The sequence below is a fragment of the Bradyrhizobium sp. GW821-FHT13H06 genome (genome assembly GCF_058803975.1).
This window is the reverse complement of sequence record NZ_JBXAPN010000005.1, coordinates 1-57,671: the sequence shown is the minus strand read 5'-3', so window position 1 is coordinate 57,671 and position 57,671 is coordinate 1. Positions and strand designations below refer to the sequence as shown.

General features: G+C 65.0%; 47 protein-coding genes and 1 pseudogene. 27 read left to right on the top strand and 21 right to left on the bottom strand.

All coding sequences use genetic code 11. The annotated features are described in order from the left end of the window. Positions 1-109 precede the first annotated feature (109 nt). Positions 110-3,586, bottom strand: coding sequence for an indolepyruvate ferredoxin oxidoreductase family protein (locus AC1RQP_RS21725; protein ID WP_492938465.1), 3,477 nt, complete (start codon positions 3,584-3,586; stop codon positions 110-112). Positions 3,587-3,749: 163 nt separating this feature from the next. On the opposite strand from AC1RQP_RS21725, the gene AC1RQP_RS21720 reads away from it, so the two are divergent. From AC1RQP_RS21720 to AC1RQP_RS21710, 3 genes are all read left to right on the top strand, one after another. Next, positions 3,750-4,703, top strand: coding sequence for a hypothetical protein (locus AC1RQP_RS21720; RefSeq protein ID WP_492938464.1), 954 nt, complete (start codon positions 3,750-3,752; stop codon positions 4,701-4,703). Positions 4,704-5,023: 320 nt separating this feature from the next. After that, positions 5,024-5,722, top strand: coding sequence for a cysteine hydrolase family protein (locus tag AC1RQP_RS21715; protein ID WP_492938463.1), 699 nt, complete (start codon positions 5,024-5,026; stop codon positions 5,720-5,722). 10 nt (positions 5,723-5,732) lie between these two features. Beyond that, on the top strand, positions 5,733-7,400 hold the full coding sequence (locus AC1RQP_RS21710) for a regulator (RefSeq protein ID WP_492938462.1): 1,668 nt from the start codon (positions 5,733-5,735) through the stop codon (positions 7,398-7,400). A gap of 52 nt (positions 7,401-7,452) precedes the next feature. Here AC1RQP_RS21710 and soxA read toward each other — a convergent pair whose 3' ends face one another. From soxA to AC1RQP_RS21675, 7 genes are all read right to left on the bottom strand, one after another. Then, positions 7,453-8,232, bottom strand: coding sequence for a sulfur oxidation c-type cytochrome SoxA (soxA, locus tag AC1RQP_RS21705; protein WP_492938461.1), 780 nt, complete (start codon positions 8,230-8,232; stop codon positions 7,453-7,455). Beyond that, on the bottom strand, positions 8,229-8,546 hold the full coding sequence (soxZ, locus tag AC1RQP_RS21700; RefSeq protein ID WP_239622095.1) for a thiosulfate oxidation carrier complex protein SoxZ: 318 nt from the start codon (positions 8,544-8,546) through the stop codon (positions 8,229-8,231). Before soxZ ends, soxA begins: the two co-directional genes overlap by 4 nt. Further along, positions 8,546-9,013 (bottom strand): SoxY-related AACIE arm protein, encoded by a 468-nt coding sequence (locus AC1RQP_RS21695; protein ID WP_492938460.1) that lies wholly within the window; start codon positions 9,011-9,013, stop codon positions 8,546-8,548. Before AC1RQP_RS21695 ends, soxZ begins: the two co-directional genes overlap by 1 nt. A 4-nt stretch (positions 9,014-9,017) precedes the next feature. Further along, complete coding sequence (gene soxX, locus AC1RQP_RS21690) at positions 9,018-9,440, bottom strand: sulfur oxidation c-type cytochrome SoxX (RefSeq protein ID WP_492938726.1); 423 nt, start codon at positions 9,438-9,440, stop codon at positions 9,018-9,020. A 213-nt stretch (positions 9,441-9,653) separates the two neighbouring features. Beyond that, on the bottom strand, positions 9,654-10,925 hold the full coding sequence (locus AC1RQP_RS21685) for an FCSD flavin-binding domain-containing protein (protein ID WP_492938459.1): 1,272 nt from the start codon (positions 10,923-10,925) through the stop codon (positions 9,654-9,656). A gap of 124 nt (positions 10,926-11,049) precedes the next feature. Further along, a complete protein-coding gene (locus AC1RQP_RS21680; protein WP_492938458.1) occupies positions 11,050-13,236 on the bottom strand; it encodes a xanthine dehydrogenase family protein molybdopterin-binding subunit in 2,187 nt (728 codons plus the stop codon). 11 nt (positions 13,237-13,247) lie between these two features. Beyond that, positions 13,248-13,697 carry a (2Fe-2S)-binding protein gene (locus AC1RQP_RS21675; RefSeq protein WP_492938457.1) on the bottom strand — a complete coding sequence of 150 codons (450 nt, stop codon included), beginning with the start codon at positions 13,695-13,697 and terminating at the stop codon, positions 13,248-13,250. Positions 13,698-14,038: 341 nt separating this feature from the next. Between AC1RQP_RS21675 and AC1RQP_RS21670 the strand changes: the two genes are divergently transcribed. Beyond that, the gene (locus AC1RQP_RS21670) at positions 14,039-15,658 is read left to right on the top strand and encodes a B12-binding domain-containing radical SAM protein (protein WP_492938456.1); all 1,620 of its coding nucleotides are present in this window, start codon (positions 14,039-14,041) and stop codon (positions 15,656-15,658) included. 203 nt (positions 15,659-15,861) lie between these two features. Beyond that, entirely contained in the window at positions 15,862-18,057 is a 2,196-nt protein-coding gene (locus AC1RQP_RS21665) for a hypothetical protein (protein ID WP_492938455.1), read from the top strand. 33 nt (positions 18,058-18,090) lie between these two features. Here AC1RQP_RS21665 and AC1RQP_RS21660 read toward each other — a convergent pair whose 3' ends face one another. The 6 genes from AC1RQP_RS21660 to AC1RQP_RS21635 form a co-directional block, all read right to left on the bottom strand. Beyond that, complete coding sequence (locus tag AC1RQP_RS21660) at positions 18,091-19,479, bottom strand: MFS transporter (protein ID WP_492938454.1); 1,389 nt, start codon at positions 19,477-19,479, stop codon at positions 18,091-18,093. A 329-nt stretch (positions 19,480-19,808) separates the two neighbouring features. Next, complete coding sequence (locus AC1RQP_RS21655) at positions 19,809-21,083, bottom strand: aminotransferase class III-fold pyridoxal phosphate-dependent enzyme (protein WP_239622103.1); 1,275 nt, start codon at positions 21,081-21,083, stop codon at positions 19,809-19,811. A 30-nt stretch (positions 21,084-21,113) separates the two neighbouring features. Further along, positions 21,114-22,538: an amidase gene (locus AC1RQP_RS21650; protein WP_492938453.1), complete on the bottom strand. Its 1,425-nt coding sequence runs from the start codon at positions 22,536-22,538 to the stop codon at positions 21,114-21,116. Between the two features lie 65 nt (positions 22,539-22,603). Then, positions 22,604-24,190: an ABC transporter substrate-binding protein gene (locus tag AC1RQP_RS21645; protein ID WP_492938452.1), complete on the bottom strand. Its 1,587-nt coding sequence runs from the start codon at positions 24,188-24,190 to the stop codon at positions 22,604-22,606. Between the two features lie 237 nt (positions 24,191-24,427). Further along, positions 24,428-25,261 carry a TetR/AcrR family transcriptional regulator gene (locus AC1RQP_RS21640; RefSeq protein WP_492938451.1) on the bottom strand — a complete coding sequence of 278 codons (834 nt, stop codon included), beginning with the start codon at positions 25,259-25,261 and terminating at the stop codon, positions 24,428-24,430. A 4-nt stretch (positions 25,262-25,265) separates the two neighbouring features. Continuing rightward, positions 25,266-26,009, bottom strand: a complete 744-nt coding sequence (locus AC1RQP_RS21635; RefSeq protein WP_492938450.1) for an SDR family NAD(P)-dependent oxidoreductase — start codon at positions 26,007-26,009, stop codon at positions 25,266-25,268. A gap of 159 nt (positions 26,010-26,168) precedes the next feature. Between AC1RQP_RS21635 and AC1RQP_RS21630 the strand changes: the two genes are divergently transcribed. The 6 genes and pseudogenes from AC1RQP_RS21630 to AC1RQP_RS21605 all read left to right on the top strand — a co-directional run bounded on the left by AC1RQP_RS21630 (position 26,169) and on the right by AC1RQP_RS21605 (position 33,633). After that, the gene (locus AC1RQP_RS21630; RefSeq protein WP_492938725.1) at positions 26,169-26,939 is read left to right on the top strand and encodes a methyltransferase domain-containing protein; all 771 of its coding nucleotides are present in this window, start codon (positions 26,169-26,171) and stop codon (positions 26,937-26,939) included. A gap of 198 nt (positions 26,940-27,137) precedes the next feature. Further along, entirely contained in the window at positions 27,138-28,139 is a 1,002-nt protein-coding gene (locus AC1RQP_RS21625) for a DctP family TRAP transporter solute-binding subunit (protein WP_492938449.1), read from the top strand. A gap of 68 nt (positions 28,140-28,207) precedes the next feature. Continuing rightward, positions 28,208-28,768, top strand: a pseudogene (locus tag AC1RQP_RS21620) (TRAP transporter small permease); the annotation flags it as partial. Between the two features lie 216 nt (positions 28,769-28,984). Next, entirely contained in the window at positions 28,985-30,265 is a 1,281-nt protein-coding gene (locus tag AC1RQP_RS21615) for a TRAP transporter large permease (protein WP_239629628.1), read from the top strand. 158 nt (positions 30,266-30,423) lie between these two features. After that, positions 30,424-31,581, top strand: a complete 1,158-nt coding sequence (locus AC1RQP_RS21610) for a diguanylate cyclase domain-containing protein (RefSeq protein ID WP_492938448.1) — start codon at positions 30,424-30,426, stop codon at positions 31,579-31,581. A gap of 123 nt (positions 31,582-31,704) precedes the next feature. Continuing rightward, positions 31,705-33,633: an alkyl/aryl-sulfatase gene (locus AC1RQP_RS21605; protein WP_492938447.1), complete on the top strand. Its 1,929-nt coding sequence runs from the start codon at positions 31,705-31,707 to the stop codon at positions 33,631-33,633. A 186-nt stretch (positions 33,634-33,819) separates the two neighbouring features. Here AC1RQP_RS21605 and AC1RQP_RS21600 read toward each other — a convergent pair whose 3' ends face one another. After that, positions 33,820-34,890 carry a glycosyltransferase family 4 protein gene (locus AC1RQP_RS21600; RefSeq protein WP_239622111.1) on the bottom strand — a complete coding sequence of 357 codons (1,071 nt, stop codon included), beginning with the start codon at positions 34,888-34,890 and terminating at the stop codon, positions 33,820-33,822. A gap of 275 nt (positions 34,891-35,165) precedes the next feature. Between AC1RQP_RS21600 and AC1RQP_RS21595 the strand changes: the two genes are divergently transcribed. Genes AC1RQP_RS21595 through AC1RQP_RS21580 form a run of 4 tightly spaced genes read left to right on the top strand, consistent with a single transcriptional unit; the run spans position 35,166 to position 41,048 of the window. After that, positions 35,166-36,929 (top strand): ABC transporter ATP-binding protein, encoded by a 1,764-nt coding sequence (locus AC1RQP_RS21595; RefSeq protein ID WP_492938446.1) that lies wholly within the window; start codon positions 35,166-35,168, stop codon positions 36,927-36,929. Between the two features lie 59 nt (positions 36,930-36,988). After that, positions 36,989-39,193, top strand: a complete 2,205-nt coding sequence (locus tag AC1RQP_RS21590; protein ID WP_239622113.1) for an amylo-alpha-1,6-glucosidase — start codon at positions 36,989-36,991, stop codon at positions 39,191-39,193. A 23-nt stretch (positions 39,194-39,216) separates the two neighbouring features. Continuing rightward, positions 39,217-39,738 carry a PRC-barrel domain-containing protein gene (locus AC1RQP_RS21585; protein ID WP_239622114.1) on the top strand — a complete coding sequence of 174 codons (522 nt, stop codon included), beginning with the start codon at positions 39,217-39,219 and terminating at the stop codon, positions 39,736-39,738. 23 nt (positions 39,739-39,761) lie between these two features. Next, the gene (locus tag AC1RQP_RS21580) at positions 39,762-41,048 is read left to right on the top strand and encodes an MFS transporter (RefSeq protein ID WP_239622115.1); all 1,287 of its coding nucleotides are present in this window, start codon (positions 39,762-39,764) and stop codon (positions 41,046-41,048) included. 74 nt (positions 41,049-41,122) lie between these two features. Here AC1RQP_RS21580 and AC1RQP_RS21575 read toward each other — a convergent pair whose 3' ends face one another. From AC1RQP_RS21575 to fixL, 4 genes are all read right to left on the bottom strand, one after another. Continuing rightward, positions 41,123-41,821, bottom strand: a complete 699-nt coding sequence (locus AC1RQP_RS21575; RefSeq protein WP_239622116.1) for a helix-turn-helix domain-containing protein — start codon at positions 41,819-41,821, stop codon at positions 41,123-41,125. Positions 41,822-41,924: 103 nt separating this feature from the next. Beyond that, positions 41,925-42,338 carry a response regulator transcription factor gene (locus tag AC1RQP_RS21570; RefSeq protein WP_239622117.1) on the bottom strand — a complete coding sequence of 138 codons (414 nt, stop codon included), beginning with the start codon at positions 42,336-42,338 and terminating at the stop codon, positions 41,925-41,927. A 43-nt stretch (positions 42,339-42,381) separates the two neighbouring features. Then, positions 42,382-42,999, bottom strand: a complete 618-nt coding sequence (gene fixJ / locus AC1RQP_RS21565) for a response regulator FixJ (RefSeq protein ID WP_239622118.1) — start codon at positions 42,997-42,999, stop codon at positions 42,382-42,384. A gap of 3 nt (positions 43,000-43,002) precedes the next feature. Then, entirely contained in the window at positions 43,003-44,520 is a 1,518-nt protein-coding gene (gene fixL / locus AC1RQP_RS21560) for a sensor protein FixL (RefSeq protein WP_492938445.1), read from the bottom strand. Positions 44,521-44,735: 215 nt separating this feature from the next. On the opposite strand from fixL, the gene AC1RQP_RS21555 reads away from it, so the two are divergent. From AC1RQP_RS21555 to ccoS, 10 genes are all read left to right on the top strand, one after another. After that, the gene (locus AC1RQP_RS21555) at positions 44,736-45,569 is read left to right on the top strand and encodes a universal stress protein (RefSeq protein ID WP_492938444.1); all 834 of its coding nucleotides are present in this window, start codon (positions 44,736-44,738) and stop codon (positions 45,567-45,569) included. 37 nt (positions 45,570-45,606) lie between these two features. Further along, positions 45,607-46,032, top strand: coding sequence for a CBS domain-containing protein (locus tag AC1RQP_RS21550; protein ID WP_492938443.1), 426 nt, complete (start codon positions 45,607-45,609; stop codon positions 46,030-46,032). Between the two features lie 360 nt (positions 46,033-46,392). Then, a complete protein-coding gene (gene ccoN / locus AC1RQP_RS21545) occupies positions 46,393-48,042 on the top strand; it encodes a cytochrome-c oxidase, cbb3-type subunit I (RefSeq protein WP_239622122.1) in 1,650 nt (549 codons plus the stop codon). 12 nt (positions 48,043-48,054) lie between these two features. After that, positions 48,055-48,789 (top strand): cytochrome-c oxidase, cbb3-type subunit II, encoded by a 735-nt coding sequence (gene ccoO / locus AC1RQP_RS21540; RefSeq protein ID WP_239622123.1) that lies wholly within the window; start codon positions 48,055-48,057, stop codon positions 48,787-48,789. Positions 48,790-48,802: 13 nt separating this feature from the next. After that, the gene (locus AC1RQP_RS21535; protein WP_028179361.1) at positions 48,803-48,967 is read left to right on the top strand and encodes a cbb3-type cytochrome oxidase subunit 3; all 165 of its coding nucleotides are present in this window, start codon (positions 48,803-48,805) and stop codon (positions 48,965-48,967) included. 6 nt (positions 48,968-48,973) lie between these two features. Next, on the top strand, positions 48,974-49,849 hold the full coding sequence (gene ccoP / locus AC1RQP_RS21530) for a cytochrome-c oxidase, cbb3-type subunit III (RefSeq protein WP_239622124.1): 876 nt from the start codon (positions 48,974-48,976) through the stop codon (positions 49,847-49,849). A 118-nt stretch (positions 49,850-49,967) separates the two neighbouring features. Further along, positions 49,968-51,434, top strand: a complete 1,467-nt coding sequence (gene ccoG / locus AC1RQP_RS21525) for a cytochrome c oxidase accessory protein CcoG (RefSeq protein WP_239622125.1) — start codon at positions 49,968-49,970, stop codon at positions 51,432-51,434. Positions 51,435-51,450: 16 nt separating this feature from the next. Beyond that, a complete protein-coding gene (locus AC1RQP_RS21520) occupies positions 51,451-51,936 on the top strand; it encodes a FixH family protein (RefSeq protein ID WP_239622126.1) in 486 nt (161 codons plus the stop codon). Between the two features lie 11 nt (positions 51,937-51,947). Beyond that, positions 51,948-54,137, top strand: coding sequence for a cation-translocating P-type ATPase (locus AC1RQP_RS21515; RefSeq protein WP_492938442.1), 2,190 nt, complete (start codon positions 51,948-51,950; stop codon positions 54,135-54,137). After that, positions 54,137-54,304: a cbb3-type cytochrome oxidase assembly protein CcoS gene (gene ccoS, locus AC1RQP_RS21510; protein WP_061878267.1), complete on the top strand. Its 168-nt coding sequence runs from the start codon at positions 54,137-54,139 to the stop codon at positions 54,302-54,304. Before AC1RQP_RS21515 ends, ccoS begins: the two co-directional genes overlap by 1 nt. Here ccoS and AC1RQP_RS21505 read toward each other — a convergent pair. Then, positions 54,301-55,500, bottom strand: coding sequence for an MFS transporter (locus AC1RQP_RS21505; protein ID WP_492938441.1), 1,200 nt, complete (start codon positions 55,498-55,500; stop codon positions 54,301-54,303). The genes ccoS and AC1RQP_RS21505 overlap by 4 nt on opposite strands. A gap of 247 nt (positions 55,501-55,747) precedes the next feature. Continuing rightward, entirely contained in the window at positions 55,748-56,230 is a 483-nt protein-coding gene (locus AC1RQP_RS21500) for a cupin domain-containing protein (protein WP_492938440.1), read from the bottom strand. Positions 56,231-56,467: 237 nt separating this feature from the next. On the opposite strand from AC1RQP_RS21500, the gene AC1RQP_RS21495 reads away from it, so the two are divergent. Beyond that, complete coding sequence (locus tag AC1RQP_RS21495) at positions 56,468-56,752, top strand: hypothetical protein (protein ID WP_492938439.1); 285 nt, start codon at positions 56,468-56,470, stop codon at positions 56,750-56,752. 84 nt (positions 56,753-56,836) lie between these two features. After that, positions 56,837-57,553, top strand: a complete 717-nt coding sequence (locus AC1RQP_RS21490; RefSeq protein ID WP_492938438.1) for a peroxiredoxin-like family protein — start codon at positions 56,837-56,839, stop codon at positions 57,551-57,553. Positions 57,554-57,671: the final 118 nt, after the last annotated feature.

The following is a 57,671-nucleotide window of genomic DNA, read 5'->3' as shown; positions in this document are numbered from 1 at the left end:
GTCATTGCGAGCGGAGCGAAGCAATCCAGAAATGTTCTGCGGCGACGGTCTGGATTGCTTCGTCGCAAGGGCTCCTCGCAATGACGAGTGGAGAGATTTGCGCTAGCTGCTACTCCGCCGCCGCGGCAAAGCGGCTGTTCTCGAGCTCCGCCTCAAGCCGCGCCGCCTCGGCCGCTGCCAGCCTGATACTGGCTTCCTTGACATGGCCGAAGCCGCGGACCGTCTCGGGCACGCGTGCAAGCCGCGCCAGCAGCGGGATCTGTGCCGCTTGCAGCCCGACGATCCGCTGATCGATCATCGCCAGATAATCCGCGATCAGCTTCCGCTCGGTCCGGCGCTCCTCGGTGCGGCCGAACGGATCGAGCAGGCCGCCGCGCAGGAACTTGAGCTTTGAGAGAATGCGGAAGGCATGGATCATCCAGCCGCCGAATTCCTGCTTCTGCAGATGTCCGGTCACCTTGTCGCGCTTTGCGAAGATCGGCGGGGCGAGGTGGTACTTCAGCGTGAAGTCCCCGTCGAACTTCTCCGACACCTTCCTGGCAAAGCTGCCGTCGGTGTAGAGCCGTGCGACCTCGTACTCATCCTTGTAGGACATCAGCTTGAACAGGTTCTTCGCGACGGCCTCGGTCAGCTCCGTCGATGCGGGCGAAACGGCGCTCTCCGCCTTGCGCACCTTGGCGACCGCCGCGAGATAGCGGTCGGCGTAGGCCTTGTCCTGATAGAAGGTCAGGAATTCGGCGCGGGTCGCGACGATATCGTCGAGCGATTTCGCCGGAGTGGATGCGCGGCTCTTGAATTGGAGCACGCTGCGCACCCGCGACATGTCGTGGGCGGCGAGGCGGCCCCAGGTGAAGGCGAGCTTGTTCATCTCGATCGCGGCGCCGTTGATCTCGATGGCGCGGAGCAAAGCCTCCAGCGACAGCGGGATCGCGCCCTTCTGGAAGGCGAAGCCGAGCATGAAGGGATTGGTCGCGATGCTGTCGCCCATCAGCGCGGCGGCAATGCCCGTGGCGTCGATGATGTCGAGGTTCTTGTCGCCGATCGCGTCGCGCAGCACGGTCTGCATCGTGCCCATCTCGAAATCGAGATCTGGGTTTTGCACGAAGCTCGCAGTCGGCTGCAGGTCGGCGTTGATGTAGGCCTTCGTCACGCCGCGCTCGGCGCGGCTGAGCGCGGTCGGGCCCGCGGAAACGATCATGTCGCAGCCGAGGATGACGTCGGCACCGCCGGTGGTGATGCGGACCGCGGAGATATCTTCCGGCTTCGGCGCGATGCGCACATGGCTCATCACCGCGCCGTTCTTCTGCGACAGGCCGGTGAAATCCAGCGCCGAGCAGCCGCGGCCGTCGACATGGGCGGCCATGCCGAGCAGCGCGCCGATGGTGATGACGCCGGTGCCGCCGATGCCGGTGACGAGGATGTTGTAGGGGCCGTCGAGCTCACGCGCCGGCGGCAGCGGCAGATCGGCGAACAATTGCCCGGAATCGACCGCCGAGGTCTTCATCCGCTTCAGCGTTCCGCCATGCACGGTGACAAAGCTCGGGCAAAAGCCCTCGACGCAGGAAAAGTCCTTGTTGCAGTTCGACTGGTCGATCTGGCGCTTGCGGCCGAACTCGGTCTCCAGCGGCTGCACCGAGACGCAATTGGAGGCCTGCGAGCAGTCACCGCAGCCTTCGCAGACGAGCTCGTTGATGAAGGCGCGCTTGGCGGGATCGGGATAGAGCCCGCGCTTGCGGCGGCGGCGCTTTTCGGCGGCGCAGGTCTGGTCGTAGACGATGACCGTGAGGCCCTTGATGTCGCGCAGCTCGCGCTGCACGGCATCGAGCTCGCGGCGGTGGTGGATGGTCGCGCCCTGCGGGAAGTAATTTCCTTGCGGGTATTTGCCCGGATCGTCGGAAACGATCGCGAGCCGCTTGACGCCTTCGGCCCAGACCTGGTGCGCGATCTGCGCGACATTGAAGGCGCCCTCGGCCGGCTGCCCGCCGGTCATGGCGACGGCATCGTTGTAGAGAATCTTGTAGGTGATGTTGATGCCGGCGGCGGAAGCGGCGCGGAGCGCCAGAAGACCGGAATGGGTATAGGTTCCGTCGCCGAGATTCTGGAAGATGTGCTGCTCGGTGGTGAAGGGCGATTGGCCGATCCAGTTCACGCCCTCGGCGCCCATATGCGAGATCAGGTCGGTCCGGCGGGTCGGCATGCTCAGGGCCATGCCGTGGCAGCCGATGCCGGCCATGGCGCGGCTCCCCTCCGGCACGCGCGTCGAGGTGTTGTGCGGGCAGCCCGAGCAGAAGAACGGCGTGCGTGCGAGCTTGATCTGCGTGCTGGTGGTGACGGGTTGGTCGAAAGCCTCGAGCCGGGCGAGGCGCTGCTCCAGCACCGGGCTGTGATGGCCGAGCTTGCGCAGCCGCGCCACCAGTGCGGCCGCGACGATGGTCGGTGTCAGTTCGCCCTCGCTTGGCAGCAGCGGCGCGCCGCGCTCGTCGCGCTTGCCCGTGACGGTCGGGCGCTTCGACGCGTCGATATTGTAGAGGATGCGCATCAGCTGGTCTTCGATGAAGCCTCGCTTCTCCTCGACCACCAGCACGTCCTGAAGACCTTCGGCGAAACGCCTGGCGCCGCTTTCCTCGAGCGGCCAGGTCAGCGCGACCTTGTAGATGCGCAAGCCCAGATCCTGCGCGTCCTTGTCCGTAATGCCCAAATCGGCGAGCGCCTGGCGCAGGTCGAGATAGGCCTTGCCGGTCGCGACGATGCCGAGCCGCGCCGGCTTGGAATCGAGCACGATGCGGTCGAACTGGTTGGCGCGGGCGAAGGCCTGCACCGCGGCCATCTTCGGTCCGAACAGGCGCTTCTCGGCTTCGAGCGGCGGATCGGGCCAGCGAATGTTGAGGCCGCCTGGCGGCATCTCGAAATCGTCTGGCAGCCTGATCTGGATGCGTTCGGGATCGCTATAGATCGACGCGGAGCTCTCCACGGTCTCGCTGATCGCCTTGAAACCGACCCAGCAGCCGGAGAAGCGCGACAGCGCAAAACCGTAGAGGCCGAGGTCGAGATAGTCCTGCAGCGTCGCGGGATTGATCACCGGGATCAGTGCCGCCGCGAACACCTGCTCGCTCTGATGCGCCAGCGTCGAGGACTGGCAGCCGTGGTCGTCGCCGGCAAGCGCGAGCACGCCGCCATTGAGCGAGGTGCCGGCTGCATTGGCGTGCTTGAGCGCATCGACCGAGCGGTCGACGCCGGGGCCCTTGCCGTACCAGATGCCGAACACGCCATCGACCTTGGCGCCGGGAAACAGGCCGACCTGCTGGCTGCCCCACACCGCGGTTGCCGCGAGGTCCTCGTTCAGGCCGGGCACGAAGGCGATGTCGTGCTGCTGGAGGTGCGACTTCGCCCGCCACAGCGCGTGGTCGTACATGCCGAGCGGGGAACCGCGATAGCCCGAGATGAAGCCGCCGGTGTTGAGCCCCTGGAGCCGGTCACGTTCGCGCTGCAACATGGGCAGTCGAACCAGAGCCTGCGTGCCGGACAGAAAGATCCGCTTCGATTCGAGCCGGTATTTATCGTCCAGCTCGACCTGCATCAGCGTCATTTCGGGAGTCCTTGTCTTTCATTCGGCGTGGAGTTTGCGCCGCGGGAGGGATTGCGGCGGCGCGACGCGAATTATGACAGTCAAGAGTATGTGTGGGCGAAGTCAATATCGCTGGCCGCATCTGTGGCGCTCCTGCTAGTCATGGCTGATTGTGGAGAACATCATGGCTGCAACAGCATTCGACATTGAGATCGCCGAGACCGCCGAAGCGCTGATCGGGCCGTGGCGCCGGCCGCGCCAGATGCTGCAAGCGCAAACCTACGACGCGCACGCCTCGATCCATGACGACGCAACCGCCCAGAAGCTCGGCTTCAAGGGCGGCACCATCGAAGGGCCGACCCATTTCAGCCAGTTCGCGCCGCTCGGCGAACGGCTATGGGGGCGTGCCTGGTTCGAGACGGGCTGCCTTTCCGCGCATTATCGCAGCGTCTGCTACGAAGGTGAGGAGGTGCAGGCGATCGTGTCGAAGCCATTGCCCGGCACGAGCCAGTGCCAGATTCAGATGGTCAAGCGCGATGGCACCGAGGTGCTGCGCGGCACGGCCTCGGCCGGCGATGCGCCGGTCGCGACCGCGCTCGAGACGCGCCTCGGCGAGCTCAAGCCGCTCACCGATCCCGTGATCCTGCGCGATGTGAAGGTGGCGCAGACCGGCAAGCGGCAGCCGGTGCGCATGGCCTTCGATCAGAACATGGGCGACCTCTATCCGTTCTCACTCCGGCAGAAGCTCGCCGTCATCACCGAGAACTCGCCCTACTACTCTGGCTCCGACAATCCCTGGGGCAGACCCATCATCCCGATGGAGATGCTGAGCGTGCTGTTCCAGTACCGCTCCAAGGACGATCCGCTGCCGGCCAAAGGCCCGGCTGTCGGCCTGTTCGCCGACCAGGAGATCCGCCTCGTGAAGGGCCCGCTCTTCGTTGGCGAAGAGTACGAAGTCGAGCGCGAAGTGGTCGCGCTCTCCGGCAGCCGCCGCACCGAGAGCGCCTGGGTGAAGACGCGCGTGTTCGACAGGGCGGGCGCGATGGTGGCGACCATGCTGCTGAACATGGCGACGCTGAAGGATTCCTATGCGCCGTATGAGGACGAGTATCGGCGGTTGTACGGGGCGGGGCGGTAGCGCCACTCCTGTCATTCCGGGGCGCGCATAGCGCGAACCCGGAATCCATTTCACCTCGCGTGCCGCCGCCCGATGGATTCCGGGCTCGACGCTTCGCGCCGCCCGGAACGACAGGGAAGAGAGTGCCACAGCCAGCTCATGCTTTAAGCAATTGCACGTCGCGAAACCGCCGCACAGGGAATAAGCAGCCGCCGACCGTGATCGTAACCTTCTGACTGCACAACGAATTCCCTCGCGATCGGCCGTTCTCCGCAATTGTACACAATGGCACGGCGCTTGCAGAACTCCTGGCCAAGAGAGTTCTCGCGGGGGTCTGCGTCATGTTGAACTCAGCCAAGCCGGCAAAGGGCGTCGTCAGCGCCGAGCCCGAGCCGATCACGCTCGACTGGCCCGCCACCGCGCTTCTCATCATCGACATGCAGCGGGACTTCATGGAGCCCGGTGGCTTCGGTGAAACGCTCGGCAACGACGTCAGCCAGCTTGCACGCGCGGTGAAGCCGATCGGCGCGGTGCTGACGGCGGCGCGCGAGAGCGGCATGCTGGTCGTCCACACGCGCGAGGGGCATCTGCCCGATCTCTCCGACGCGCCGCCGGCGAAGGTCGAACGCGGTGCGCCCAGCCTTCGCATTGGTGATCCCGGTCCGATGGGACGCATCCTCATTCGCGGTGAGGCCGGCCACGACATCATTTCCGAACTCTATCCGCTCGACAGCGAAATCGTGATCGACAAGCCGGGCAAGGGCGCCTTCTACGCCACCGAGCTCGGCGATGTCCTGGAGAAGCACGGTATCGAGAATCTCCTGGTGTGCGGCGTCACGACAGAAGTGTGCGTCAACACCACCGTGCGCGAGGCCAATGACCGCGGCTATCGCTGCGTCGTCATCTCCGACGGCTGCGCATCCTACTTCCCCGAGTTTCACGAGATGGGCCTGAAGATGATCAAGGCCCAGGGCGGCATCTTCGGCTGGGTCGCGAGCTCAGCCGCAGTCCTGGAGGCGATGAGGATTTCGACCACATAGGGGTATGACCATGAGCACATTGACGGGGACGGCAGGCAAATCTGAAATCGACAAGTCCGGGTTCAAGCCGGCGCTATGGACATCGGGCGACTGGAACGCGTTTTTCGGCTTCGGCACCAACATCCTCGTCAACATGCTGGTGCTCACGGGCCTGTTGCGCTTCGTGCTGAAGATGCCCGACAGCCTCGTGTTCGGCCGCATCCTGCCCGCCCTCGGGCTGATGATGTGCCTGTCCACCTTCTATTATGCGTATCTCGCGTACCGGCTGGCGCAGAAGACCGGCCGCAACGACGTCTGCGCGCTGCCCTCAGGCGTCAGCGTGCCGCACATGTTCATCGTCACCTTCGTGATCATGCTGCCGATCACGCTGAAGACCGGCGACCCGCTCAAGGGCTGGTCGGCGGGCCTCGTCTGGGTGTTCTTCCAGAGCTTCATTCTCATGATCGGCGGCTTCATCGCGCCGTTCATCCGCAGGATCACGCCGCGCGCAGCGCTGCTCGGCACGCTTGCCGGTGTCTCAGTCACCTTCATCTCGATGCGTCCGGCGCTCGAAATGTACATGACGCCGCAAATTGGTCTGGTCTGCTTCGCCATCATTCTGGTGAGCTGGTTCGGCGGGGTGAAGTACTGGCGCGGCATTCCCGCCGGTCTCGTCGCCATTGCCGTCGGCATGATCATCGCCTGGGGCTCGAACCTGTTCGGGCTCGGCCTTGGCGGCTTGAGCCTCAAAGGCGTTGGTGCTGCCTTCGCCAACTTCGGCTTCTCGGTGCCGATCCCGGCAATAGGCTATGTCTTCTCCGGCTTCGAGTTCCTCGGCATCATCCTCGTCACCGCCATTCCGTTCGGCATCTACGACCTCGTCGAGGCCATGGACAATGTCGAGAGCGCGGAAGCGGCCGGCGACGACTATCCGACCACGCGCGTGCTGACCGCTGACGGCGTCGTCAGCCTGATCGGCTGCCTGATGGGCAATCCCTTCATCAACGCCGTCTATATCGGCCACCCCGGCTGGAAGGCGATGGGCGGCCGGATCGGCTACTCGGCGGCGACCGGCATCATGGTGGTCGTGCTGTCCTGGTTCGGCATCATCTCTGTGCTGCTGGCCCTCGTGCCCGTCGTCGCGATCTCGCCGATCCTGCTCTATATCGGCATGCTGATCGGTGCGCAGGCGTTCCAGACCACGCCGGTCAAGCACGCGCCCGCCATCGTGCTGGCGCTGACGCCGCATCTTGCCGCCTGGGCCAAGCTCCAGATCGACACCATGCTCGGTTCGACCATGAATGCGGCGACAACCGTCGGCGGCTTGGCGGCCGACAAGGCCGATGCGGTCAAGGCCGCCGCGATTGCCGCGCTGCCGCAGCAGGGTGTATTCTATCATGGGCTTGAGGTGATGGGCGGCGGCTCCATCCTCGGCGGCCTCATTCTCGGCGCGATCGGAGTCTTCATCATCGAGCGGGATTTCGAGAAGGCGTCCGCCTTTGCGCTGGTCGGGGCTGTGCTGACTTATTTCGGCTTCATGCATGGCGAGGCCGTCGGCATCGGCGGCGGCTTTGGCGTGACGCCCGCGGTGGCCCTGGCCTATGCAGTAATGGCCGCCGGCCTGTTCGCCGCCGCCAAGCTCGGCGCCAGCGAGCCCTACGCCGCACATCCGGAGATGTCGGCCGCGCCGGCGGAGTAGGCGTGGCCTCAAGTCTCGCGGAACGGCCGGGCGGTGTCCCGGCCGGTTCCTTTCAGGGACGCACCGCCGGCGTCTCCATCGGCAGGCCACGCGCCCGCGACATCAGATAGAGCTCGAGCGCGACCAGCTCGGGTGAGCCGTAGTCATAGGCCTGGGCGCGGACGCCGGTCATGCAGCTCCGCAGCCGCCGCTCGAGCGATCCCAGCGTCTGCCATTCCAGGCGGTAGAGCGGATAGCCGGTCGGCTGTCCCTGCGTGATCGGCGCGCCCGCAAGGCGCTTGTCGAAATTGTCGTCATGGCAGTTGGTGCAAGCGAGGTTGAGCTGGCCCTCGCGCTGCATGAAGAGCGCGCGGCCCTGCGCGACAAAGGGCTGGGCTTGCGGATCGTCACCGGCCGTGATCTGGGTGCCCCGCGACTGGTGGGCGACGAAAGCGGACAATGCGAGCAGTTCGCGATCCTCGTAGGGCAGCGGCGTCGCCTGCTGATGATCGGCGCGGCAGAGATTGATCCGCTGATCGAGCGTGACGGGACGGCCGAGTGCCTTGTCGATGGCGGGGTAGCGCGCCGCGACGCCTTTCATGCTGCTGCGCGCATCGCCATGACAATCCGCGCAGGCCTTGTTGGCGCTGCCTGTCTTCTTCGCCCAGAGCGCTTCGCCGTCGAGCACGAACAGCATGCCGGGATTGGTGGTGTCGTCGTCCTGCATGGCGCGCGTGTCCGGGCCCATGAAAGTGTAGCCGGAGCGGCGTGCATCGGGCGGGATTTCACCGGCGAGCAGGGCAGGGGCTGCGGCGAACAAGGTTGCCACCGCTATCGCGCGCCAGGATATCATTCGACCGTGATCGATGCCGACGCCGTTGTCGAATAGCCGTTGTCGCCGATCCATTCGAACTCGAACTTGCCGCTGTCCTTCGCGACCGTGAAGAACGACAAATACGGGTTCGCCGCGATCGCCGGAAACAGATCGGCGCGAAAAATCTCCGTGCCGTTGTAGCGACATGCAAAGCTCGTGATGATGTCGCGCGGGACCAGCTTGCCGTCGGCGGTGTGGCGGAAGCCGGTCTCCATGATGTGCGAGGTCAGCGTGCGGATCTCGATGATGTCGCCGCGTTTGGCCTTTGCCGGAACGTTGATGAGGGCGGCCATCAGTTCGTCTCCTCGGTGCAGGCCGCCAACGTCACGACGACGTCGGCGGCAACCTGCCAGAACGTGTCGTCGGAGAGATGCGCGATCGCGACGACCTTCTGGGTATCGGCGAGCCGGATCCGGGTCGAGACCTGGGCTCGGCCGGAGGAGGGGCCGAGATAGAAATTGCCGATGTTCGGCTGCGGGTTCTTTTCGTTGAAGACGTGGATGCTCTTGACGTGGTCATCGGCCGTCATCGGGCTTGCAACGCTCACCGTCATCGGCACCGTGTTGCCGTTCTCGACCAGCGGCGGAATGTCGAGCTTCACCCTGCCGCTGCGAATCTGTGCTTCGCCGACGACGTTGCGGATCGCGGTGTTGAGCATTGCCGGCGTTGCCTCGACCGGCCGCAGCGTGACGATCGGGATCGTGCCGGCGACCGTCACGCCGCCGGCGAGGCCCAGGAATTGTCGTCGTGTGGTTGGCATGAACCTAGTCCCGAAGCGTTGCAAGAAAAGCCACGATGTCCTCGATCTCCGCAGCCGACAATATCGGCTTGCCGGCGAAGTTGCGTCCGACGCGGACGAGGCCGTCGGCGCGATAGTAGGACGGCATGATGGTCTGCGGGTTGAAGCGCGAGGCATCGACCAGTCGAAGCCGCAACTGGCTCACCGACCACCGGTTCCCGGCGCCGGTGAGATCAGGCGCGAGATCACCCTGGAACCGCGTTTCCGGAAATGGGCCGGAATGGCAGAGAATGCAGGTCGTGGTGCGCGCCAGCACCAGAGCGCGGCCGCGCGCGGCATCGCCGAGGGAGCCTGTGAGCGAGGCCGGAATGCCGTCGTTGACGATTGTGTAGGGCAAGAGTTCGTTTGTTTCGGCAGGCGAGGCGAAGGCGAGGCTCGCTACGATGATTGCCGCAGTTGCAGATATCGGATGGGGTGCATGATGTCGTCGCGAACTCCACTTACCTCTCCCGCTTGCGGGAGAGGTCGGCGCGCAGCGGCGGGTGAGGGCTCTTTCCTCTTGGGGATTCTTGATTGTGGAGACACCCTCTCCCCAACCCTCCCCCGCAGGCGGGGGAGGGAGCGCACCTTGTTCGTGGCGAGTGCTTCGTCTCGTCATATCCTAGCCAAAACAATCCGCCGTGATGGCCTGAAACCAGCGCTCGGCTTCAGTCGCCTCGCGCGCGCGCAATTCGCGCGGCGCGTCGACCGGGCTGGTCGCGCCGCCCTCGACCTCGGCGAAGATGTCGCCCCTAGGCTGGTAGTTGCCGGCGAGCGAGAAACCGTAGCCGGGCGCGACGGTGCTGTAGCAGACCCCTGTGAGTCGTGGCGCCTCCGGTGTGCGACCCGAGAGCAGGCTGACGATCGCGGCGGCGCCGGCCTTGCCCTGCGCGCTTGCAGCGGAGGCCGATTTTGGGATGCCGCCACCAAGGCAGGCGTCGCCGATGACGTGGACGTTCGGGACGAGTTTCGACTCGAACGTGACAGGATCGATCGGGCACCAGCCGGTGGCATCGGCAACACCCGCGAGCCCGGCGATGCGGCCGGCGCGCTGCGGTGGGATGATGTTGGCGACATCAGGGGTGTAGTTGCCGAATTCGGTGACGATGGTCTTGGTCGCGGCATCGATTGAGGTGACGCGGCCGCCTTGCGACAGTGCGACGCGTTCGACCATGTCGCCATAGAGCTCCTTCCATGCCTGTTCGAACAGCCGCTGCAGGGAGAAAGTGTCCTTGGCATCGAGGATCAGAACTTTCGAGCGCGGCTTCTTCGTCTTCAGGTAATGCGCGATCAAGCCTGCGCGCTCGTAAGGCGCGGGCGGGCAACGAGAGGGATTGGCCGGGATTGCAATGGCGACGGTGCCACCGTCCGGCATTACTTCGAGTTGCCTGCGCAGCAAACGCGTTTGCGCGCCGGCCTTCCAGGCGTGCGGCATCGTCTCCGATGCGGCCTCGTCGTAGCCGGGCAGGGCTTCGAGATGGAAGTCGATGCCGGGCGAGAGCACGAGCCGGTCATAGCCAAACGCGGTGCCATCGCCCGTGGTCACGCGACGCTTTTGCGCGTCGATGGCCGTTGCAGCCTGGGCGACGACGGTGATGCCGGCGGCGGCGAGCCTGTCATAGCCGAACTGCTGCGCCTCGATCTCGCGCAGGCCCGCGATCACCTCGTTGCTGAAGGGGCAGGAGATGTAGGTCTTGTTCGGCTCGATCAGGGTGACCTGCAATCTGGCGTCGGCGCGCTTGAGCGCGCGGGCGCAAGCCGCGCCGCCAAAGCCGCCGCCGACCACGACGACGCGGCCCGCCGGTTGCGCGCGCAGGATCGAAGGTGCGGCGAGCGATGTGGCCGCGACGGCGATGCCGAGGACGGCATTCCGCCGTGTCACCGGCGTATTCATGAGGCTTGTCCGGAAAATGCTGCGGCGGCCGGCATGGCCGCCGCGAGTCGTTGTTTGAGCATGCTTTTCCGGAAAACCGCTTCGCACTTTGCGCTAACGCGGCCCTTCGGGTCCGGATCATGCTTTACGCGAAGGTGATGTTCTGGTCCCGCAGCGGCACCGAGCGGATGCGCTTGCCGGTCGCGGCGAAGTACGCATTGAGCACGGCCGGCGCCGCGACGCCGATGGTCGGCTCGCCGACACCGCCCCAGAACCCGCCGCTCGGCACCATCACCGATTCCACCTTCGGCATCTCGTTGATGCGCATCGAGTTGTAGGTGTCGAAGTTGGTCTGCTCGATCTTGCCGTCCTTGACGGTGCAGCCGCCATAGAACAGCGCGGAGAGGCCATAGACGAAAGAGCCCGCGATCTGCCGCTCCACCTGCGCCGGATTGACGATGTAGCCGGGATCGGTGGAGGCGACGATGCGATGCACCTTGATCTTGCTGCCGTCGGTCACCGAGATCTCGGCGGCGCCGGCGACATAGCTGCCGTAGCCCATGACCTGCGCGATGCCGCGATAGACGCCCTGCGGCGCCGGCGTGTCCCAGCCGATCTTCTCGGCCACGGCATTGAGCACCGCGAGGTGCTTGGGGTGATTGCCCATCAGCTTGCGACGGAATTCGAGCGGGTCCTGGCCTGCGGCCTGAGCCAGCTCGTCCATGAAACATTCCATGTAGATCGCATTGTGATTGACGTTGACGCCGCGCCAGAAGCCCGGCGGAACGTGCGGGTTGCGCATCGCATGCTCGATCAACAGGTTCGGCACCGAATAGCCGAACGCGGCGTCTCCGGACTGGGCGACGCCCTGGAACGCGACGGGATCCATGCCGTTCTGCAGCGCTTCGGGGCGAAGCGAGAACAGGATCGACTGGCCGGACAGGCGGTAGTGCAGCGCGATCAGATTGTTGTCGGCATCGAACGCGCCGGTCATCTTGCACTGGGTGATCGGGTGATACCTGCCCTGCGCCATGTCCTCTTCGCGCGACCACAACAGCTTGATCGGCGTGCCCGGCATCTGCTTGGCGATCATCACCGCCTGGCGCACATAGTCGGTCTGACCGCGCCGGCCGAAGCCGCCGCCTGGCATCACCTTGTGCACGTCGCACTTCTCGGCCGGCAGGCCGGAAGCCTCCAGCACGGCAGCAAAGGCCGCCTCGCCATTCTGCGTGCCGCACCAGACCTCGCATTTGTCCGCCGTGTAGATCGCGGTGGCGTTCATCGGCTCCATGGTGGCGTGGTTCTGGTAGGGATAGCTGTAGACGGCCTCGACCTTTTTCGCGGCGCCGGCGATCGCCGCCTTGGCGTCGCCGTTCTTGTTGCCGACATAGGCCGGCTGCGCGTCGTCGAGCCCCTCGGCCAGCCACTTCGCAATCGACGCACTGGAGACCTTGGCATTGTCGCCCTCGTCCCAGACGATCGGCAACGCCTCCAGCGCGGTCTTGGCGTGCCACCAGGTGTCGGCGACGACGGCGACTGCGGTGTCGCCGACCTTGACCACCTTCTTGACGCCTTTCATGCCGGCGATCTTGGCTTCGTCGAAGCTCTTCAGCTTGCCCCCGAACACGGGGCAGTCCTTGATCGCGGCGTTCAGCATGCCCGGCAGCTTGACGTCGATGCCGTAGATCATGGCGCCGGTGGTCTTGTCGACGGTGTCGAGCCGCTTCACGCCCTTGCCGATCAGCTTCCAGTCCTTCGGATCCTTCAGCTTGACGTCCGCTGGCGGCGTCAGCTTCGCCGCAGCCTCGGCGACCTTGCCGTAGCTCGTGGTCCGGCCCGAGCGTGTATGGGTGATGACGCTGTTCGCGGCCGTGCATTCGGAGGCCGGCACCTTCCACGCATCGGCGGCCGCCTGGATCAGCATCACGCGCGCGGTGGCGCCGCCCTTGCGGACATAGTCCTGCGAAGAACGGATGCCGCGGCTGCCGCCGGTCGAGAAATCGCCCCAGACGCGCTTGCGCGCGACGCTCTGGCCCGGGGTCGGATATTCGGTCGTGACCTTGGTCCAGTCGCATTCGAGCTCCTCGGCGACGAGCTGGGCGAGACCGGTGAGCGAGCCCTGGCCCATCTCGGAGCGGGCGATGCGGATCACCACGGTGTCGTCGGGCCTGACCACGACCCAGGCGCCGATCTCGGGCGAGCCGTCGGCGGCGCGCACCACGGCGGGGCCGCCGAAGGGAATGTCGAGGCCGATTGCAAGGCCCGCGCCGGCAGCAGCGCTGCCGATGACGAAGGCACGACGGTTCATCTTGGGAGAGACGTGCTTGTTCATGGGGCGGCTCCTTACGCGCTTGCGATCGTGTGGATCGCCTCGCGCACCTGCTGGAAGGTGCCGCAGCGGCAGATGTTGGTGATGGCCTCGTCGATGTCGGCGTCGGTCGGCTTCGGCTTCTCGTTCAGCAGCGCCGCGACCGCCATGATCATGCCGCTCTGGCAATAGCCGCATTGCGGCACGTCCTGGGCGATCCAGGCCTCCTGCACCTTGTGCAGCGTGTCGCCCGAGGCGAGCCCCTCGATCGTGGTGATCTTCTTGCCCTCGGCCTCGCTGACCGAGATCCCGCAGGAGCGCATCGCCACGCCGTCGATGTGAACCGTGCAGGCGCCGCATTGTGCGATGCCGCAGCCGTATTTTGTGCCGGTCAGGCCGGCATTCTCGCGGATCGCCCAGAGCAGCGGCGTATCCGGCTCGACGTCGAGAGTGAAGGGTTTTCCGTTGATTGTTAGGTTTGCCATCGCAAGTCCCCTGATTGGCCCAATCCACCGATTGAACTCAGGGGCGCAATCTGTCCGGCAAACTGGAACTGTTCAAATCAACACTCCGAGGGCTAGCCGGGATGCATTGCCGGGCCGCGCGAGAGTATGGACCGCGGCGCTGTTTTGCCTCATCCCTTCATCAATCGATTCGGGTTGACGTCTCCTCCATGGGCGCCAATCCGCGGCTTCAGGCGACGACCGGCCGTCAAGGCCGGTTCCAGGCCCGGGTCGCGCCCCGCGCAGCGGCGACAGTTTGTCCCTTTTGCCGGGATGCAAGACGCCTGCGCTCTGGTACACTGGGCCGAAGCAATAGGAGTTCCATGAACGTGCCGAGTCCCTGCAACGTGCTGATGCTCTACCCGCTGTTCTCGGCAGAGTCCTTCTGGAGCTTTGGCGAATCCTGCAAAGTGATGGGCGTCAAGCGCCCTGCCGCCCCCTTGGGCCTGATCACCGTTGCCGCGATGTTGCCTGAGAGCTGGACGGTCCGGCTGATCGATTGCAACACGGCGCCGCTCGGCGACGACGATCTCGCCTGGGCCGACGTCGTCTTCACCGGCGGAATGATGCCGCAGCAGGCCGACACGCTGCGCCTGATCGAGCTCTGCCGCGCGGCTGGCAAGCCGGTGGTGGTCGGCGGTCCCGATCCCACCTCGAGCCCCCACCTCTATGAGCGGGCCGACTTCCGGGTGCTCGGCGAGGCCGAGAGCGTCATCGACGAATTCATCGCGGCCTGGGAAAGCGGCGCGCGATCCGGCGTCTTCACCGCGCCGAAATTCCAGGCCGACGTCACCAAGACGCCGGTGCCGCGGTTCGACCTGCTCAAGTTCGAGGACTATCTCTATCTCGGTGTGCAGTATTCGCGCGGCTGTCCCTTCACCTGCGAATTCTGCGACATCATCGAACTCTACGGGCGCGTGCCGCGGACCAAGACGGTCGAGCAGATGTTCGTCGAGCTCGAGACGCTCTACGGGATGGGCTACCGCGGCCATCTCGACTTCGTCGACGACAATTTCATCGGCAACAAGAAGTCGCTGCGGCAATTCCTGCCAAGGCTCGCCGAATGGCAGCGCACGCACGGCTATCCCTTCGAATTCTCCACGGAAGCCTCGGTCAACCTCGCCGACGATCCGGAGCTGCTGGAGCTGATGGGGGCGGCCAATTTCTTCGGCATCTTCGTCGGCATCGAAAGTCCGGACCCGGCGACGCTGGTCGCGATGCGGAAGAAGCAGAACACGCGGCGCAACATCGCCGAGAGCATCCACAAGATCTACGCCGCCGGCATGCTCGTCACCGCGGGCTTCATCGTCGGCTTCGACAACGAGAAGGTCTCGATGGCGGAGGCCATGATCGAATTCATCGAGGAGGCGGCGATTCCCGTCGCCATGGTCGGCCTGCTCTATGCCTTGCCGAACACGCAGCTCACGCGCCGCCTCGAGCGCGAAGGCCGGCTGCATCCGGGCCACGATGTGGCGCCGACAATCGGCGCCGATCAGTGCACGGCCGGCATCAATTTCGATCCGGTCCGCCCGTTGCGCGACATCCTGCTGGATTACAGGCGGGTGCTGGAGCACACCTACAGCCCGGCGGCCTATGCAGGACGCGTCGACCGCCTGATGACGCTGCTCGACCGATCCAGGCAGCGTCCCGAGCTGGCCGAAGGAGATATCCGCGCCAAGCTCGGGGCGATGGAGACGGTGCACAAGGTGGTCTCCGCCCTTCCCGAGGCACGCGGGCCGCTCTGGCAGACCTTCATGAATTGCGCCAAGCGTGACACCTCGTCCGCACGCATCGCCGTGCAGATGATCGCGGCCTACGCGCATCTCGGACCGTTCTCGCGCAAGGTGATCGCTGCCATCGATGAGCGCCTGGCCGCGCTGGACGAGCACATGCCTCATCCCGTCGTGGCCGCGGAGGCGACCGAGGTTCGACATCTGGCCTGACTCCGGAGAGCCGATGGGGATCGCCGGGACGCTTGATGCGCCGCCCGGCGGGCCTTCCGGCAATCAAAGTGGCTGCCATGTGTGAGATCCCGGCTTGACAGCCGAACAACCTCAAGCTGATCGTCATCAGGACGACACCGGGCCTGCCATGATTTCGGTGCGCGGCTGCGTCATTGCCAGATCGGCTTTAGCGGGGTTGAGCCATGTTCGGGAAGGTGATCCGCTGGTCGATTGCATTGATTGCCGTGGCCGTTCTGGCCTTTGCGTATCTGCCTTCCTTCATCGCCGATTCCATCTACAAGAACGTCGACGACATCACCGACGGCGAGATGCCTGCCACCGTCACCGCCTTTCAATCGGGGCCGGACGTCGTCAGTACCATCGGCGGCAGCGGCGAGGGCTTGAACTGCAGCCTGCCGCCCTGGGCCAACATCTTGTTCGACGGCGGGACGGATTCCAACCAGAAGCGCCATCTCGTCCTGCAGCGCTTCAGGCAGGCCTGCGTCTTTCACGACCTGTGCTATCGCCACGGCCTTGCGACCTACGGCTATAACCAGAACGATTGCGATCGCATTCTGCAAAACGCGGCTTTTCGGCTGTGCGTGTACATACGAAACAGCAGTCAGGAGAGCAGCGCGGCGCGCTGCCAGACCGATTCCAAGATGGTTCTGGCCGGTGTGAGTCTAGGAGGATATGACGCCTATCGCGGCTGGGACCGATCGACCTATTTCGAATTCGATTCGGATCCGTCGCGGTCGAACGGATTTCAGGTCAGCCGCGTGGTCAAGCATCCATTCAAGGCGATCCTACCTGCCAAATACGCAGGTGACCCCGATCAGGTCATTCTCATGTTCGAGAACCTTCGCTCCAATCTGGCCGTGACCTGCATCACCTGCGCGACTGTTCCCGTTCTCGAGTGGACCACCGATCCCAACGCCGTCAGCGCCGAACTGCGCTCGGTCGGGGTGACGCGGTTGCCGGACGTGCTGCTCAAACGCGTGCCCATGCTGACTGAAACCATGCCGGTCTGGTTGCCGCCGCGCCGGCGGCACGCGGCGCCGCATCTCCTGGTCGATGGAGCGGGCAAGGACCATCTGATCTGGATGAGCCGGAACAACTCGGAGAACAGCATATCCTGTGTCGTCAGCGCCGATGCGGCGCGACTCCTCACCAATACCTTGCCGACCCGGGATCTCTGCTCGGTCGATGCGGGTCCATCGCTGACCCGCGTGGAAGTCGACATGTTCGCGACCTCTCCGCTTCCGATGGAAGTACCCGGAAGTTCGGATCTCATCTATGCGACCTCGGCGAGCCCACAGAAGACGGCAGAGCACCATCTGAGCTTCTGTTCGCGCTCTGCGTCCCGGAAGGTCGAGGAGACCGACCATGACGATCGGTCCAAATGCGTCACCTTCCCCGAAACGGAGGTCCGCAACGGCGCGGCGCTCGGCGCATTTCAGAACTTTCCGCTGGTTCGCCCCGGGCAGCAGATCTATTTCGCGCGGGACATCGCGCAGCAGACGGACTCGCTGCTGACCGCCGCCCGGCAGCGCGCCTTCGGCAATACCTTTTCGCCCGAAGGCGCCCTGCTCGTGATCGACGTTGCACCGCCGCTCGCCGCAAAAGGCCCCCTCTCGGCCAAGCTGAAGAAGATCGTTCGGTTCGACATCGACGATCGCTTCGATCCGATGATGCCGATCACGCGCAAGGTGGACGACCTGCGCTTCCTGAGCCTCGAGGCGGCGAAGTCGAGCGTGCACCTTCGCATGGTCGATTTCGCCAAGGACAAGCCCTCCGTCGGCAATGTGCAACTGATGATGAGCAACGGCGAGGTGGACCTGGATCGCTCCTGGGCGGAGAGGCCCATGCTGGTGCTGGAGACCAGGGACGCGCGACCCAGAACCAAGCTGGTGTTCTCGCGTGGAGAAGTCGCGGTCCAGCCGGGCAAGCCCGTCACGTCCGGCGCGACGACGGAAGCGTTGACGCTGCAGACATTGGTTTTCGAACGCGATGCAGCGGCGCCTTCGAACTCGCCGTTCGTGAAATCGGCCGGCGCGGCGTGCCGGATCGTCTACGAGTTCGCGCCGAACCACACCGATTGGCCGTGCTACCGCGCGTTCGATCCCGAGCGTACGATGCGGGCGTCGCCGGCGACGCGGATGCAGGCCTCCCAGATGCTGGTCGGGCGGTTCACCGGAGCCGGCGGCCATGGCATCGCATTTCCCGATCTCTGCCTGAAGTCGGAGCCGATCATCCTGGCGCCGCAAGGGAGCACGTTTGTGCCCGTGAGCGAGACCGCGGGCTGGCAGGGCCCGCCAAGGCTGACACGGACGGTCACATGCGAGCCGCTCGATGCGGCGGCAGTCGTGAGCCGTCCGATCGCGCAGAAGGCGCCGTGAAGCCCGCCCGAAAAGCGCGCCAACGCGCCCGGTCTACTTCACGGCCAACCGCAGGAAGCTCATCACGCTGCCGAGCGCGGCAAAGCCTGCGCCAAGCGCCAGCGCCAGTGTCGCGCCGTCATGACCTGCGAGCGCGAAGCAGGCTGCGGCGAGCGCCGCGCCGGTCGTCTGTCCCGTCAGGCGCGCAGTGGCGACGATGCCCGAGGCGCTGCCGCTGCGGTGCGGCGGCGCGCTCGACATCACCGCCTTCATGTTCGGCGCCTGGAAGAAGCCGAACCCCATGCCGCAGATCACCATGCGCCAGATGATGTCGGGGATCGCAGGATTGGCCGGCAGCATGGCGAGCAGCGCCATGCCGAGGCCGAGCAGCACGAGGCCGATGCCGCCGAGCAGGCCGACGGCATAGCGGTCGGAGAGGCGCCCCGCGATCGGCGCCATGATGCCGACCACCAGCGGCCAGGGCGTCATGAAGAAGCCGGTCTCGACCTGCGAACGTCCGAGCACGTCCTCGAAGTAGAACGGCAGCGAGACGAAGGCGAGGCCCTGCACGGCGAAGGAGCACACCGCGGTCGCCGCCGACAGCGCGAACATCGGCCGGCTGAACAGGTCGATCGGCAGCATCGGCGCGGGATGGTCGGCGTGGCGGCGCGTCAGGATGAAGCCGAGCGCGAGGGCGGTGACCAGCTCGATACCCACGATCACCGGCGACAGGTTGTGCGCGGCGCTGCCGATGCCGGTGATGAACAGGCCGAGGCAGGCGGCGGCGAGGATCGCGCCGAGAAAATCGAAACCGTGATCGGCGCGCGGGGTCTTCGGCAGCATCGCAAAGCCGATGCCGATGGCGACGAGGCCGAACGGGATGTTGACGGCGAACAGCCAGGGCCACGGGCCGATCGCCAGGATGGCGGAGGCGATCGAGGGACCGAAGGTGAAGGCGGTCGCGACCACCAGCGCGTTGTGGCCGAAACCGCGGCCCTGCAGCCGTCCGGGATAGACGAAGCGCACCAGCGCGGTGTTGACGCTCATGATGCCGCTCGCGCCCAGGCCCTGCAGCGTGCGCGCGACGAGCAGGCTGTCCAGCGACCACGCCACCGCGCAGAGCAGCGAGGCCATGGTGAACAGGATCAGGCCGCCGAGATAGATGCGCTGGTGCCCGACGATCTCGCCGAGCGCGCCCAGCGGCAACAGGGTTGCGACCAGCGCGATCTGGTAGACGTTGACGACCCAGACCGACTGCTCCGGTGTGACGCGAAGATCGGCGGCAATTGCGGGCAGGGCGATGTTGGCGATCGCGGTGTCGAGCGAGGCCATCGCCAGCGCGGTGAAGATCGCAGCGATGGCCCAGCGCCGCTGAGTGGCCGGAAGGCCGTCGGTGACGGGATGGTCGGCCTCGCGGGCCGCGGCAGGTAACGTGATTGTCATTGCCTTGATGTCATTGCCCGGCGCGTTGCGCCGAGGGCGTGGCCGAGGGGACCTCGGCATGTACTACGGACGGGCCACCTGCCACAGACACACATGTGCATGCTGTGTATGCGCACCGCCCGCGGCTGTGCGCTTGGACAAAAATGCGAAAACAACCCCATGCACAGTAGAAGGCACCTTGATCGACAAGGGTTTTTACAACTCCGTCGCGACGATCGTTTGTCGCCGCGATCACGTTGACACGTCGGGCAAAACACCGGCAGCGTTGCCGTAAGCGGGCGCGGCTGCAGCCGTCCCCCGTTTGGCTCAGGCGGAACTCATCCCCGCCTTCACCGCCCGAGGCGTTGCAGCACCAGCTCGTTCGATTGGGCGGGCAGGGAGGACAGGCGCCGCTTCAGTTCGGCGAAGGCTCTATCCGTGATGTCGAGCGTGTTGTCGATGTCGTCCGTCGTCAGGGCGGCGTTGAAGAACATGTTGTGATAGGGGTGAAGGTAGGCCCCAGATCGAACTGCGAAGCTGGCCCAGAAGTAACCCTTCCGCATGTCCGGATCGTCGTCGAACAGGATTTGTGGCATCTGCGACGGTCCGGTCTGGCGGACCGCAATGCCGTGTGCGGAGGCCTGCGCCGCGATCCCCGCCCGCAGCCGCGTGGAACTGGCGACGATCCGTTCGAGATAATCGCTCGTCCGGATCTCCCGCAGGGTCGCGATCGCCGCCGCCATCGGCACGGCGGAGAACCAGAAGGATCCCGTGACGTAGATGCTGGACGCTGCGCTGCGCGCCTTCTCCGAGCCGAGAAGGGCCGAGATCGGATAGCCGTTGGCGAGCACCTTGCCCCATGCGCTGAGATCGGGCTGAACGCCGTGCACCGACCAGCTGCAGTCGCGCGAGAGGCGAAAGCCGGTGCGTACCTCGTCGAGGATCAGCAACGCATCCGCATCATCGCAGAGCTTCCTCAGTCCAAGCGCATATTCGGCCGAGGGCGCGTACTGGTCGTTGAACGTCTCGTGACGGAATGGCGTCGCGAAGACGCCGGCGACGTCGCCGGCGGCCTTGCGAAACGCCTCCGTCGCACTGTCGAGGTCGTTGTAGTCGAAATAGATGATGTGGGCCCGGTCCTCCGCGGTGATGCCCTTCATGTTGGGAGTATTCCAGGGGGCCGCGCCGTGATAGGTGCCCTTCGCGACGAGAATTTTGCGGCGATCCCGATAAGCCCGTGCCGTCACCATCGCCATCGAGGTCGCATCGCTTCCGTTCTTGCAGAACATGGCCCAGGCTGCATGCCCGATCATCGATACGAGGTCTTCCGCAAGCACGACCATGGCCTCGGAGGGACCGGTCATGGTGTCTCCCATCGCGGCCTGAGCCCGTGCGGCTTCCTCGATGCCGCGGTGCCGGTAGCCGAGCAGATTGGGACCGAACGCACACATGTAGTCGACGTAACGGTTGTGATCGCAGTCCCAGAGATAGGCTCCCTCGGCTCGCGAGAAGAATTGCGGAAAGTCCTCTGAAAGAAGGGCGACCGATTCGTGACCATACATGCCCTTCGGGATCACCTGCCGTGCGCGTTCGCGCAGTTCGGAGTCCTTCGAATTTCTCATCATGGATTGTCCTGTCGGATTTGGGGCCGCGCGTCAGCTTGGCATCGCGATGTCGGGACGACGCTGTCTCCACGGCATTGCAGCCTCGAAGGCGGCGGCTGCCTGCAGGACGCCAAGATCGTCGAAGCGACGGCCGACGATCTGCAGGCCCGCGGGCAGGCCGGCGCGGGTCATGCCGCAAGGCACGCTCGCCGCCGGGTGGCTCGACATGTTGAAGGGGTAGAGGAATTCCGCCCATTCAAGCCAATCCCAATCGTGATCGGGCCAATGTTCCGGTCTGACCCGCTCGACGGGAAAGGCCGCAACCGAGGCGACCGGCGTGATGAGATAATCCCAATCCTCGAGAAAGCTCGATATCTGCGCGACGTACGCGAATTTGCGCTCGCGCATGTTCATGTACTCGGTCGCGGAATAGTTGGCTCCCTCGCGAATGCAGGCGACGAGGTCGCTGCCCATGCTGCCTTCCCATTCCGGCAGCAGTCCGGCCCGGCGCCCCCAGAGAGCCGCCCAGAAGAAGCGCCCGAGCTCCGGTCCCTGCGGCCCCCACGGCGGCGTCACGATCTCCACTTCGGCCTGAAGCTCCCCGGCAAAGACTTTGGCCGCCGATGCAACGATCCCTGCGATCTCGTCATCGACACGGGCGTGACCGAGATCCGGGCTGAAGGCGATGCGCTTGCCCTTCATCGAGGTTTTCAGCTTCGCGAGGTAGGCATCGGGCGCCGCTTCGCACGATGTGTGGTCGAGCGGATGCGGGCCGGCCATTGTCTCCAGCATCAGCGCGGCGTCGGCAACGGTTCGCGTCATCGGGCCGATATAGGTGGCGTAGTCGTTGTTGGAGACCGGCGCGTAGGGGACCCGGCCAAAGGTCGGCTTCAAGCCGAAGACGCCGCAGAAATGGGACGGCATCCGGATCGAGCCGGCTCCATCCGAGCCGAGGTGCAGCGGTCCGTAGCCGGCCGCTGCACCTGCGCCTGCGCCTGCGGACGAGGCGCCGGCATTGAAGCCGCGTTTCCACGGATTGTGCGTCACGCCCGTCACCGGATTGCGGCTGATGCCGGACCAGCCGAATTCGGACATCGTGGTCTTGCCGAGGATGATCGCGCCGGCATCGCGCAGTCGCGCCACGACGACATTGTCCTCGCGGGCAACGGGGCCCTTCAGCGCATGCGTGCAGGTCGCCGTTTCGTAGCCGGCGACACCGAAGGCGTCTTTGATCGTGACGGGAATTCCTTCGAGCGGCCGAGCCTCCCCGCTGCGCAGGCGCCGCTCGGAATCCCGTGCTGCCACCAATGCGTCGTCTCTCATCACCACGGAGAACGCGTTGATCGCCGGCTCGAGCGCCGCGATCCGGTCGAGGACGCCTGATACGGCTTCTACCGGCGAGAGCTCGCGGCGTTCAAAGCGCGCCTTCAGTTCCAGCGCGGTTGCGTAACCCAATTCGGCGTGCAAGTCGTTCATGTTTTCGGCCATCCCACCGAGGCGTTGATTGCATGGGTCGAGGTGTGATCGACGGGCTCTGGGGATCAGGCCTTCTTCACACCGTAGAACTGGGAGAAGCCCAAGGGAATGTCGCTGAGCTTCTGGGAGTATGCGGCCGGTTGCGCGAAGTAGCCAAGCGGCAGGTAGGGGGTGTCCTGCATGGCCTGCGCCTGGATGTCCCGAACCAGCCGCTGTCTCTCCTTGTCGTCCTCGGCCGACAGAAATGCGAGGCGCAGGGCCTCGATCTTCTCGCTGCTCGGCCAGCCGAAGGTGCCGGCCTTGCCGATGCCCCTGAGATAGGAGTGAGCGGCGGGATTGATCGCGGACGCGCCGGGGACGTAATTGCACCATGCGCTCCAGCCGCCCTGGTCGAGCGGGCGCTGCGACGCAATACGCTGCAACACGGTGCCCCAATCGGACACCTGGTAATCGACTTCGAGGCCGATCTTCTTGAACATGTCGGCGGCGACCAGGCTCATGGAGTTGAGGGCGTGGAGGTCGGTCGGGACGACGAAGACGATACGCTCGCCCTTGTAGCCCGCCGCCTGCAGATCGCGCTTGGCCTTGGCGTAGTCCGGCGCCCCCGCGAAGACGTCCATGCCGGCATCGTTTGCGAAGGGGGAGGCGGGCAGGAAGAAGCCGACATTGTCCTTCCAGAAAGCGCCATTGGTGCCCATGACGGCCGTCATGAATTCCGTCTGGCTGATGGCCGACAGGATGGCGCGACGGATCGCGGGATTGTCAAAGGGGGGAACGAGATGATTGAGCCTGATCATCGCGAGATAGCCGCCGGTGTCCTTGACCTCGACCTTGATGTTGCCTCGCTTGGCGAGCAGCGGCAACAAGTCCGGAGTCGGTTGCTCCCACCAGTCGACCTCGCCGACCTGAAGGGCGGCCGCGGCCGTCGCCGCATCCGGCAGAACGCGCCAGATCACGCGGTCGAGGTGGACGGTCTTGGGGCCGGCCATGAAGCTGGCGGTGCCTGACGGTCGCGGGACGTAGCCGTCAAACCGCTTGTAGACGACCTGGGATCCGACGATGCGTTCATCCGGCACGAACTGGAACGGTCCGCTGCCGATCATCTCCTTGACCTGCTCCGTGCCCGGCGTGAGCGCGAGGCGCTCGGGCATGACGGGGCACACGCTCGACGGTTTGCCCAGCGCATAGGCCAGCAAAGGAAAAGGCTTCTTCAGGTCGAAGACGATCGTATTGTCGGACGTTGCGGAGAGTTCAGCGGTGGCGCTGCGAAGATCTCCACCGAAGACGTCTCGGCTCCACCAGCGCTTGATGCTGGCCACGGCATCCCGCGCCAGGACCCGTTCGCCGTCGTGAAACTTCAATCCCTCTCGCAGCGTCAATGTCCAGCGCAGGCCGTCGCGGTCGATCTCGTGACCAGCCACCATCTGCGGCTGTGCTTCGAAACGTTCGTCGACGCCGTAGAGCGTGTCGAACACCATCAGTGCATGGTTGCGGGTCACGAGCCCCGTCGTCTGCACAGGATCGAGCAAAGTGAGATCGGATTGCGGAACGAAGGTCAGGACCTTCTCACCCGCCGCCGAGGCGAGGCGAGGCGCTGCAACTGTGGCCGTCGCCGTGGCGGTTGCGGCTTTCAAGAAGTCTCGGCGGTTCATGGCACTCCTTTCAGGGAAACGGAGATCAGGCGCGGACCTCACCATGCGCGGAATGATATTGATATTAATTTCGATTATAAAGCGGAGTCTTTGGGCGCATCTTCCAGGAAAAGATCCCTGCATTTTCACGATCATACAGAAATATGAGCAAAAAATGGTCACAGAGCCGCCCACGGCGGAAGCGGGGAGCGTAGGTGTCCCGAGAGATAGTGGAATTTTATATGATTAGAGGCGGGGTCAGGGGGCGCGCCGATCGACGACTTCCGGCAGGTAGCATCGCAAATATGCGATGGAGCATCTGATCGATTCCTCGAGATATTCCGGGGTGATGGATCGATGGAGGCTGTAGGACAGCGCCCAGATTCCATCCACGAGCGCGATCGACACCGCGACCCATTTCTCCAGATCCGGTACCTTGGGCATGTCGAACGTCGCACGCAGATAGGCGGTACGCTGCTTTGCGAGATGGGCGTTGCCGCTGAGATCCGTGTTTCTCACCTCGACACTGACGCCTGCGCCCATGAAAAGGCGCAGCGCTGCAGGATTGCGGTTCAGATGCGCTGCGCCGGCCTTCTGGCTGTTGGCGATGTAGTGCTGCCAGGTCTGAGGACGAGGATGAACCGGGCCCGCGGCGCGCGCCGCGATCTCGGCGTGGTAGCGTTGCGCCAGGGCTACAAAGGCGGCGCCTCGGTTCGGAAAGAAGTGATAGACCGAGGCGAGAGGCACGTCTGCTCTCTCGGCGATTTGAGCGAGACTGATATCCTCGTCCAGCCGTTCGGCGAGCAGGTCTGCGGTGGCATCGAGCAGAAGCTGAAGCCGCTCGCGACCGCGCTTGCGCATCGGCGCACGACGTCCAGCACCCAATTCTTTGCCGTTCCCCAAATTGTTCGCCATCACGCACAGAGATTCAGACGAAGCGCGCGCGAAGCACTGAAATGCACTGCGCTCATCGACAGCCCGGCGTGTACCGGTCATTCTAGTTACCATCAACCCGTTGGCCAGATCAACCGGCGCTGCCGACGTGAAGCTGTCGCATCGCGTCGGTCGCGGATCGTCGCGGTCGTCTGTCACCCACCTAAAACTGATATCTCCGCAAACCCCCATCCACCGGGATCACCGTGCCCGTGATGTAGCGCGCCACCGGCGAGGCCAGGAACACCGCGAGGGCCGCGAGGTCTTCCGGCTCGCCCCAATAGCCGACCGGAATCTCTTCCTCGGCAAAACGCTCGCGGTAATCCGGCGCGTAGTTGCGGCGGATCTGTTCGCTCATGATGCGGCCGGGCGGGATGCAGTTGATGGTGATGCCGTGCGCGCCGATCTCGCGCGACAGGCCCTTGGCCCAGGCGTGCACCGCGGCCTTGGCGGCAAAGGCGGCGTTGAGGCCTTCCGGCTCCGACTTGCCGGTAATGTTGACGATGCGGCCCCATTTGCGTTCGATCATCTGCGGCAGCAGCGCATGCGCGATGCGGCGATAGCTGGTGAAGTTGAGCGCGATCGCCTCCTCCCACTTGCTGTCGGGCGCATCGACGGGGAGGGGACGGCTGCCGCCGGCATTGTTGACGAGGATGTCGACATGGCCGAACTCCTTCAGCGCGAAGGCCGCAATGTTTTCAGCGGCGTCCTTGGCCATCACGTCCTGCTCGAACGGCATGATCAATCCGCCGCCGATTTGTTTCGCCAGTTCGGCCAGCAGGTCGGTGCGGCGCGCCACGGCGATGACGCGCACGCCTTCGGCCGCAAGGCCCCTGGCGATGGCGCGGCCGATGCCGATGCTCGCGCCGGTGACGACAGCGGTTTTCGATTTGAGCCCGAGGTCCATGGTCGCACGCTCTCTTGGTTGCTTTGCGTGTTCTTGGTTGCTTGCGTTTTGCTGTTCGTTTCCTGCCCCATCCCGCGTGCGACGATTTGCCGAACCGAGACGAGCAGTGGTAACCAGGAGCCTCGGCGAAGGAAACACGAAAAAGAAAAGGCTGACATGATGGTCTGGGATCCGCAGCAATATCTGAAGTTCTCCGGCCATCGGCTCCGGCCCGCCGTCGACCTCCTGATGCGGATTCCGGATTTTGCCCCGCGCGCGATCGCCGATCTCGGCGCCGGCGCCGGCAACGTGACGAAGCTGATCAGGGAGCGCTGGCCGGATGCGCGCGTGACCGGTGTCGAGGGATCGGCCGAGATGGTTGCCGCGGGGCGGAAGGCGGCGCCGGACGTGGAATGGTCACATGAGGATCTCGGCCATTGGAGTCCCGCCGGGCAGTACGACTTGATCTATTCCAATGCCGCACTGCACTGGCTGCCCGATCATGCGGCACTGTTTCCGTCGCTGATGGAGAAGGTGGCGCGCGGGGGCATGCTCGCGGTGCAGATGCCGCGCAACTTCACCGCGCCTTCGCATGTGCTGATCGGCGAGACCGCGCTGGATGGTCCGTGGCGGTCCAAGGTGGAGCATCTCGTCACCCCGCCGCCGGTCGAGGGACCGGCCTTCTATCACGATCTGCTCGCGCCGATGTCGGCCAACATCGACATCTGGGAGACCGAATATCTCCAGGTGCTCGAAGGCGAGAACCCCGTGAAGGAATGGACCAAGGGGACCTGGCTGACGCGCTATCTCGACGTCTTGCAAGGCGAGGAGAAGATCGCGTTCGAAGCCGCCTACGGGATGCGCGTCGCAAAGGCCTATCCGAAGAATGCTGCGGGGCAGACGCTGTTCCCGTTCCGGCGCCTCTTCATGGTCGCCCAGCGCAAAGGCTGATTGCGCTGCCGCATTGCGGCATAAGCGCTCGTTCCCTTTGGACTCGCGCGGACACCGGGTTGCGCATGCAGCGGTCCTCAAGTTAGCTTGGCTGCGGCAAACAGGGCTTGGGTCCAGTTGTTCGAGTAGCGGATTGCTGCCAGGACCGACCCGAAAAACAAGAAGAACCCGGTTTCCGAGTTGTTGGGAGGTACGTTCATGCGCAAGCTGCTTGCCGCGGTCACCGCCGCGGCTGTTCTTTTGGCTCCTGCCATCGCCCAAGCCCAGAGTCCCATCGTCATCAAGTTCAGCCACGTGGTCGCCAACGACACCCCGAAGGGCAAGGGCGCGCTGAAATTCAAGGAGCTCGCCGAGAAATACACCGACGGCAAGGTCAAGGTCGAGGTCTACCCGAACTCCACCCTCTACAAGGACAAGGAGGAGATCGAGGCGCTGCAGCTCGGCTCGGTGCAGATGCTTGCGCCCTCGACGGCGAAATTCGCGCCGCTCGGCATCAAGGAGTTCGAGGCGCTCGACCTGCCCTGGCTGTTCAGGGACGACCAGACCTATGCCAGCGCGATGAAGGGCACGATCGGCAAGTGGCTGTTCCAGAAGCTCGAGGCCAAGGGCATCACCGGGCTCGCCTATTGGGACAACGGCTTCCACATGCTGTCCGCCAACCGTCCCTTGCTGAAGCCGACCGATTTCCAGGGGCTGAAATTCCGCATCTCCGGATCGAAGGTCGCCGACCAGTATCTCCGCATCATGGGCTCGATCCCGCAGATCATGGCGTTCTCGGAAGTTTATCAGGCCTTGCAGACCGGCGTGGTTGACGGCTGCGAGAACACGGCGTCAAACTACCTCACGCAGAAGTTCTACGAGGTGCAGAAGGACATCACCGTATCCTATCACGCGCATCTGCAGTATGCCGTCATCGTCAACTCGAAGTTCTGGTCCGGCTTGCCGCCCGATATCCGCGGCCAGCTCGACAAGGCGATGGCGGAGGCGACCGACTATACCAACTCGATCGCGCGGCAGGAGAACGAGGACGCGCTGGCCGAGATCAAGAAGACGGGCAAGACCAGTCTGCATTATCTCACCGACGCCGACCGCAAGGCCTGGCAGGAGGCGATGCAGCCGACTTATAAATGGGCAAAGGGGCGGGTCGGGCAGGAGGTGCTCGATCTCCTTGCCAAGGAACTCGACGTCAAGATGAACTGACGGGCTGCGCCCCAACAAGAACAATACCAACGGTCGGGGGTGATCGCACTCCCGGCCGTTGCGCTTGAATGATCCAATCCGGGGGGACCAAGTTGCTGCGCGCGCTGAATCGTTTTCTCGATCATCTCGAGGAGTGGCTGATCGCGACGATGATCGCGGCTGCGACATCGCTCATCTTCGTCGCCGTGCTGCACCGTTACGGTGCAGGACTGTCGATCGACATCGCGAAATGGGCGGAAGCGCGAAATCTCGCCTTCCTCGCCGTGCCGGCGCGAGCGGTGTTCGTGTGGCTTGCCGCTCTCGACCTGTCCTGGGCGCAGGAACTCTGCATCTACATGTTCATCTGGATGGCGAAGTTCGGCGCCGCCTATGGCGTGCGGACCGGCATCCATGTCGGCGTCGACGTGCTGGTCAACATCCTGCCCGGCGGGTCGCGCCGGCGCGTGATCACCTTCGGCCTTCTGTGCGGCGCTCTTTTCACCGCCATCGTCGCCTATTTCGGGGCCGCCTTCGTCACCCACATGTGGCAGAGCGGCCAGCAGTCCAACGATCTCGAAGCGCCGATGTGGATAGTGTACCTCACGATCCCGCTCGGCTCCGGCCTGATGTGCTTCCGCTTCCTCCAGGTTGCCTGGTCGTTCTATCGCACCGGCGAGCTGCCGCATCACGACATGGCGGGCGTCGAGGGTGTCGAGGCGGATCCGGTGCATCCGGCCCCGGTCACGCCGAGCCAGGTCGTCCGCGACGAGCGTAGCCCGCTCGGCTGGATCCTGATGCTGCTGCCGGTCCTGATCGTCGCGATATGCTTCGCCCATGCAGGCCATCTCATCACGCTGCCGCAGGGCGTGCGCGTCGCCATCGTGTTCGCGCTGCTGCTCTCGCTGATGCTGACGGGCATGCCGATCTCGATCGCGCTGGGTCTGACCGTGCTCAGCTTCATGTTCACGCTGACCGACGTGCGAACGGAATCGGTGGCGCTGAAGCTGTTCACCGGCATCGAGAATTTCGAGATCATGGCGATCCCGTTCTTCATCCTCGCCGGAAACTTCCTGACCCATGGCGGCGTGGCGCGGCGGATGATCACCTTCGCAACCTCGCTGGTCGGCCATTGGTACGGCGGTCTGGCGCTGTCGGGCGTGGTCGCCTGCGCGTTGTTTGCCGCCATTTCCGGCTCCTCGCCGGCAACCGTCGTGGCGATCGGCTCGGTGATCCTTCCCGCCATGGTCGCGCAAGGTTTTCCGAAGCGGTTTGGCGCGGGCGTGATCACGACGTCGGGCTCGCTCGGCATTCTCATCCCGCCGTCGATCCCGATGGTGCTCTACGCCGTGTCCACCAACAGCTCGGTCGGCAAGCTGTTCATCGCCGGCATCGTGCCGGGGCTTGCGCTCGCCTCGCTGCTCGGCGCAACCACGTTCTATCGGGCCTGGCGCAACGACTATCCGCGGATGCCGAAAGCCACCTTCCTCGAGCGTCTCGATGCATTCCGCAAGTCGATCTGGGGCATCCTGCTGATCGTGATCGTGATCGGCGGCATCTACAGCGGCCTGTTCACGCCGACCGAAGCTGCCGCCGTCAGCGCGGTCTACGCCTTCATCGTCGCCGTGTTCATCTACAAGGACCTGAAGCTGCGCGACGTGCCGCGCGTGCTGCTGTCGTCGGCGAACCTCTCGGCGATGCTGCTCTACATCATCACCAACGCCGTCCTGTTCTCGTTCCTGATGACCTACGAGAACGTACCGCAGGCGCTGGCGCAATGGATGATCGACCAGGGCCTGGGCTGGATCGGCTTCCTGCTGCTCGTCAACCTGCTGCTGCTGATGGCAGGCAACGTGATGGAGCCGTCCTCCATCATCCTGATCATGGCGCCGATCCTGTTTCCGGTCGCGATCAAGCTCGGCATCGACCCCATCCATTTCGGCATCCTGATGACGGTCAACATGGAGGTCGGGTTGTGCCATCCGCCCGTCGGCCTCAACCTCTACGTCGCCTCCGGCATCGCCAAGATGGGGATCACCGAGCTCACGGTCGCGGTGTGGCCGTGGCTCCTGACCATGCTGGGATTCCTCGTGGTGGTGACGTACTGGCCCGGCCTGTCGCTGTGGCTGCCTCGCTTGCTCGGCATGTAGCCGCCGCGGGGCGGGACGGAGACAATGAGCATGGGTCTCCGCCCGTCCTGGGACGAGACATGGCTAATGCGCGGTAAATCCGCACGCTCAAATGCGATCGTTGAGTAGCGAGCGCATCTTTACGGGTCTGCGGTAGATGCCAGTGGGTGGGAGCTGGCATGTTTTTCAACAGAATGGAATCCGGACCGGCGTCGATTTCGGACGCCGTCCATTTGGAAGTCATCACGGGCCTTCACGGCACGATGATGCCCACAATTCTCGCGGCCGCCTGCCAGGCGATGGTCGGCGCCATCACGACCTACGAGACCGGTGACATGATGACGGCCGGCCTGACGGTCGCCGGCGTGGTGGTAGCGATTGTCCGTCTCGTCGAGATATTTGCATTCCGCCGCCGCCTCGCGGCTTCGCCACGTCTCGGCCGGGCCGAGGCCGTGCACTGGGAACGGCGCTACATTGCCGGCACCGTGGTAACGGCCCTCGTGCTCGGCGTGTTCGCTGCGCGCAGCATCGTGCTGGGCGATGCGCTCTGCTGCGTGATGGCGGTCGGCATCGGTTTCGGCTTCGGCGCCGGCGTGGTGGCGCGGCTGGCGCTGCGTCCCGCTGCGGCGCTGCTCGATCTCGCCGCGATCGCCGCGCCTGCCGCGATCGTGAGCTTCATGCAGCCCGATCTCCGTCATGTCGGGCTCGCTCTCCTCATTCTGATGTACGTGGTCGCGAGCTTCGAGATGGTTCGGCTCAGCTTCAACGCCTCGATCAGCCAGATCACGCTCAAGCGCCAGTTCGAGCAACTCGCGCGCTCCGACCCGATGACCGGCGTGTCCAATCGTTCGGTGCTGGCAAGGGATCTGCCCGTGATGCTGTCGGCCGGGATGGTTGCCGTCCATACGCTGGATCTCGACCGCTTCAAGGAAGCCAACGACCGGTTCGGCCACCCCGCCGGCGATGCGCTGCTGAAGCAGGTCGCCGGGCGGCTCAAGGCGCTGGCCGCGCCTGACGACCTCGTGATCCGCATGGGCGGCGACGAGTTCGTCCTGGTGCAGCGCACCGCATCCGATGCGGAGGCGATGGCAGGGCGGATCGTGCAATCGATCGGCACGCCATACGAGGTTGACGGACAGGTAATCGATCTCGGTGCGAGCGTCGGCGTTGCCGTCGCGCCGGACGACGGCCGAACCGCGGAGGCACTGTTGTCGCGCTCGGACAAGGCGCTGTACCGGGCCAAGCAGAATCGTGGCGGCTACGTGCTGGCCAGCGAGCTGCGGATGGCGGACAACGCCACGGCATCGCGCCAAGCCGCTGAAGGCGTAGCCGCCTAGCCCATGCACCCTCTCCTCGCGGGGAGGCGAGAAGGGAAGAAGGCATCCATTTCCTTCGTCTCCTCCAATGGCAATCGACCGCAAGATGCGGTTAGATGCCGTGCATCAGGCGGGGGGACGCAAATGACCGAACTCAGCAATGAGCCGAAGGACGCATCGCCGTCCGTCATCGCGCAGCAAACGGCGATGCTGAACGCACTGCCGTTTTCCGACAGACGGGATTTCGACGACGCCGCGCGCGGCTTCCTCGGCACGATCGAGAATGCGACGATCACGAATCCGCAAGGGCGGACGGTCTGGAGCCTCGAGCCCTACGGCTTCCTGTCCGCCGAGCAGGCGCCGCCCACGGTCAATCCGAGCCTGTGGCGGCAGTCGCGCCTCAACATGCAGCACGGCCTGTTCGAGGTCGTGCCCGGCGTCTATCAGGTACGCGGGCTCGACATCGCCAACATGACGCTGATCGAGGGCGACAGCGGCGTCATCGTCGTCGACACGCTGACCTCGATCGAAGGCGCCCGCGCCGCGCTCGATCTCTATTTCAGGCATCGCGGCCTGAAGCCGGTCTCGGCCGTCATCTTCACGCACACTCATACCGATCATTGGGGCGGCGCGCGCGGCGTGCTGGCGGAGGATGCGCTCGCCACTGGCAGCGTGCCGATCATCGCGCCGAACCTGTTCATGGAGCACGCCGTCTCCGAGAACATCATCGCAGGACCGGCGATGCTGCGCCGGGCGCAGTACCAGTTCGGACCCCTTCTCGCCAAGGGCGCGCGCGGGCAGGTCGATTGCGGCCTCGGCAAGTCGATGGCGGCGGGCTCCGTCGCGCTGCTGCGCCCCACGGACCTGATCATGGCGACCGGCGATACGCGCGTGATCGACGGCGTCGCATTCGAATTCCAGATGGCGCCGAACAGCGAGGCACCGGCGGAGATGCACTTCTTCGTTTCGCGCTACAGGCTGTTGAACCTCGCCGAGAACTGCACGCACAATTTCCACAATCTGCTGCCGTTCCGCGGCGCCGACGTGCGTGACGCGCTGGCCTGGTCGAAATATCTGGGCGAAGCCTTGCGGCTCTGGGACGGCAAGGCCGAGGCGATGTGCGGCCAGCACCATTGGCCGGTGTGGGGACGCGAGCGCATCGGCACGATGATCCGCCAGCAGCGCGACCTCTACAAGTTCGCGCATGACCAGACCATCCGCCTGATGAACCACGGCCTGACCGCAGCCGAGATCGCCGAAACGATCCAGCTGCCGAAGAGCCTGGAAGGCGCCTGGCACGGCCGCGGCTATTACGGCCACATCCGGCACAATGTGAAGGCGATCTACCAGAAATATCTCGGCTGGTACGATGCCAATCCGGTCAATCTCGATCCGCTGCCGCCGGTCGAGTCGGGCAGGAAGTATGTGGAGTACATGGGCGGCGCGGACGCGATCCTGGCGCGGGCGCGCACCGATTTCGACAAGGGTGAGTTTCGCTTCGTCGCGCAGGTGCTCGGCCATCTCGTCTTCGCCGAGCCGGACAATGCGGCGGCGCGCGCACTCCTGGCCGATACGCTGGAGCAGCTCGGTTATGCCGCCGAGAGCGCGACCTGGCGCAACGCCTATCTGTTCGGCGCGCAGGAATTGCGCCAAGGCATGCCGAAGGTGCCGGCGCGTCCGCCGATGCCGCGGGAGACGCTGGCGGCGCTGCGCACTTCCCAGCTCTGGGACGTCCTCGGCATCCGCCTCAACGGCCCCAAGGCGGAAGGCAAGCATATCGTCCTGAACTGGCGCTTTTCCGACACCGGCGAGACGTTCGTGCTCAATCTGGAGAACTGCGCGCTCACTTACACCGAGGGCGCGCAGGCGGAAAATGCGGACGCCAGCTTCACGCTCGCGCGGGCAACGCTCGATGAGGTGATCGCGAAGCTGACGAGCTTTCCGGAAGCGGTCGCTGCCGGCAAGATCGAGCTATCGGGCAACCCGATGCGGCTCGCCGAACTGATGGGACTGATGGACGAATTCCCGCGGATGTTCGAAATCGTCGAGCCGAAGCGGGCGATCGTCAGATAGGACGCTGTTTCTTTCCCTTCTCCCCTTGGGAGAAGGTGGCGCGAAGCGCCGGATGAGGGGTATCGCTCCACTGGGAGAGTTCCAATGCGGAAGCAACCCCTCACCCAAGTGAGTACGCCGCTCCGCGCTCGAAGCCCTCTCCCACAAGGGGGAGAGGGCACTTCGACTGACAGCGATGTAGAAGCTCTACTCCGCGCTGCTCACCAGCTTGATCCGTGGCGCCTGTGCCTCGGTCAGGCTGCGATAGGCCGCAAGATAGTCCAGCGCCATGCGCCGCGCGGTGAAGCGCGTCTCGAACTGCTTGCGGATCGCGGCGCGGTCGAGTTGCGGCAGGCGTTTCACCACACCGGCAGCGCTGATGACGTCCTCGACGATGAAGCCGGTCAGCCCATCGTCGATAATCTCCGGAACCGAGCCGCGGTTGAAGGCGACGACCGGCGTCCCACAGGCCATGGATTCGATCATGACGAGGCCGAACGGCTCCGGCCAGTCGATCGGCAGCAGGAGGCCCAGCGCGCCGCTGAGGAAGTCCGACTTCTCGTGATCGCCGATCTCGCCGATGAACTCGACCAGCGGATTGTTCTCGATCATCGGCCGGATCAGCTCGTCGTAATAATCCTGGTCGGCGCGATCGACCTTGGCCGCGATCTTGAGCGGAATGCCGCAATGGGTCGCGATCTTGATGGCGCGGTCGACGCCTTTTTCCGGCGCGATGCGGCCGAGCACGGCGAGATATTCCTGTTTCGCCGGCTTCGGCGTCAGCAGGGTCTCCGGCAGGCCGTGATGGATGGTGGTCACCCAGTTCGCCTGCGGCACCGGCCGCCGCTGCGCGTTGGAGATCGAGATGACGGGCATCTTGGAGAAGGTGTTGAAGACCGGCTGATGCTCCGGCAGGTCGAGCCGGCCGTGCAGCGTGGTCACGAATGGCGTCGGCTGCCGGTGGAACAGCGACCAAGGATAATAGTCGAGATGGAAGTGGAGGAAATCGAACTCCTCGTCGTCACATTTCTGCCGCACCCGCTCCAGCAGCACCATGTGCAGCGCATTGGGATCGCGCACGGAACCGTCGAGACGGAGCGCCTTCGGCCACAATGCATCCAGCTTTGCCGACGTCTGCGAGTCGCCGCTGGCGAACAATGTGACGTCGTGTCCAAGGGCTACCAGTTCCTCCGTCAACCAATGCACCACCCGCTCGGTGCCGCCATACAGCTTGGGTGGAACAGCCTCCGTCAACGGAGCTACCTGCGCGATGCGCATCTCACCATCTCCTCTGCGATCATGAACGTTGAAAGCCCCCGTACGTCGGCACCGGCTATGCCCAGCCAAGGGAACGTTCCCGCACCTGCGAAGTTCCTTCCTCCGAACGTTACATATTCGACACGTCGGGGGATCGTCGCGATGCTGCCACTAGATCTTCGCACATCGCCCGCATCCGCATGTCGTGATGACGTTGCCCGGGAACCGAGGCGAAGTGGTCGATGTTCACTCGGCCAGTAACGAAACGAAAATCAGCATAACGGGGCGATAGCCATATGGATCAGCTTTCTGGATACGCGCGCAGGCCATTTGCCTTTGTCTTGCGCTATCTCCGGCGTCGTCTCGCCTCGCATCTGGTGATCCTGGCCGCCGTCGTGGCGGCCGTCGCCTGTTCCGTGGGCACCCAGTACGGCGTCAAATCCCTGGTCGACAGCCTGTCCGCCGGACCGGGGCATGGCGGCAGCGTATGGCTGGCATTCATTCTGCTCATGTCGCTGATTGCGGCCGACAACTTCCTGTGGCGGATCGCGAGCTGGACGGCGAGCTTCACCTTCGTCCGTGTCACGGGCGATTTGCGCCGTGACATATTTCGTCATCTGACCGGGCATGCGCCGAGCTACTTCTCGGACCGGATGCCCGGCATGCTGACGAGCCGCATCACGGCGACGTCGAATGCGGTGTTCACCGTCGAGAACATGTTCGTCTGGAACGTGTTGCCGCCCTGCATTGCCACAATTGCGGCAATTGCCCTGATTGGAACCGTCAGTCCTTACATGGCCCTCGGCCTGGTCGTGATCGCCGGTGGCATGGTGGTTGCGATGTTCCATCTGGCAGCCGCCGGCAAGCCGCTGCATGACGATTTCGCCGACAAGGCCGCGGTGGTCGACGGCGAGATGATCGACGTCATCAGCAACATGCCGCTGGTCCGTGCCTTCTGCGGCATCGGCCACGAGCACGAGCGGTTCGACGCGACGGTGAACCGGGAGCTCACCGCGCGAAGCCGCAGCCTGCGTTATCTGGAAAAGCTGCGGCTGTTACATGCCGCCATCACCGTGCTTCTGACGATCGCGCTGATGGCCTGGGCAATCACGCTGTGGCAGAAGGGCCAGGCGACGACCGGCGATGTCGTGCTTGTCTGTACGCTCGGCATCTCCATCCTGAGCGCCACGCGCGATCTCGCGGTGGCGCTGGTCGATGTCACCCAGCACGTCGCGCGCCTGACCGAGGCGATCGCCACGCTGCTGGTGCCGCACGAATTGCGCGACCACCCCGAAGCCGAGCCGCTGGTGAAGAGCGGCGCTGCAATCGCGTACAACAACGTCACCTTCGGCTATCCCGGCGGCGAGAAGATCTTCGAGCGGTTCAGCCTGCGCCTCCAGCCGGGCCAGCGCGTCGGCCTCGTCGGGCAGTCCGGCGGCGGCAAGTCGACGCTGTTCACGCTGCTCCAGCGCTTCTACGACGTCGACGAGGGCAGCGTCACCATCGACGGCCAGGACATCTCCAAGGTGACGCAGCTGAGCCTGCGCGAGGCGATTTCCGTCGTGCCCCAGGACATTTCCTTGTTTCATCGCTCCATTCGCGAGAACATCCGCTACGGCCGGCCCAATGCGACCGACGACGAGGTGCTGCGCGCGGCGATCGCTGCGCGCTGCGACTTCGTCGAGAGCCTGCCTGACGGCCTCGACACCATGGTCGGCGACCGCGGTGTCAAGATGTCCGGCGGCCAGCGCCAGCGCATCGCGATCGCGCGCGCCTTCCTGAAGGATGCGCCGATCCTGCTGCTGGACGAGGCGACTGCCGCGCTCGACAGCGAATCCGAGGAGGCGATCCGCGAGGCGCTGTCGCGTCTGATGCGCGGCCGCACCGTGATCGCGATCGCGCATCGGCTGGCGACGCTGCGCAATTTCGACCGCGTGGTGGTGCTGAGAAATGGTAAGATCATCGAGGACGGCTCGCCCGAGCGTCTGATGCAGGGCCACGGGCCGTATCGTGAGCTGGTCACGCAGGAAATGAGCCGGCTCGCGCAAGCTGCCGCGTAAACCAACAGTCGCGTTTCTCGAGTCGGTTGCGTTTTGAAACAGGCGCAGGGGAGCAGCTCATGTCGGCCGAAGCCGTCACCCAATTCGTCTCCGTGACGCGGACCTCGGAACAGGTCGCGGAGCAACCGTTCTATATCCCGATGACGGGGCCGTCGGCGCGGCCACGGCGTTCACTCAAGCACGATGACACTTTCATCGTGCTCGACAGCCATGGCGACATCGGCGCATCCGCCGGGGGGCCGGACGGCCTGTTCCATCACGACACGCGCTACCTTGCGCGGCTCGAGCTCGTGCTCGACGATCTCCAGCCGCTGCTGCTCGGCTCGAACCTGCGCGACGACAATTCGGCATTGACCGTCGACCTCACCAATCCGGACATCTACCGGCAGGGCAGCCTCGTTCTGCAGAAGGACCTGCTGCACATCGTGCGCACGATCTTCCTGTGGCGCGGCACGGCCTATCAGCGCATCGGCGTGCAGAACCATGGCGACCGGCGCACCAGCGTCGACCTGACGCTGCTGTTCGGCAACGACTTCGCCGATTTGTTCGAGGTCCGCGGCGAGCGGCGGCCGCGCCGCGGGATCGGAACCAGCCGGCTGCTCGGGCCGACCGACGTCATGTTCGAGTATCGCGGCCTCGACGAGGCCGAACGGGCGACCGGACTGCATTTCGACCCGCGTCCGACGCGGCTCTCGGTCAATGCCGCGACCTGGGAGCTCGACCTGGAGCCGCACCAGGCCAAATCACTGTTCGTGGCCGTGTCCTGCAACCGGCCGGTGACGGAAAAGCCGGTGCGGTTCTTCCCGGGGCTGCTGGCGCACCGCCGCGAGATGCGGCAGTTGACCATGGGCGCGGCCAGCATCGAGACCTCCAACAACATCTTCAACGAGGTGCTGTGCCAGGCCATGGCCGACCTCAACATGCTGATGACCGAGACGCCGCAGGGGCGATACCCCTATGCCGGCATCCCCTGGTACTCGACGACGTTCGGTCGCGACGGCCTCATCACGGCGCTCCAGATGCTCTGGGTCGATCCGCGCGTCGCCAAGGGCGTCCTGCGCCGGCTCGCGCATTTCCAGGCCACGGCGATCGATCCGCTCGCCGACGCTGCGCCCGGAAAGATCCTGCACGAGATGCGCGGCGGCGAGATGGCGGCGCTCGGGGAGGTGCCGTTCGCGCATTATTACGGCAGCGTCGATTCGACCGCGCTGTTCGTGCTGCTTGCAGGAAGCTATTTCGAGCGCACCGGCGACGAGGCCACGCTGATCGAGCTGTGGCCGGCGATCGAGGCGGGGCTGGCCTGGATGGACGGCCCTGGTGATCCTGACCAGGACGGGTTCGTCGAATACCAGCGCGCGACCGAGAAGGGGCTGGCGAACCAGGGCTGGAAGGATTCCTACGACGCGATCTTCCATGCCGACGGACAGCTTGCTGAGGGCAATATCGCGCTTGCGGAAGTCCAGGGCTACGTCTTTGCCGCCAAGCAGCTCGCCGCGCGTTGCGCGCTGCGGCTCGGCAAGCCGGAGCGGGGACGCAAGCTCGAGGCCGACGCCAGGGCACTCGCCGAGCGCTTCGAGACGTCGTTCTGGTGCGAGGAGCTCGGCACCTATGCGCTCGCGCTCGACGGCGAGAAGCGCCCCTGCAAGGTGCGGACCTCGAACGCCGGGCAGGTCCTGTTCAGCGGCATGATCCGCGAGGATCGCGCCCGCCTCGTCGCCGCCGATCTGATGAGGCCGCATTTCTTCTCGGGCTGGGGCATCCGCACCGTCGCGCAGGGCGAGGTGCGCTACAATCCGATGTCCTATCATGACGGGTCGATCTGGCCGCACGACAATGCGCTGATTGCGCTCGGGCTCGCGCGCTACGGCCTCAAGCATTCGGTGGCGCATGTCTTCAAGGGGCTGTTCGATGCCGCGACCTATATGGATCTGCGCCGGCTGCCCGAATTGTTCTGCGGCTTCCGGCGCGAGAAGCGGCGCGGCCCGACGCTCTACCCGGTCGCCTGCGCGCCGCAGGCCTGGGCCAGCGCGACGCCGTTCACGCTGCTGGAGGCGGCGCTCGGCCTCGAGTTCGACGTGGCGCGCGGTGAGATTCGCCTGCGCAATCCGCATCTGCCGGCGTTCCTCAACGAGGTGATCCTGCGCGATCTGCGCCTCGGCGAATCCAGCGTCGATCTTCGCGTCAGCCGCCACGGCGACGACGTGGCGCTGGAGGTGCTGCGCACACGCGGTCAGATCCAGGTCTCGATCGTGCTGGCGCGCTAGCGGTGCATCGTGAGGAGGGTGTCATGCGTGCGATCGGAGCTTTGATCCTGAGCGTGGCGATCGTGATTGGCCTGACGGTTGCACCATCGCGCGCCGCGGAGGATCAGCCCGCAGGCCAGAATGAAGCGAACGTGCCTCCGACGGCACCGCCGCCGGTCTCGACCGTTCCGGTGACGCCCAAGGACGCCGCGCCGCCACCCTCGGTGACCATCATCGGCGCGAGCGAGGCCCACGGCGTGCTCGGCCGCGACGTTCGCAGCGCCGCCGGCGAGGACATGGGCCGCATCGTCGACGTCATCGTCGATCGCACCGGCCATGTGCGGGCCGCGGCGATCGATTTCGGCGGCTTTCTCGGCGTCGGCAGCCGCAAGATCGTGGTGGACTGGAACGCGCTGCGCTTCGGCAAGATCGCCACCAAGAAGGACAGCATCACGCTGGAATTGACCAAGGCGCAGGTCGCGGCCGCGCCGGAATACAAGGAAGACACGCCGATCGTCGTGCTCGGCGCGTCCGGCAGCCTTCAGCCGCTGCAAGCGATCCAGTGAGGTGCCGGGAGGGCTCACCGCCTGTGCTGTTGTCGAGGAAGCCGAACCAAGCGGATCGCGACGCCCGCGCCGAGCAGGTGAACGTCGCTTCGCCGTCGGCCGCGGGTATTCCGGCGCCCTCGCGCCAGAGCCTGCGCGGCCTCGACTGGTTCATCTTCTTCCTCGCAGACGTGCAGACCGGCTTCGGCCCCTTCATCGCGGTCTACCTGACGACGCAGAAATGGACTCAGGTCGAGATCGGCCTCGTGCTGTCGATCGGCGGCATCGTCGCGTTGATCGGGCAGATGCCGGGCGGCGCGATCATCGACGCCGCGAAGTCGGAGCGCCTGGTCGCCGCCCTCGCGATTGCGACCATCGGCGCCTGCGCGCTTGCCTATGCCGCCATGCCGATCTTCCCCGTTGTGGTCGCCGCCGCCACCTTGCACGCGGCGGCGAGCTGCGTGCTCGGGCCGGCGATCGCCGCGATCAGCCTTGGCCTCGTCGGCCCGCTCGCGATCGGCGAGCGGCTCGGCCGCAACGCGCGGTTCGCCTCGCTGGGCAACGGCGTCGCGGCAGCGGTGATGGGCACCGCGGGCTATCTCCTGTCGAGCCGCTCGGTGTTCCTGGTCACCTTCCTGCTCGCGATCCCGACCCTGATCGCGCTCTCGCGCATCCGCGAGAATGAGGTCGACATCAGGCGCTGTCACGGCGAGATGCCGCCTGAAGCCGCGGACCGCGGCGATACCAACATCTGGCACTTGATCCGGCAGCGTCCGCTCATCGTCTTCGCGCTCAGCGTGCTGTTGTTGCAGCTCGCGAACGCCGCGATGATGCCGCTGATGGCGAGCGCGGTGACGGCGCGGTCGAGCCAATGGGCGACCGTGCTCGTCGCCGCCTGCATCATCGTGCCGCAGGCGATCGTGGCGCTGCTGTCGCCGACGGTCGGGCGCAAGGCACAGCTCTGGGGCCGGCGTCCGCTGCTCCTGATCGGATTCGGCGCGTTGACGATTCGCGGACTGCTGTTTGCGACCGTGCGCGATCCTTACCTGCTGGTGCTGGTGCAGGTGTTCGACGGCTTCACCGCCGCGGTGTTCGCAGTCATGATTCCGCTGATCGTGGCCGACGTCGCCTTCGGCAGCGGTCATTTCAACCTGGCGCAGGGAATCGTGGGGACCGCGACCGGCATCGGCGCATCGTTGAGCACGGTGCTCGGCGGCTATGTCAGCGACAAGTTCGGCAATGCCACCGCCTTCATCGGGCTGTCCGGCGTCGCCGCGACGGGGCTCCTTCTGATCCTGCTGATGATGCCGGAAACCCGGCGCACGGCCTGATCGCGACAAAAGAGACAAAAGAGAAGGCCGGCCGAATCGGGTTCGGCCGGCCAAGTCACGGGGGAGAAAATCGGTCAGGCGTCGAGATTGTGCAGGCGCTGGCGGTTGCGCAGCACGATCTGGCGGGCGCCGGAGAAACCGAGAATGCCCTGGGCGTGAAGCTGCGACAGTGCGCGCGATACGGTTTCGAGGGTGAGGCCGAGATAGTCGCCGATGTCGCGGCGGCACATCGGCAGCGCCATCATGCCGGCAACGGCGAGGCGGCGGTCCATTTCGAGCAGGAAGGTCGCAACACGCTCCATCGCGGTCTTGCGGCCCAGCAGCAGCATGTGGTCCTCGGCATGACGAAGCTCACCGGCGGTCATCGCCCAGAGCTTGCGGGCAACCTGCACGTCGGTGCCGGCGGCCTTCTCGAGGCTCGCGCGCTTCACGAGGCGCACGGTGGTGTCGATGATGGCTTCCGCGGCGAGGCGGTGAGTGGGACCGGATTCGAGGCCGAATACGTCGCCGGCGAGATGGAAGGCGCCGATCTGACGGCGGCCGTCGGAGAGAAGCTTGTAGCTGCGCACCGCGCCGGTGACCACCTGATAGACGTATTCGGCCGCCTCGTCCTCACCGTAGATCTCCTCGTCCTTGCCGTAGGAGAACTCGGTGGCGACCAGGCCGACATGGCCCGTGACCGCGCCGAACTGGTCGGTTACGGGATGGGCAGGGGCAATCTTGCCACCGATTTGGGTGTTGATCGCCTGGGTGTTGATTGTCTGGGTCAGCATCTGCGCCATCTCCGTTGTGATGGCGCTTTCCTACGCGGTATCGGGGGCTTCGAAAATTTCGAGCGATATCTTAAGGGGGGTGCCTTACGTAGAATCCCGTAGGTCAGGCGCGGGGGCGGTCCTGGATGGCGTGGCGGATGCACTTGACCAGGTTTTCGTCGAGTAGCGGCTTCAAAACCACGTCTTTGATGCCCGCCGTCGCCGCCCGGGCCGAGATGTTCTCGTCGGGATAGCCGGTGATCAGGACCACGGGCGCGTCGCGGTCGGATTTGCGCAGGCGGCCGGCCAGCTCGATGCCATTGATGTCTGGCATCTTGTAGTCGATGACGTAGCAGTCCGGTCCAGGCGCGCTGACATTGAGCAGCGCCGTGCCGCTCCTGAAGGTCCGCACGGCGAAGCCGTCGGTCTCCAGCAGGAACCGCAGGGATCCCAATACGGCGGCATCATCGTCGACCACAAAGACGGTGGGCTGTGGGGAGGACGACGTCCACGCACGATGTGAGCTGACCTCGATCATGCTTTCCGGTTAGCATGGCCCCGGAAAGGCGCTTTGACTTGCCTCAATCGTTGAGCATGCCGGCGCGCATCGCCAGGCGGACCAGTTCTGAAAGGCTGCTCGCCTGCATCTTGGTCATGACGTTGGCCCGGTAGACCTCGATCGTGCGCGGGCTGATGTCGTATTCGCGGGCGATCAGCTTGTTGGAGAGGCCCGCGACCAGCCCCTCCATGACCTGGCGCTCCCTGGGACTCAAGGACGCGACGCGGGCGGCGATGTCCTGCGCGACGGCTTCGTTCTTGGCGGCGGGCTCGGCCTGGCGGATCGCCGAATCGATCATGGCGGTGAGACGGTCGTCATCGAACGGCTTTTCCAGGAAATCGACCGCGCCGAGCTTCATCGCCTCGACCGCGAGCGGCACGTCGCCGTGACCGGTCATGATCACGATCGGGAAGGGGCTTTGCTGTGCCTTCATCCGCTTCAGCAGCTCGATTCCGTCGAGGCCGGGCATGCGCACGTCGGAGACCACGCAGCCGAAGTCGAGGCCCGGCAGGGCTTCGAGAAAGGCCAGGGCATCGTCGAACAAGGTGACGTCGAAACCGGCGGAATCCAGCAGGAAATTCAACGAGTCCCGCATCGCTGCATCGTCGTCGATGACGTAGACATGTCCCTTGGTCGTCATGATTCAGCTCTCGTCGGTTGCCGGCAAGGTGAAGCGGAATGTCGCTCCGCCCGCCGCGTTGCTCTCGGCCCACATGCGGCCGCCGTGAGCCTCGATGATCGAGCGGCTGATGGACAGTCCCACGCCCATGCCGGTCTCTTTGGTGGTGAAGAAGGTCTGGAACAGGTTTGGAATGACGTCGTCCCGGAAGCCGATGCCGGTGTCTGAGACCTCCACCTCGATCATGTCGTCGCCGACACGGGTGTTGGCGACGACGAGCTCGCGCTGCTGCGACTGCGCCATGGCTTCGAGCGCGTTGCGGAACAGGTTCACCAGCACCTGCTGAATCTGCACCCGGTCGGCGAGGACGAGATCGGCGTCGGGATCGAGGCTGAAGCGGAGCTGCACGTTCTGCTCGCGCGCGCCGGCGAGCCCGAGCGCGCCGGCTTCCTCGATCAGCTTGGACAGGCTCTCGACCCGCTTCTCCGATTCGCCGCGGGAGACGAAGTCGCGCAGGCGCCGGATGATCTGGCCGGCGCGCAAGGCCTGCTCCGCCGCCCGATCCAGCGCACTCTCGACTTTCGGCATGTTGGGATCGCTGCTGCCCGCGAGGAGGCGCCGCGACCCCTTCATGTAGTTGCTGATCGCCGCCAACGGCTGGTTGAGCTCGTGGGCGAGCGCTGAGGCCATTTCGCCCATCGCGGTCAACCGCGACACGTGTACGAGCTCGGATTGCAGCTCCTGGAGCCGGGCCTGGGTCTGCTGGTGCTCGGTGAGGTCGCGCACGAACCCTGTGAAAAAGGGCTCGCCCGCGCGTTGCGTCTGCCCGACGGACAGGTGCATCGGGAAAGTCGTGCCGTCGCGGCGCTTGCCCGTCACGATCCGGCCGATGCCGATAATGTGCGGATCATTCGTCCGGAGATAGCGCGCGAGATAGCCGTCATGACGCGACTGATCGGGCTCCGGCATCAGAATGCTCACGTTTCGGCCGATGGCTTCCTGCTTGCTGTAGCCGAACAGCCGCTCCGCGGCGCTGCTGAAGAGCTGCATGATGCCGCGCGAATCGATGACGATCATGGCGTCCGGCACCGTTTCGAGAATCGAGCGAAGATGATTCTCCTGGGAGCGCAGGGCCTCCTCGAGCTGCTTTTCCTCGTTGATGTCGAGGAATATCCCGCTGAGGTGACGTGGCGTGCCCGAATCGTCCCGGATCACGCCGGCCCTGGCCCGGATCCATTGACCGTTTCCGGACGCGCCGTCGAGCTTGAAGGACAGATCAAGCTCCCCGCCGCCTTCCGAGGTGCGCCCGATCGCCTTCAGGAAGTGCTCCCGATCGCTCGACTCCAGCAGGGAAAGAAAGAGATCGTAGCTGACGGCCTGATCCCGCTCGAGGCCAAACAGCCGCTTGGCCATCTCCGACCATTCAAGCTCGCGCGTCTTCAGATCGAGGTCCCAGGTGCCCACCCCGAATCCCTCGATGCGGCCCCTGAAATGCTCGCCCCGACCGTCGTCTGCCGGATGGGTCACGCGGGTCGGCGCCAAGCTCTGCTCCTGTTCTCAGCGGGCAGGCAGGATGCCTTTACCGCTACGGCAATTTCGCCCAAGGCTCGCCCAGAGGCAAGCGCGGACGTTGAATTCGCTGTCGTATCCTCATCGAACAGCGAGAGAGCCAGAAAGCGCCTGTTTGATCTATCTCATCCTGCCGCGCGGCAGCCGGCTTACGATTTGAGAAAATTTGGTGATGCTGGAGATACCCGATGACATACGCGACCGTCATGGTCAGCCTGGCGCTCGATCAGCCCAACGAAGCGCGTCTTCAGGTCGCGGGGGAGCTCGCCGAGCGATTCGAGGCGGCGATCGTCGGGGTTGCCGCAGCGCAGTTCGCGCCGCCACTCTATTTCACCGACGGCACCGAGGCGCAAGCGCTGATCGACGAGGGCGAAGCTTCGGTCAAGCGGCGGCTGGCAGACCTGGAAGCACAATTCCGCGCCGCCACGAAGGATCGCGGCGGGCATGTGGAGTGGCGCAGCGCCATGGATTTTCCGGCGCGATTCGTCCTGGCGCAGGCGCGTTGCGCCGACATCGTCGTCAGCGGAGGGCAGAGCCCGGCCTTCTCCGATGCTTTCTCGCTCGCGAGCCCCAAGGATCTGGTGCTGCAGGCCGGCCGTCCGCTTCTCGTCGTCCCCGATCGGGTCAACTGGCTCGACCTGCGCAACGTGCTGGTGGCGTGGAAGGACACGCCGGAGGCGCGGCGGGCAGTCACCGACGCGCTGCCGATGCTGCGCAAGGCGAGGGACGTCACCATCGTTGAGATCCCAGAGAAGGACGACGACCGTTCGGCCGTGATGGCCGGCGTCATCGACGTCGCTGCCTGGCTCGGCCGTCACGGCGTCACCGCGACCGCACGCGTCTCGGAGGCCGCAAGAGACGAAAGCCCTGCGGCGCATCTGGAGAAGGTCGCCGGCGACGTCGGCGCCGGCCTGATCGTCGCGGGCGCCTATGGTCATTCGAGATTTCGTGAGCTGATCCTCGGGGGCGTCACCCAGTATCTGGTCACACAGACCGCCCGCAGCGTGCTGCTGTCGCACTGACCGCCGCCGGTCAGCATCGAATCGAGGAGGACGCGCCGTGTACAGATTTCTTGAACAGACCGTCGACGGCTACATGACGCGCAGCGTCAAGGCGGTGCAGCGCGGCCTCGACCTGTTCCAGCTCAGCGAGATGTTCGAGACCGACGATTTCAACAGCTATCCCGTCGAAGACGACGGGCAAGTGGTCGGCATCGTCACCAAGTTCGACATCCTGAAGTGCTTCGCCTTCACGCCGACCCAGATGTTGCCGCGCTATGACGACCTGATGAGACGCAAGATCGGCGACGTCATGACTCCCGAGTTCATCTATGTCAGCCCCGACACGCGGCTGACACGCGTGCTCCAGATCATGGTCGAGCACCGCATCAGGAGCATCATCGTGCTCGACGGTGCACAGAAGCTGGTCGGCATCATCGCCCGTGAGGACGTCATCGCGGCGCTCAAGGCGACGGCGCGGGACTGACGTGACGCCTTTTTCCTTCTCCCCTTGTGGGAGAAGGTGGCGTAGGCGGCCTTCGGCCGCCGTCCCACTTGGGACGCCGATGCTTCGCATCGGCTATGGCGCCGGATGAGGGGTATCTCTCCACACAGACACCGTTCCCCGCTGCACCAACCCCTCACCCAAGCGAGTTTGCCGCGCTGTCCTTGCTGCCCTCTCCCACAAGGGGAGAGGGCATTTCAACTAGCCGCACCGAAAAAATACGGAGGAACCCAGAAAATATTTGTCCGCTACGGCTCGCCTCCAAGGCCAGCTTGATTTCAATCAATTCCCCGAGAGGGTGAATGTGATTTCTGGCGTTGTGTTCTTTCAGAGAGAATCCGCATGAGCCAGCCCTCCATCCCCAAATCCATGACCATCGGTGAAAGCGGCTTGGCTGTCGTGTTCGCAGTCACCGCTTTTCTTTGCGTGATCGCCTCGGCCAAGGCGCTCGATGCGCCCTTCGCCTTTCACGCCGCGCTTAGCGCGGCGGCGAGCCTGGCTGCGGTGTTCTTCATCGTCAACCGCTACTTCGAACGGCCGGCGGCGTTGCCGCCCCAGGAAATCAACGGCCGCCCGAACTACAACATGGGGCCGATCAAGTTCTCCGCCTTCATGGCGATGTTCTGGGGCATCGCCGGATTCCTCGTCGGCCTCATCATCGCCTCGCAGCTGGCTTGGCCCGCACTGAACTTCGATCTGCCCTGGATCAGCTTCGGTCGTCTGCGGCCGCTGCACACCTCGGCCGTGATCTTCGCCTTCGGCGGCAACGTCTTGATCGCGACCTCCTTCTACGTGGTGCAGAAGTCCTGCCGCGCGCGCCTCGCCGGCGACCTCGCGCCGTGGTTCGTCGTGCTGGGCTACAACTTCTTCATTCTGGTCGCCGGCACGGGCTATCTGCTCGGCGTCACCCAGTCGAAGGAATATGCCGAGCCGGAATGGTACGCCGATTTGTGGCTGACCATCGTCTGGGTCGCCTACCTGCTGGTCTTCCTTGCCACCATCTTCAAGCGCAAGGAGCCGCACATCTTCGTTGCGAACTGGTTCTATCTCGCCTTCATCGTGACGATCGCGGTCCTGCATCTCGGCAACAACCCGGCGCTCCCCGTCTCGGTGTTCGGCTCGAAGTCCTACGTCGCCTGGGGCGGCATCCAGGACGCCATGTTCCAGTGGTGGTACGGCCACAACGCGGTCGGCTTCTTCCTGACCGCCGGCTTCCTCGCCATCATGTACTACTTCATCCCGAAGCGGGCCGAGCGGCCGATCTATTCCTACCGGCTCTCGATCATCCACTTCTGGGCGCTGATCTTCCTCTACATCTGGGCCGGCCCGCACCATCTGCACTACACGGCGCTGCCGGACTGGACGCAGACGCTGGGCATGACCTTCTCGATCATGCTGTGGATGCCCTCCTGGGGCGGCATGATCAACGGCCTGATGACGCTGTCGGGCGCCTGGGACAAGCTGCGCACCGATCCCGTGCTCCGCATGCTCGTGGTCTCCGTCGCCTTCTACGGCATGTCGACCTTCGAAGGCCCGATGATGTCGATCAAGGTGGTCAACTCGCTCAGCCACTACACCGACTGGACCATCGGTCACGTGCACTCCGGCGCGCTCGGCTGGGTCGGCTTCGTCTCCTTCGGCGCACTCTACTGCCTGGTGCCGTGGGCCTGGAATCGCAAGGGCCTCTACAGCCTGAAGCTCGTCAACTGGCACTTCTGGATCGCGACCCTCGGCATCGTTCTCTACATCTCGGCGATGTGGGTGTCCGGCATCCTCCAGGGCCTGATGTGGCGCGCCTACACCTCGCTCGGCTTCCTCGAATATTCCTTCATCGAGACCGTCGAGGCGATGCATCCCTTCTACATCATCCGCGCCGCCGGCGGCGGGCTGTTCCTGATCGGCGCGCTGATCATGGCCTACAATCTCTGGATGACGGTTCGCGTCGGCGAGGCGGAAGTCCAGATGCCCGTCGCTCTTCAGCCGGCGGAATGAGGAGCTAAAGAAATGTCGTTCTGGACACGCCACCAAATCTTCGAAAAGAACTCGATCATCCTGATCGTCGGCATCCTGCTGGTGATCGCGATCGGCGGACTCGTCGAGATCACGCCGCTGTTCTACCTCAAGAGCACGATCGAGAAGGTCGACGGGGTCAGGCCCTACACGCCGCTGGAACTCGCCGGACGCAACGTCTATGTCCGCGAGGGCTGCTATCTCTGCCATTCGCAGATGGTCCGGCCCTTGCGCGACGAGGTCGAGCGCTACGGCCACTTCTCGCTCGCCGCCGAGAGCATGTTCGACCATCCGTTCCAGTGGGGCTCCAAGCGCACCGGTCCGGACCTCGCCCGCGTCGGCGCCAAATATTCCGACGACTGGCACGTGACCCACCTGACCAACCCGCGCGCGATCGTGCCGCAGTCGGTGATGCCGGGCTATCCGTTCCTCAGCAGGGCCGAGATCGACCCGGATGCGATCGCCGGCGACATGCGCACGCTCAGGACGGTCGGCGTCCCCTACAGCGACGAGCAGATTGCCAATGCCGCCGCCGACCTGAAGGCCCAGGCCGATCCGGACAACGCCGGCACCGATGCCTTCGGCAAGCGCTACGCCAAGGCCGTCGTGCGCAATTTCGACGGCAAGACCGGCACGCCGACGGAGATGGATGCGCTGATCGCGTACCTGCAGATGCTCGGCACGCTGGTCGACTTCAAGATCTACAACGAGAAAGCCAATCTTCGCTGAGAAGGCATGAACGATGAAAGCCATCCTGACCGTCCATAATCTTGCGTCAGATCTCGTGACGACGATCTGGACACCGGTGTTCGTCGCGATCTTTCTCGCGATCGTCGCCTACGCATTCTGGCCCCGTAACAAGGCTGTGTTCGACAAAGCGGCGCACCTGCCGTTGCGGGAGGAGTAGAGAACCATGACCGATCATTCTAGCGACATCGATTCCGTCTCCGGCAAGTCCACGACCGGACACGAGTGGGATGGCATCAAGGAGCTCAACACGCCGCTGCCGCGCTGGTGGGTGATCACCTTCTATCTGACCATCGTCTGGGCGATCGGCTACTGGATCGTCTATCCGGCCTGGCCGCTGATCTCCAGCAACACCACCGGCGTGTTCGGCTACTCCTCGCGCGCCGACGTCGCAGTCGAACTCGCCAACCTCGAGAAGATCCGCGGTGACAAGATGGTGGCGCTGGGTGCGGCCTCGCTCGCCGACATCGAGAAGGACCCGGCTCTGCTGGCGCTCGCCCGCGCCAAGGGCAAAACCGTGTTCGGCGACAATTGCGCGCCGTGTCACGGCTCCGGCGCCGCCGGCGCCAAGGGTTATCCCAACCTGAACGACGACGACTGGCTGTGGGGCGGCACGCTCGACCAGATCATGCAGACCATCCAGTTCGGCGCACGGTCCGGCCATGCCAAGACGCATGAGGGCCAGATGCTCGCCTTCGGCAAGGACGGCGTGCTGAAGGGCGACGAGATCGTCACGGTCGCCAATTACGTGCGGTCGCTGTCGGGTCTTTCCACCCGCAACGGCTACGACGCCGCCAAGGGCCAGAAGATCTTTGCGGAGAATTGCGCCGCCTGTCACGGCGATGCCGGCAAGGGCAACCTGGAACTCGGCGCACCGAACCTGACCGACAAGATCTGGCTCTACGGCTCCGACGAGGCGAGCCTGATCGAGACCATCAGCCAAGGGCGCGCCGGCGTGATGCCAGCCTGGGAAGGTCGGCTCGATCCCGCCACCATCAAGGCGATGGCGGTCTATGTCCACTCGCTCGGCGGCGGCAAATAGCCGATCCGCGACCGACGACTTCAGGCGGGGGCGAAGAAAAGCGCCCCCGTTTGCGTTGGATCAAGGGCCTTGCCGGCGCCGGGTCTAGGTTTAATCGCACCTCTTGAAAGATTCAGCGATGAACAAGGCCGTCAATCCGAACGAACTCAAGCCAGCGGACGACAGCGGGCCGCTCTATGCGGCCCGCAAGAAGGTCTACCCGCAGAGTGTCTCGGGCACGTTTCGCCGGATCAAATGGACCCTGATGGCGATCTGCCTCGGCGTCTACTATTTCCTGCCGTTCGTACGGTGGAATCGCGGCCTCGGCGCCCCCAGCCAGGCGGTGCTGATCGATCTTCCCAACAGCCGCTTCTACTTCTTCTTCATCGAGCTGTGGCCGCAGGAGGTCTACTACTTCACCGGCCTGTTGATCGTGGCCGCGGTGGCGCTGTTCCTGATGAACTCGGTCGGCGGCCGCATCTGGTGCGGCTATCTCTGCCCGCAGACGGTGTGGACCGACCTGTTCTACGCCGTCGAACGTCTGGTCGAGGGGGACCGGCGCGAGCGGATGAAGAAGGACAAATCGTCCGATCCGCTGAAGCTCGAGCGCATCTCCGAGATCGTGCTCAAGCATTCGATCTGGATCATGATCGCCTGGTGGACCGGCGGCGCCTGGGTGCTCTATTTCAGCGACGCGCCTACCCTGGTGAAGGAGCTCGTCACCTTCCAGGCGCCGATGATCGCCTATATCTGGATCGGCATTCTCACCGCGACGACCTACGTCCTCGCCGGCTTCATGCGCGAGCAGGTCTGTACCTATATGTGCCCGTGGCCGCGCATTCAGGCCGCGCTCACGGATGAATGGGCGCTCAACGTCACCTATCGCTACGACCGCGGCGAGAAGCGCACTTCGGTCAAGAAGGCCGCCGAGCTGCGCGCGCTCGGCCAGCAGGTCGGCGATTGCGTCGACTGCTACCAATGCGTCGCGGTCTGCCCGACCGGCATCGACATCCGCAACGGACCGCAGCTCGAATGCATCCAGTGCGGGCTCTGCATCGACGCCTGCGACAACGTGATGGCGAAGATCGGTCGGCCGAAGCGCCTGATCGGCTACGACAACGACATCAACATCCACCGCCGCCAGGAAGGCAAGGCGCCGATCTACCGCATCGTCCGCGCCCGCACCGTCGCCTACAGCGCGATCATCGCAGCGGTCGGCGGCATCATGATCTACACGCTCGCGACCCGCAGCCTGCTCGACGTCAACGTGCTGCACGACCGCAATCCGGTCGCGGTCAAGCTCAGCGACGGCTCGATCCGCAACGCCTACACGGTGCGGCTGCTCAACAAGAGCGGCTATGACCGCGTCATCGCGATCGACGCTGACGGGCCGGTCAATTCGACCGTTCACGTCGTCGGCGTCGATTCGGTGACCCCGGATCGGCCGATGATCGTGATCCCGCGCGACTCGACGAGCGAGCTCCGCCTTCTCGTCACCGCGCCGGCCGACAACAACCCGGAGAAGTCGATTCCGGTCCGCTTCCACGTCACGGACATCGGGCTCGGCGTCGTCGCGTCCGCCACCGATAATTTCGTCTCGCCCTAAGGATCAGGAGACTGCCATGGCTTCCAAGCCTCTGACCGGAACCAAGGTCTTGCTGATGCTGGTCGCTTTCTTCGGCGTCGTGATCGGCGTCAACGGGACCATGATGAAGCTCGCGATCGCGACGCTGCCCGGCACCGACGTCGACAGCCCCTACGCCGCGGGCCTCGTCTATGACCGCGAGATCTCGGCGGCGCAGGACCAGGCCGCGCGCAAATGGAAGGTCAACGCCCATATCGAGCGCCGCAGCGACGGCGGCGCCTCGGTCCAGGTCGAAGCCCGCAATGCCGGCGGCCAGCCGATCTCCGGGCTCAAGTTCGGCGGCCGGCTGGAGCGGCCGACCGACAAGCGTGCCGATCTCGCCGTCGAGCTCACCGAATCCGGCATCGGTCTCTATCGCGGCAGTGCCGCGTCCGTCGCGCCGGGCCAATGGGACCTGGTGATCGAAGGCGAGGCGCGGGGAACACGCGTGTTCCTGTCGCGCAACCGCGTGATCCTGAACTGAAGGATTTCGTCATGCACGTCACGCGGGATTTCTCGCACTACGTCCGAAGCGCGGGTGAGGGCATCCAGCACATCGATCTCGCGGTCGAAGGCGTTCACTGCGCCGGGTGCATGGCCAAGATCGAACGCGGCCTGTCCGCCATCCCCGACGTCACGCTGGCACGCGTGAACCTCACCGACCGCCGCGTCGCGCTGGAATGGAAGGCGGGCACGCTCGATCCCGGCCGTTTCATCGATCGACTCGAGGAGCTCGGCTACAAGGCCTATCCGTTCGAGACCGAAAGCGCTGAGGAGGCCGAGGTCGCCGAATCGCGTTTCCTGCTGCGGTGCCTCGGCGTCGCGGCATTCGCCACCATGAACGTGATGATGCTGTCGATCCCGGTGTGGTCGGGCAACGTCTCGGACATGCTGCCCGAGCAGCGCGACTTCTTCCACTGGCTGTCGGCGCTGATCGCGCTGCCGGCGGCGGCCTATGCCGGCCAGCCGTTCTTCCGCTCGGCCTGGCGCGCGCTGTCCGCGAAGACCACCAACATGGACGTGCCGATCTCCATCGGCGTGATCCTGGCGCTCGGCATGTCCGTGGTCGAGACCATCAATCACGCCGAGCATGCCTATTTCGATGCGGCAATCATGCTGCTGACCTTCCTGCTGGTCGGCCGCTTCCTCGACCAGAACATGCGGCGGCGGACCCGCGCAGTTGCCGGCAATCTCGCGGCGCTGAAGGCGGAGACGGCTGCGAAGTTCGTGGGCCCCGGCGAAATCTCGCAAGTGCCGGTGGCTGCCATCCACCCCGGCGACATCGTGCTGCTGCGGCCGGGCGAGCGCTGCGCGGTCGACGGCACCGTGATCGAGGGGCGTTCCGAGATCGACCAGAGCCTGATCACCGGCGAGACGCTCTATGTCACGGCGGAGCAGGGCACGCCGGTCTATGCGGGATCGATGAACATCTCGGGCACGTTGCGGGTGCGGGTCTCGGCCGCCTCGGAGGCGACGCTGCTCGCCGAGATCACGCGGCTGTTGGACAATGCGCTGCAGGCCCGTTCGCGCTACATGCGGCTCGCCGACCGCGCCTCGCGGCTGTACGCACCGGTGGTGCATGCGACCGCGCTTCTGACCATTCTCGGCTGGGTCATCGCCGGCGCGAGCTGGCATGATGCGATCGTGACCGGTGTTGCCGTCCTGATCATTACCTGTCCTTGTGCGCTGGGCCTTGCCATTCCGACCGTGCAGACGATCGCCTCCGGCGCGATGTTCAAGTCCGGGGTGCTGCTGAATTCCGGCGACGCGATCGAGCGGCTGGCAGAAGCCGACCATGTCATCTTCGACAAGACCGGCACGCTGACGCTGCCCGATCTCGAAGTGATGAATGCGGCCGACATCCCCGCCGACATCTTCGAACTCGCCGGCCGGCTCGCGCTGTCGAGCCATCATCCGGTCGCTGCCGCCGTCGCTCAGGCCGCCGATGCGAAGTCTCCGATCGTCGGCGCGGTCGAGGAGCCCGGGCAGGGCGTCCGCGCGACCGTGGACGGCGTCGAGCTTCGCCTCGGCCGTCCGTCCTACTGCGGTGCCGAGGCGCTGGTCGGCGGCGCCACGCTCGATCCCGAAGCCTCCGTCGTCGCCTTCAGCAAGGGCAGCGAGAAATTCGTCCTCTCGGTACGCCAGGGCCTGCGTCCGGATGCGCAGGCCGTGGTCGCGGCGCTGAAGGCGCGCAACATCGGCATCGAGATCCTGTCCGGCGACCGCGAGCCGGCAGTGAAGGCGGCGGCGCATGCGCTCGCCATTCCCGAGTGGCGCGCCGGCGTCACGCCGGCCGACAAGATCGCGCGGATCGAGGAGCTGAAGCAGCGCGGCGCCAAGGTGCTGATGGTCGGCGACGGCATGAACGATGCGCCGTCATTGGCGGCTGCCCATGTCTCGATGTCGCCGATCTCGGCCGCGCATCTCAGCCAAGCCACCGCCGATCTCGTCTTCCTCGGCCGGCCGCTCGCCCCCGTGGTCGCCGCGATCGATGCTTCGCGCAAGGCGCTGCACCTGATGCGGCAGAACCTCTGGCTTGCGATCGGCTACAACGTGCTTGCCGTTCCGGTCGCGATCAGCGGCATCGTGACGCCCCTGATCGCGGCAGCGGCCATGAGCGGATCCTCGATCCTGGTCATGTTGAATTCGCTGCGTGCCCGCAGCACCTCGCGGGAGATCGTGTGATGGAGATCCTGGTCATCCTGGTGCCGCTGGCCTTGATGCTCGGAGGTGCCGGTCTTGTCGCCTTCCTCTGGTCGCTGCGCAGCGGCCAGTACGACGATCTCGACGGTGCCGCCTGGCGCGCCATCGCCGACGACGAGCCGCCGCAGGAGGCCCCGGTCGAGCGTTAGCGCTTCAGGTCGAAGGTGAGCAAAGCCGCCAGCACGAGCGCCACGCCCACACCGGCGACGCAGGCCTGCCAGCCGAAAGCATCGAACAGCCGGCCGAGCACGGCCGTGCCGACGAGCCCGCCGCAGAAATAACACGCAAGATAAGTCCCGCTGGCGATGCCGCGGTTGTCGGTTGCGGCCTGTCCGACGAAGCCCGTCGCGGCGGCCTGCGCGAAGAATGTGCCGACGCCGACCAGAACCATGCCGGCGAGCACCGCGCCCAGATGCGGCGCCAGCATCAAGGGCAGGCCCAGCCCGGCGACAGCGAGCGCGCTCCAGATCGTGGGCCGCGTTCCCAGCCGCGCGGCCGCCTTGCCGGCGAGAAGCGTCGTGACGACGGACGGCAGGAAGACCAGATAGACGAGACCCAAATCCATCATGCCGAGCGACAGCGGCGGCCGGACCAGAACGAAATTGACGAAGGTGAAGGTGCCGATGAAGGCGAACAGGATGCAGAAGCCGATGCCGAAAGCGGCGCGCAGCCGCCGATCGCGCCAATGCGCGATGGTGGCGGAGAAGGGCGAAGCCGCCGGCATCATCGCATGCATCGGCCGCACGCGCTGGATGGTGAAATGGACCAGCAACGCGCCGGCAAGATTGAGCCCTGCGAAGAAATAGAAGTTCCAGGCAAGGCCGAGGCCATCGGCAACCGCTGCCGAGACCAGCCGGCCGACGAGATTGCTGGCAACATTGCCAGTGATGTAGGCGGCAAACGCGCTGCCGGCATCCGCGGCGCTGCATTGCTCGCCGAGGTGGGCGAGGGTGAGTGCGAAAGCGGCCGCCATGCACAGGCCCTGCGTGACCCGCAAGGCGGTGAAGACGACAAGATTTGGCGCAAACGCCAGCAGGCCGGTGGGAATCGCAAGAAGCGTCAGGCTGAGCAGGATGCCGGTCCGCCGGTCGATATGCGGGCTGAAGAAGCCGACGACGAGGCCGGCGACCGCCATGCCGAAGGTGCTGGCATTGACGGCAAAGCCCATCGCTGCAGGGGTGACGCCGTAGTGCCGCGTCAGCGAGGGCAGGATCGCCTGCGTCGCGAAGAGATCGACGACGGTCAGGAAGGCGGTGAGGCCGATCACGAGCGAGCGAAGCGCGAGACCAGGGGAATGCGCCTCGTTCGTCATTGCGCGGGGTTGGATGGCGGAAAGATCGGTCATGGTGTGGCGCTCCCTCATGCCTGATGTCAGTCCGGGTGCGGCTTCGACTCGGAATGACGCAGGGCTATCGCGTTTCGCGCCTTGTCCGTCCCGAGCGCGCGCCTCGTCCTTCGAGACGACCGCTTCGCGGTCTCCTCAGGATGAGGCTCAGCGAGATCAGCGCGCGCTGAGGCTGCTGCCGCGCACTCCGTCCTCATCCTGAGGAGCCCGCTCAAAAGCGGGCGTCTCGAAGGATGGCGGCAGCGAATTACATGTGATGGTCGTTGGGATCCTTGCGGACGTCGCCGACGTAGAGGATGACAGTCTCCTTGCCGAGATTCTTCCACCAATGCGAGGTGCCGTAGACTTCGGGGCGGATGTCGCCGGCCTTGTGCACGATCGGATCGACACAGTTGGAGGCGTATTCGACGATCTCGCCCTGCTGCACGAAGATCAGGGCGGGGCGGTCGTCATGGCTGTGCCAGGGCACGATGCCGCCGGGCGCGATGGTCAGCCTGCGGAAGCGCAGCTCGCGGCCCTCGATATGCGCCGGCTGCTTGCCGAGGTCGATCGCCCCAAGCGTGACGTCGGTAACGCCGACGGGTTTGTGGTCGACCATCTGCTGTGCGTTCGGCTTGATCTTGCCGGCCGGACATTCGCCGGCGACTGCCGGCTGCGCCGAGAGGGTCAGGGCGCCGACGATTGCAAGGCCTGGCCAGGTCAGGCGCGACAGAGCGTGGCTCGTGAACATGGGAGGTCTCCTGTGTTGGCCGCAACCTCGCTGGTCGCCGGCTGTGGCAGGAGTTTCTTCGAGCCGCGGCTCGTCCTGAAATGCCCTTTCGCTCTTGGTGCGATAGCTCGGCGCTATGCCGATAGGCGGCGGCTATCGAACCGATTGTGGATCGGCATTTCCGCTCGCGCGGCTTCCACCGTTCGATGGCAAAGCGCCCGATTGGCGGGCGTGCACGTCAATCCGGAGGAGCATCTCATGACAAGACTGTCCAAGACCCTGATCGCCACCGCCGCGTTTGCGGTCATCGCCACATCGGCCCTCTCGGAGGCCGCCTGGGATTTCAAGGCAGGCATGGCCTATGTCTATGGCGGGCCCGGCAAGATGTCGGCGATGGCGATGGCGCCGGCCGAAAAGAACCACGAGGCCATGATGAAGCACGCGAAGAAGGTGCCCGACCACACGGTCTTCTTCATGGACAACGGCGCGCTGTACTCTGCCTCGGGGCGGCTCGATCCCACCGGCAACTTCTACGTGAATTGAACAGATCCTGGCATCGCGGCCGCCCCTTGCGGGCGGTCGAACCGGGAAACTACTATTGGCCCCAGGGAATGCCGGAGCAGAAAGATGACGTCTCTCTCGCCAGCCGACGCCGAACAGCTCAGGCTCGCCTTCCAGCGCTGCCGCGACATGGACGGTACCCTGAACGAGCAGCTCCGCGCCTATGCCGATGCCAGCCGCGAAGTCTTCCCGGCCTATGGCGAGGCGGTCGATCGGCTGGTGGCGCGATTGGACGGAAACGGCGGTGGCGCGACGGCGCCGCGCCCGGGCGATGCAATGCCGCCGTTCATGCTGCCCGACGAGGGCGGGCGTCTCGTCGCGCTGCCCGCGCTGCTGGCGTGCGGCCCGCTCGCCGTGATGTTCTTCCGCGGCCATTGGTGTCCCTATTGCCGGCTCAATGTCCGCGCCGTGGTCCAGGCGCTGGACCGCATCAAGGCGATGGGGGCACAGGTTGTCGCCATCATGCCGGAGACGCAGGAATATACCGGGCAGCTCAAGGCCGAATCCGGCGCGCCGTTTCCGATCCTGACCGATCTCGACAACGGCTACGCGCTGTCGCTCAATCTCGCGATCTGGCTCGGCACCGAGATTCAGCAACTGCTGTCCTATCAGGACATGGAGAAATTCCACGGCAATGACGGCTGGATGCTGCCGATCCCGGCCGTGTTCGTCGTCGGCCGCGACGGCACCGTGAAGGCCCGCTTCGTCGACCCGGATTTTCGCAAGCGCATGGAAATCGACGATCTGATCGAAGCGCTGGAGAGCGCGAGCCGGGAGCGCTGAGCTTCTCTTCCCTTCTCCCCTTGTGGGAGAAGGTGGCCTAGTGTCCAGACCGGATAGATAGGTAACACGGTAGACCGGATGGATGGGTGACAGTTCTCTGTCGGCTGGGAGGATCAGC

What these genes read in the sequence shown, in the direction of transcription:
- AC1RQP_RS21515 (WP_492938442.1), top strand. Translation starts at nt 51,948, where the DNA reads ATGCACGTCACGCGGGATTTCTCGCACTACGTCCGAAGCGCGGGTGAG.
- ccoS (WP_061878267.1), top strand. Translation starts at nt 54,137, where the DNA reads ATGGAGATCCTGGTCATCCTGGTGCCGCTGGCCTTGATGCTCGGAGGT.
- AC1RQP_RS21635 (WP_492938450.1), bottom strand. Translation starts at nt 26,009, where the DNA reads ATGGACCTCGGGCTCAAATCGAAAACCGCTGTCGTCACCGGCGCGAGC.
- AC1RQP_RS21710 (WP_492938462.1), top strand. Translation starts at nt 5,733, where the DNA reads ATGAGCACATTGACGGGGACGGCAGGCAAATCTGAAATCGACAAGTCC.
- AC1RQP_RS21570 (WP_239622117.1), bottom strand. Translation starts at nt 42,338, where the DNA reads ATGATCGAGGTCAGCTCACATCGTGCGTGGACGTCGTCCTCCCCACAG.
- AC1RQP_RS21575 (WP_239622116.1), bottom strand. Translation starts at nt 41,821, where the DNA reads ATGCTGACCCAGACAATCAACACCCAGGCGATCAACACCCAAATCGGT.
- AC1RQP_RS21590 (WP_239622113.1), top strand. Translation starts at nt 36,989, where the DNA reads ATGTCGGCCGAAGCCGTCACCCAATTCGTCTCCGTGACGCGGACCTCG.
- AC1RQP_RS21720 (WP_492938464.1), top strand. Translation starts at nt 3,750, where the DNA reads ATGGCTGCAACAGCATTCGACATTGAGATCGCCGAGACCGCCGAAGCG.
- AC1RQP_RS21715 (WP_492938463.1), top strand. Translation starts at nt 5,024, where the DNA reads ATGTTGAACTCAGCCAAGCCGGCAAAGGGCGTCGTCAGCGCCGAGCCC.
- AC1RQP_RS21535 (WP_028179361.1), top strand. Translation starts at nt 48,803, where the DNA reads ATGAAAGCCATCCTGACCGTCCATAATCTTGCGTCAGATCTCGTGACG.
- fixJ (WP_239622118.1), bottom strand. Translation starts at nt 42,999, where the DNA reads ATGACGACCAAGGGACATGTCTACGTCATCGACGACGATGCAGCGATG.
- AC1RQP_RS21695 (WP_492938460.1), bottom strand. Translation starts at nt 9,013, where the DNA reads ATGCCAACCACACGACGACAATTCCTGGGCCTCGCCGGCGGCGTGACG.
- AC1RQP_RS21495 (WP_492938439.1), top strand. Translation starts at nt 56,468, where the DNA reads ATGACAAGACTGTCCAAGACCCTGATCGCCACCGCCGCGTTTGCGGTC.
- AC1RQP_RS21600 (WP_239622111.1), bottom strand. Translation starts at nt 34,890, where the DNA reads ATGCGCATCGCGCAGGTAGCTCCGTTGACGGAGGCTGTTCCACCCAAG.
- AC1RQP_RS21505 (WP_492938441.1), bottom strand. Translation starts at nt 55,500, where the DNA reads ATGACCGATCTTTCCGCCATCCAACCCCGCGCAATGACGAACGAGGCG.
- AC1RQP_RS21650 (WP_492938453.1), bottom strand. Translation starts at nt 22,538, where the DNA reads ATGAACGACTTGCACGCCGAATTGGGTTACGCAACCGCGCTGGAACTG.
- AC1RQP_RS21670 (WP_492938456.1), top strand. Translation starts at nt 14,039, where the DNA reads ATGAACGTGCCGAGTCCCTGCAACGTGCTGATGCTCTACCCGCTGTTC.
- AC1RQP_RS21675 (WP_492938457.1), bottom strand. Translation starts at nt 13,697, where the DNA reads ATGGCAAACCTAACAATCAACGGAAAACCCTTCACTCTCGACGTCGAG.
- AC1RQP_RS21725 (WP_492938465.1), bottom strand. Translation starts at nt 3,586, where the DNA reads ATGACGCTGATGCAGGTCGAGCTGGACGATAAATACCGGCTCGAATCG.
- ccoO (WP_239622123.1), top strand. Translation starts at nt 48,055, where the DNA reads ATGTCGTTCTGGACACGCCACCAAATCTTCGAAAAGAACTCGATCATC.
- AC1RQP_RS21655 (WP_239622103.1), bottom strand. Translation starts at nt 21,083, where the DNA reads ATGATGAGAAATTCGAAGGACTCCGAACTGCGCGAACGCGCACGGCAG.
- AC1RQP_RS21630 (WP_492938725.1), top strand. Translation starts at nt 26,169, where the DNA reads ATGGTCTGGGATCCGCAGCAATATCTGAAGTTCTCCGGCCATCGGCTC.
- AC1RQP_RS21520 (WP_239622126.1), top strand. Translation starts at nt 51,451, where the DNA reads ATGGCTTCCAAGCCTCTGACCGGAACCAAGGTCTTGCTGATGCTGGTC.
- AC1RQP_RS21610 (WP_492938448.1), top strand. Translation starts at nt 30,424, where the DNA reads ATGTTTTTCAACAGAATGGAATCCGGACCGGCGTCGATTTCGGACGCC.
- soxA (WP_492938461.1), bottom strand. Translation starts at nt 8,232, where the DNA reads ATGATATCCTGGCGCGCGATAGCGGTGGCAACCTTGTTCGCCGCAGCC.
- AC1RQP_RS21490 (WP_492938438.1), top strand. Translation starts at nt 56,837, where the DNA reads ATGACGTCTCTCTCGCCAGCCGACGCCGAACAGCTCAGGCTCGCCTTC.
- ccoG (WP_239622125.1), top strand. Translation starts at nt 49,968, where the DNA reads ATGAACAAGGCCGTCAATCCGAACGAACTCAAGCCAGCGGACGACAGC.
- AC1RQP_RS21500 (WP_492938440.1), bottom strand. Translation starts at nt 56,230, where the DNA reads ATGTTCACGAGCCACGCTCTGTCGCGCCTGACCTGGCCAGGCCTTGCA.
- AC1RQP_RS21595 (WP_492938446.1), top strand. Translation starts at nt 35,166, where the DNA reads ATGGATCAGCTTTCTGGATACGCGCGCAGGCCATTTGCCTTTGTCTTG.
- AC1RQP_RS21645 (WP_492938452.1), bottom strand. Translation starts at nt 24,190, where the DNA reads ATGAACCGCCGAGACTTCTTGAAAGCCGCAACCGCCACGGCGACGGCC.
- AC1RQP_RS21665 (WP_492938455.1), top strand. Translation starts at nt 15,862, where the DNA reads ATGTTCGGGAAGGTGATCCGCTGGTCGATTGCATTGATTGCCGTGGCC.
- AC1RQP_RS21685 (WP_492938459.1), bottom strand. Translation starts at nt 10,925, where the DNA reads ATGAATACGCCGGTGACACGGCGGAATGCCGTCCTCGGCATCGCCGTC.
- AC1RQP_RS21585 (WP_239622114.1), top strand. Translation starts at nt 39,217, where the DNA reads ATGCGTGCGATCGGAGCTTTGATCCTGAGCGTGGCGATCGTGATTGGC.
- ccoN (WP_239622122.1), top strand. Translation starts at nt 46,393, where the DNA reads ATGAGCCAGCCCTCCATCCCCAAATCCATGACCATCGGTGAAAGCGGC.
- AC1RQP_RS21625 (WP_492938449.1), top strand. Translation starts at nt 27,138, where the DNA reads ATGCGCAAGCTGCTTGCCGCGGTCACCGCCGCGGCTGTTCTTTTGGCT.
- ccoP (WP_239622124.1), top strand. Translation starts at nt 48,974, where the DNA reads ATGACCGATCATTCTAGCGACATCGATTCCGTCTCCGGCAAGTCCACG.
- AC1RQP_RS21680 (WP_492938458.1), bottom strand. Translation starts at nt 13,236, where the DNA reads ATGAACAAGCACGTCTCTCCCAAGATGAACCGTCGTGCCTTCGTCATC.
- AC1RQP_RS21605 (WP_492938447.1), top strand. Translation starts at nt 31,705, where the DNA reads ATGACCGAACTCAGCAATGAGCCGAAGGACGCATCGCCGTCCGTCATC.
- AC1RQP_RS21660 (WP_492938454.1), bottom strand. Translation starts at nt 19,479, where the DNA reads ATGACAATCACGTTACCTGCCGCGGCCCGCGAGGCCGACCATCCCGTC.
- AC1RQP_RS21555 (WP_492938444.1), top strand. Translation starts at nt 44,736, where the DNA reads ATGACATACGCGACCGTCATGGTCAGCCTGGCGCTCGATCAGCCCAAC.
- soxZ (WP_239622095.1), bottom strand. Translation starts at nt 8,546, where the DNA reads ATGGCCGCCCTCATCAACGTTCCGGCAAAGGCCAAACGCGGCGACATC.